The organism is Runella limosa DSM 17973 (genome assembly GCF_000482465.1).
In the GTDB taxonomy this organism is placed as follows: domain Bacteria; phylum Bacteroidota; class Bacteroidia; order Cytophagales; family Spirosomataceae; genus Runella; species Runella limosa.
This window is the reverse complement of the sequence record NZ_KI519430.1, coordinates 79,119-136,789: the sequence shown is the minus strand read 5'-3', so window position 1 is coordinate 136,789 and position 57,671 is coordinate 79,119. Positions and strand designations below refer to the sequence as shown.

The window sequence follows — 57,671 nt, the reverse complement described above, 5'->3', positions numbered from 1 at the left end:
ACCAGCCCTTTTCGCAATTGGCTTGCAAGTAGTTCATATTGATACCAAAACTGGTATGGCAAGCGGCCAAAGCACCACTCGGAAACTCCAATTGGAACGTGGCGGTTTCTTCGACTTCTTTGTAAATATCGGGGCGAGTTGTGTGGAATTGGGCCGAAACCGACGTTGGTTCTTCACCTACTGCCAAGCGTGCGCCTTGAATGGCATACACACCCATGTCACCCATTACGCCGCCACCAAGGGCTTTGTTTTGTTTCCAGTGGGTTGTACGAGCGTCAAAATACCCTGCGCCACAAGTGACCATCCGTACTTTACCAAACGTTTTTTCTTTGGCAAACTTCATGTAAGCTTGGGTGTTTGGGTCGTGCTGACAGCGGTATCCGATGACGAGTTTTACTTTGTTATCGGCGCAGGCTTTGATCATTGCTTCACAATCGGCTACGCTTGGCGCCATGGGTTTTTCACAAAATACCTGTTTTCCTGCTTTGGCAGCCCGAACGACAAATTCGCGGTGCATACTTGGAGGAAGTACGACATACACTACGTCAATATCAGGATTGTTGGCGATTTGGTCAAAGTTCTGATAATTGTAGATGTTTTTGTCCTTGAGGTTAAACTTCTTTTGCCAGGTTTCTGCTTTTGAAGGAGTTCCTGTGACAATACCCATCAGCTCACAGTTTTTGGTAAGTTGGAGGGCAGGAGCGAGCAAATCGGTGCTGTAATAACCGAGACCCACCAAGGCTATTCCTAATTTATCTTTTTTGGGACGAGTAGCCGCCAAAAGTGGGTTAATCGAAATCAAAGAAGAAGCCCCACTGATGGCAGTGCTTTTCAAAAAATCACGACGCGTGAACATGAGATGTGAAGGTTTGGGTTTTGAAGTGATACTGTTTCCTAATATATGACTTTCGGGTGACAATATACTCTAAAGTCGAAGGTAAATATAAATCATATTCGTCCAAACCTTCATTTTATTGGAAGATTACTGCTTGGCAACCAAAACAATTTGTGCTTTATCAAATTTGGCAATTTTTCTCCTAAACTCTACCCACGCCGAGTATTCGCTGGGCGGGAATCTTTGTTTAGAAGCACTCATTTTGCGGAGGTAAACGATTTGATTTCCCGTTGCTTTGAACGTAGCTGTATAATTCCCGAATTTTGACGACACTTGTGCTTCCGTGGGTAAAAATTCGATGTTGTAATTTGACGGAATTTCAATCACAATGCTGTCGCTATCAGCGTAGTTCATGGCTGTTTCAAAGTCATAAATTCGCTCGGAAGCGGCAATGAAGGTATTACTACTTTTATTGAGTAAGTTGGGTGTTACAAACATTCTGCTGCCACTTTTTGTACAAAGATTTCGGACAAGAAGTGTCACTTTTTCTTCCACCTTGGGAACGGCAGCCTTCTGTTCCTTAAATTCAAAATGGCTGATTTCTGCACTTGGAAAGGACAAATTCTTTTGCAACCACCTTTTTTGGTCATCAGCTGTTAGCGAATGAACCACATACTGAGGGTATTCTTGCTGCAATCCAGTATAAGTAGTCGTGATATGTACTTCCCCTTCTGCGGTATCTTTCAGCTTGACAAAAGCGTGGCGAATAAGCTGATTTTGCTGTTGGGAGTAAGTCGGAGTTTTAATGAGCACCCCTCCCGATTCCGTGACCAAAAGGGCGTGGCGTGCTTCGGTAAAGCTTCCCAAATACCCAAAAGGGTTTGTTTGACTCGTACATTCAAGCCAAAGGGTGTCTTTTTGGTTGGGAACACACAGAAAAACGTGATTAAATTGGAAGGAGGGAAATTGAGTAAGAATGTCGGCCTCGTCGTCACCTGCTTTTACTAAAACAGGGTATGAAGTCACGCCCACTTCTTTGAGCATGGCTTTCATATAGGTGGTAAGGGCTTTGCAATCCCCGAAACCTCTGGTGGCAACATCGGCTGCTTTCATCGATTGCCAACCTCCAATCCCCAAACTAATGTTCATGTAACGGGTGTGTGATTGAAGGTATTCGTAAACAGCCTGCACTTTTTGGGAGGTGTTAGTTATACCCTTTGCCTTTTCTTTGACAGCCTGTATCGCTTGAGGTGTGAGCTGATAACGGTCTTTATTGAGCTCGGCATAAAATTTCCCAAGGTCGGACCAAGAAGTTAATTGGCCTTGGTAATTTTCCACTTCGAAGGCGTTTGGAGCGGTATATACCATGGGTAAATAATTGTCCAAATCAGGCGCAAAAGGCTCTTTTTCGACGGCAGGCAGGTTAGAGACAGCCCACGTATAAATATCCTTATCATCCAAATGGGAGATTGCTACTTTGGTAGGCATGTTTTTCTCCAAATACCGAAACGAGAACCCCTTGGGCGTAGTGATGATAAACTCACTTTTTTCGACGGAAGTTCGTTCTAAGTTATTCAGTATGGCAGCCCAAGTGGGGTAAAACATCATGTTTTTATTCGTATATTCATACGAAAAGGCCACCGTGTAAGGGTAGGAGGTGTGTTTTAGAAGGGCTACTTTGGCATAACTGTCATCAACGGAATTGTCGCCCGTGTTGGTACTGTAATTTTCAATTTCGCTGCGTTTGAGACGTTTTACTTTTTCACCTTTTGAATCATATAATTGGGCCTCAATGTCGTTGACCTTGGTAAACTTGTTGAAGGGAACAACAATGGAAGCCTGTAAAGCTCCCTTGTCGTTGAGAACCGTGATAGCACCGCTGACTTTGGTGGTGGCGAAGCCAATGTCTTTGATAATAAACTCCGTTCGATGGAATCGGACAACCGCGTCTGCTTTGTTTTTGAGGGACTCTGATACACCTGCAACGGCATACTCTTGCCCCCGTAAACTAACCGCAAAGAGAATAATTATTATCGCTAATAGAGAGGAAGTGCGTGTTAGAAACATACGTTAAATAGGGTGAAAATTTCACTGCTGTTAATGAATTGATATTACGATTAATTGCCTTTTTTCAAGACGATTTGCTCGTTGTGTTTGGCAATAAGTTGGTCGAAAAATGCTTTTAAAGTCCCATATTCCAATGACATAAAGCTTTTTTTGCGAATGTTCAAACGGCTGATAATCGTAATTTTATTACCCGATTGTGAAACCGTATATACAAAACGCCCTCCGCCCTCGGGCAAGGCAACCGCCGCAGGTTTGGGAAGCTCGACGGCCTGAAAACCAGCGGGCAGGGTATAATTGGCCAAAAAAGTTTCTTCGATAGGAGCCTCAAAATCAACAGGGTAAATTCGCTCACTTTCTTTGAAGGGGTTTTGGGTGTGGCCTTCAGAAAGCATTGGTTTTAAATAAATCATTGGCCCTGCAACATTGGCAAACTCTGTCATACTTAGTTCATAATTAGCCTCCATGACCTGTTCAATGGCTTCTGTATTTTTAAACTCAGCTTTTGTGATTGTCCAGGCAGGTTTGCCTTTTTTTATTTCTTCCAAAAATTTGTCCTTCCCAATCTCTTTGAACGCATTTTTAGCACTTGCGCCACTGTATCCACCGTAGGATTTTGAAAATGTCCCATTTAGCTCTCCTTCTTCACTAATTGTCAAATCGGCTTTCTCAAATTCTCGATCAGTATCATTGGGTACAATCGAGATAAAACGAGCTTGAGTAGGATGTACAAGCCAGCCGTCATCGGTCAGGCAAGAAACAGGAAGAATGTGAGGAGGCAGGTATTCATCTGTGGCATCAAGCAATACATCTTTGCCATTGTGTGACAGGTGAACCACAACATAATTGAATTTTTTCAATAGAGCATACGTAGGGTTGATACGACCATGAGCCCTTGTACTTAGGATTAGTGGATGCGCGTCGTAACCCAACTCTCTGAGGATACATAAATACAAAAAGTTGATTTCAGAGGAGCTTCCCTCTTTCTTTTCCAGTACCTTTTTGAGATTAGAGGCATATATTCCGTTCTCCTCATTCCATTTAATGTTTTTGACTAAATAATTTTTAGCCGCCTTCCATTGCTCTAAAGTATCCTTATTTTCGGCCTGTATTTGTTTGGCAATGTCTTTGACAATAGAGGTTTTTTTATAGATTTCTCCAAAATTTTCATCGCTCAAAAGGGTTTGTGTTAAGTTGTTGTAGTCTAACGAAAAGTTCTTGGTAATGACTTCTGGCCAGTTAATACTTGCGAGCTCGAAATCAATTTTTGATAAATAATCTGATGGGGTTGTGATATGCGATTCATTTCTAAAAGCAGGGGCATTTTTTACGACAAATTGGTATGAAATGGCGTTCATGCTTGAGCCCGCAAACATGGTATTGGTATTTTTAAAATCATTGATGTCGAGAGACAAGTACCCCGACATTATCATTCGATAAAATAAAACGTTGGGAATGGTAATGCGGTATTCGCTCCATTTCACGGGGAGGCTACTTTGAAATGTCCAAGTTTTAGGACTTGTATTAATTGTCATTGGCGTGGAGATTTCATAACTGTATTCGATAACAGAGCCCTCTTTAACTTTAGGTAGGCTGAACTTAAGCTGGTGGTATTCATCGGATAATTTCTCATTAAAAATCATCTCTTTAGCCAATTTTTCTTTCACTATTTTGCCATCTTCCAGGTTGTGGGTAAAGCCTTTGACTTGGGTGATGTATTCTTCTTGGGCGCCTTTACTTCCCTTGTAAAAAGGGATACTGATTGTGGCACGGTCAAGCGCAGATTTTTTCAAAATCTTGATTCTCTCGTGATATTTTAGGGTAATGTAGAACTTTTGATTTCGATAGTCAAACGACGTTTCGCCAAAATCATACAAAACAACTGCCTCCGCTGTTGAATCATTGGGATAAATTTTGGACGATATATCTTCAATGGGAACTTCACCAAAAGTGATTTTAGTGTTTTGTGCTACTAAACACAATGAAATGAATAATAACAATGCAGTGGCAAGCAACTTGTTCATAAGTGGAAATGAAGAAATGGTAAAATTGTAAGCTAGTATAGTAAAAACATAGTATAAACGAAAATGCACATTAAAAATTTCGTTTAGAAATTTATTTAATGGTTAACGAGCTAGCTATAAATTTGTGAAGGGAGTTTGCTAATTAAAAATCAACGTCCAAACCAAGTAGGCGCTGGAGATCGAGAAGAGAAGGGTTTTTCTCGGCTAAGGTATTGAATTTTTCGAGCGGGGTGTAGGGGTTACGCTTTACTTCGTTGGGCGCAATGCGGTAAGAAATTTGAATTTGCCGATTTTTAAGATGGCGACGCAAATACCCCAGCAATTCGGGTTTCACATCGTTGAGCAGAACCTCTTGGTGAAGGTTGTCTAAAATTAACTCAATCGTATTTCCTTCCATTTTGAATTCACGATTGAGCATAATTTGCTCGCTGACGGCACCCCCATTTTGCTCCCGAAAACGAGAAAAGGCATCCCACGTTTGTTGAAGTTCTTCGGTTGTAAAAGGCTGGTCTTTCCAATTGGTTGGCAAATCTGCCGTAATCGTGGCGTCTTCTGGGGTTTTTGCTACTGGTTTTGTCTCCTCTACTGGCTGGGGTTGCGCAGAAATATTGACTGTCGAACGGAGCTTCCCCAAAGCGCCTGGCAAGCCGTTTTGAGGGTAGGGAGGAGGCGTTTCTGCCGCAACAATAGGATTGGGAAGGGAGGCAATGGGTTTAGGAATAGCAGTCGTTTGAACTACTACTTGGCTATTTTCGGTCAGACTAGACTTTTTTTTTTCGTCGCCCGTTAGCGTGTTCAAATCCAGAACTTCAGGAATTTTTGCCAGTTTCATTAGGCATATTTCCACGTGCAGTCGCTGCTGTTTGGCCGACTTATAGTTTATATCACAGTGGCTTCCAACGCTCAATGCGGAAAGTAAGAATGAGACAGAAGCCCGCGCCGATTGGTCTAGGTATTTGTTTTTGGCCGTTTCGGATACTTCGAGCAACTGAACTGTTGCAGGGTCTTTGGCTACCAACAAATTACGGAAATGCTCCAGCATCCCTACTACAAACAAATGCCCGTCGAAGCCTTTTTTGATGATTTCATTAAAAATCAACAAAGTTTGCGAGACTTCACTTGCAAGTAACGCGTCTGTCAGCCTAAAATAATAGTCGTAGTCGAGAATGTGCAGGTTTTCGAGAACGTCTTTGTACCGAACAGTATCATCTGTCGAAAAAGTGACATTTAAGTCAAACATCGAAAGGGCATCTCTAAGCCCGCCATCCGCTTTTTGGGCAATGAGTTCGAGCGCTTCTCGTTCGGTCGAAATACCTTCTTTTTGGGCGATGTGCTCAAGATGGTCGGCAATGTCGCGTGGTTGGATGCGGTTAAAATCAAAGATTTGACAACGCGACAAAATCGTTGGAAGGATTTTATGCTTTTCGGTTGTTGCCAAAATAAAAATGGCATAGCTCGGCGGTTCTTCCAACGTTTTTAGAAAAGCATTAAAAGCCGACGACGAAAGCATGTGTACCTCGTCAATGATGTATATTTTGTACTTACCCGTTTGGGGCGGGTAGCGTACTTGGTCAATCAAGTTACGAATATCATCCACGGAGTTATTGGAGGCAGCATCCAATTCGTGAACGTTAAAAGAAGCATTGTTTTGAAAAGCCACACAACTTTCGCACGCTCCGCAAGGCTCAATCTCGTCAGTAAGGCTCTGACAGTTAATGGTTTTGGCCAAAATACGGGCGTTGGTTGTTTTACCTACCCCACGTGGCCCACAAAACAAGAAAGCTTGGGCGAGGTGGTTGGTACGAATGGCGTTTTTGAGGGTAGTCGTAATGTGTGACTGCCCAACAACTGAGTCAAAAGTAATGGGGCGATATTTCCGCGCCGAAACTACAAAATTGTCTGCCATGGCCGCAAGTTAGCAAGAGCGACGGTCAAATCAAACAGAAAAATGCCCGCTAATTTCTAAAATAGGGTAAATCAGGAAGTTAACAAACCCACAAAAAACATTGAAATACCATTAAAACCGAGACCGATTGATTTGTCGGTTTGGCCTTCATGCGGCAAATGCGTAATTTTGCAGCTTTTTCGCAGTAACCTATTCATTATCGAATGCCAAAGCCCTACTTTAACGGAGTGTTTGGAAGTTTGAGGTGCCATTATGTAAGGTTGGTCGTTTTTATTTTAACCGCCCTACCCGCATTTTCTCAAGTAACCGTTAGTTTTCCAACATCTCGCATTGTTTTTCAACGCTCACAAGCCAATAAGGCCTCATTTGTCGTCACAGGGACGTATAAACAGTCCATTCCTGAAAGAGTTGAAGCTGCTTTGACCCCTCTCAATGCGGGGCAGGGTACTGCTACTGGTTGGCAGGTGCTTGAAAATGCACCAGTAGGTGGTATTTTTTCAGGAGAAATATCAGCAGAAGGTGGGTGGTATAAACTAGAAGTGAGATTGGTTAGAAACGGGCAAGTAGCCGAAACCGCTGAAGTCGATCGCGTAGGAATAGGGGAGGTGTTTGTGGTAGCAGGTCAGTCTAATGCGCGTGGGATTCAGGACTTTGGTGCCCCTGCTGCCTTAGACGATCGAGTGAGTTGTTTCAATTATTTAAATGGCAGTTATGAACCGAATGAGCTTCCCCAACCAACTTTCTCGCACTTAAATGCCGATAGTTACATTGCTCCTTATGGACATTCTGCTTGGTCATGGGGCACTCTAGGAGATATGTTGGTAAAACGATTCAATGTGCCTATCCTTTTTTATAATGCCGCGCTCGAAGGAACAACGAGTCGAGCATGGCGCGAAAGTTTGTACGGAAATGCCAATAATCCTTATGTAGAAGGGTTTTATCCTAACCAATTACCCTATTCACAGCTTCGGGTTTCGTTAAGGGAGTTTGCCTCAATTACGGGAATTCGAGCCATTCTTTGGCATCAGGGAGAAGCTGATAATGAGTTTAGGGTGCCTGAAGATGAAATTGTTTCAAATCTTCAACAACTTATTGGACAGAGCCGTAACGATTTTGGACATAATTTGAGTTGGGTGGTTTCAAGAGTATCATTTATCAAAGAGACTACAAATAATTCAGTGATAAATGCTCAAAATCGGGTAATTAGCTCCGTTTACAATGTATTCGCTGGGCCTCAAACCGATAATATTCAAGTTCCCCGTCCCGACCGAGTACATATGCAAGGAACAGGATTGACGCAGTTAGCTGAGGCTTGGAATAGTGCGCTAACTGATTCGTTTTTCCAAAGTTCACAGCCTCGGAATCCTTTTCCAATACCTACTTTTAAAGTAAGCTGTGCAGGAGAAAATCGGATAAAGTTGTCCATTCAAGCCAATAATTATCCTGAAGTAAATTGGAACCAAGTGGGAGGAGGTTCGCGAGAAATTACGGTTGAGAATGGGACGTATCGGGTAAAGGTGAGAGATTTTAATGGAAATTTTGTGTATTCTCCTACTGTCGAAATTAATCAACAGACGTTTGAGGCCCTACCAAAACCAGCCATTCCCATCATTTCGGCGAGTGGGGGTACTTCTTTTTGTGAAGGAGATCAAATTACGCTCTCAGTACCCGAAGCCTCAGCTTATCAGTGGAGCAACGGTGCCAACGGCCGAACCATCGACGTATCGGAGACAAATCAATATACCGTACGAATAAAAGATGCAAACGAGTGTTGGTCGGGGTATTCAGCAGCTACTTCCACGGTGAAAAACTCTCGACCATCTGTTCCAACCATTACTGCCAAAGGGCCTTTGGAATTTTGTAATGATAAAAATGTCGTGTTAGAGATTGAAAATGGAACCACTCTTTCAACGACCAATAGCTTTTTGTGGAATTCTGGACAAAATGCTACCTCCATTACCGTTCGTGAATCAGGACGTTTTTCTGCAAGAACAGTCAATCAATACAATTGTTTCTCTCAGTTTTCTGTCCCAGTAACCGTAACGGTGTATCCAACGCCCGAAACCCCCGTCATTTCGCCCAGTGGTTTGGTTCGTTTCTGCGAGCGTGAAGCGGTGACTTTGTATTCTAATGCGTCATCATCAGTCCTTTGGAATAATGGTGCAACCTCATCTAACTTACTGGTTCGGCAATCTGGCAAATACAGTGTTATTGCGACTAATGAGCAAGGGTGCGTTTCTGCTCCATCGAAAGAGGTAGAAGTAGAAGTAAGCCCCATTCCTACGCAGCCAAGCATTGAAAAAACGGGTAATTATATTCTAAACGTGAAAGGAGATTATTTGTCAGACATTCAGTTTAGGTGGAATTATGGGGCAGAAGAAACCATCACTGTAGAAAAATACCTCAAAGCTCAAAAATCAGGCCCATATACCGTAACCGCTTTTTATTTTTTAGAACCAGGTAGGGCTTGTTCATCCCTGACCTCCGAGCCTTTTGATTATGTTTTGGATGTGTCGGGCAACGGGGTAAATGTGTATCCTAACCCAAGTTTGGATGGGGTTTTTCTTTTGGAGAGTTTTGAAGATTTGACCAATGTAAGAATGCAAGTAATGGATTTGAATGGGAAACTGATGCTGGAACAAGAAACCCCCTTGTTGTCAAACTCGCAACCCCTTCGGCTAACGCCGCTGCCCTCGGGCACGTACTTGCTGAAAGTCCGTAGTTTTGGGAAGCCAATCTTTACCAAAAAACTGCTCGTAATACGCTAAAAACAAGAAAACCTTGGCACGAAAATTGACAAAGAATGAATCAATGTTGGAATGTACCAGTAAATGATGTTATTTTGCGGGTCAATTTTTGGAAACCCTTTCTTTTCCTTAGAACATTTAATTAAACAATTAACTTTAAACTTAATAACGCGCAAGCAACTATGGCGTTAATCAACAAAATCAGGGAGCGATCAGGTATTGCGGTAGTGGTTATTGCCGCCAGTTTGATTCTATTTATTGTCGGAGGTGACATTTTAGGTTCGCAGGCATTGTTTGGAAACAATCAGAACGTCGGCGAAATCGCAGGTGAAACCATTAGTTACAAGGATTTCCAACTCAAATTAGACCAAGCCCGTCAGGCGTTTGAAGCTCAAAGTGGTCGTGCCGCTTCTGAACCAGAACAACAAAGCCTTCGTGAGCAGGTTTGGAATCAGTACATCATCGACTATGCTTACAAAAAAGAATACGATGCGTTGGGACTAAAAGTAAGCAGCGACGAGCTAGTTGACATGGTACAAGGGAACAACGTGAGCCCAGCCGTTCAACAGTCATTTACGAACCCTCAAACGGGTGTTTTTGACAAGACTCAAGTGATAAGCTACCTCAAAAACCTCAAAAACTTGCCAGTAGAGCAACAACAAGCTTGGGAAAATTTTGAGAAGAGTTTAGCGCAAGATCGTCTTCGTCAGAAATACGAAAACTTACTCCGCGCTGGTAGCTACGTAACACGCGCTGAAGCAGAGAAAGAATACCAAGCGCAAACGGCTAAAGCGTCACTTCGCTATTTGTATGTACCTTACTACTCAGTGGTTGACACAACGATTAAGGTGACTGATTCGCAATTGCAAGATTATTTGGCCAAGCACAAAGATGAATACAAAGGCTTTGACTCTCGCACTATTCAATATGTAACTTTCCCAATTATTGCTACCAAAGAAGATAGCGTGGAAATGTACAATAAAATTAAAGAATTGGCGCGTGGATTGGCAACAGCAACCAGCGACTCTACTTATGCTCGTGTGAATTCGGACGTACCTACAAAACTTTACTGGTCGTATTCAGACATGACAGATCAGTTGAAGTCGGCGGTGAAGTCATTCATTCCAGGTAGCGTAAATGGCCCTTACCGCGAAGGAAATACGTATTTTATCTATAAGTATGGCGGTACCAAAATTGACACAGCTTATACAGCACGTGCCAGTCACATCTTGATTCGTACGCAAGGAACAAGCGATTCAGCCAAAGCAGAAGCGCGTACCAAAGCCGCTGATTTGTTGAAGCAATTGCAAGGCGGTGCTAATTTTGAACAATTAGCCACGGCAAACAGCGCTGATCCAGGTTCGGCACAGCGTGGTGGTGACTTAGGCTTCTTCAGTGAAGGTGCCATGGTGAAGCCATTTAACGACGCTGTATTTGCTATGAGTGGTACAGGTTTGATTGGCCGTTTGATTGAATCAGATTTCGGTTTCCACATTATTAAAGTAACAGAGCCTAAAACGAACGTTCTTTATAAAATTGCGGCAATTGGCAAGACAATGACGCCAAGCCAAGCAACGCGTGATGCGATTTATGCGAAAGCAGACCAATTCTCGATTGAGTCTAAATCAAAGTCAGCATTTGATGAGAACGTGAAAAAAGATAAAGGTTTGCTTGTGCAAACGGCCAACCGTATCCCAGAATCGGCAACCAACGTGAACACGATTCAAAACGCGCGTGAAATTGTCCGTTGGGCATTTAACGATGATACCAAGACTGACCAAGTTTCGCCAGTGTTTGAAACAGACGAGCAATATGTGGTGGCTATTTTGACGGGTAAGTCATCAAAAGACAGCCCTTCAATCAATGACTTCCGTGACGAGCTTACTTTGAAAGTGCGTAACGAAGTTAAAGCAGAGCAAATCACAAAGAAATTGAGCGGTATCCAAGGTGGAACGCTTGAGGCGATTGCCCAAAAATATGGTGCAGGTGCATTGGTAGAAGCCGCAAATGAAATCTCATTGGCGACAGGTTTCTTGACAAGCGCAGGACTTGATCCAATCGCGCTTGGAAAAGGCTTTGGTTTGAAAGCTGGCAAGAAATCAAAAGTATTTACGGGAGAGAACGGTGTGTTTATCATGGAGAAAGTTTCTGATACACCAGCACCAGCCATTGCCGATTACTCGATGTACAAAGCCAATTTGCAATCAAAGAATCTTCAAGCAAGCTACTTGTTGAATGAAGCCATCCGCGAAAATGCGAAAGTAGTAGATAACCGCGCGAAATTCTTCTAAGAAAGAATCAGCCTAAATCATAAAAAATCCTCGCTTGAGAAAGCGAGGATTTTTTTATTTGTCTTTGTTAATCAAAAAGTTTCAGAAGAATCCAAATAGCCTCGGTAGAGGCGCAACATTTGTATTTTAAACAAAAGTTTTAGAAGAATCCAAAGAGCCTCGGCAGAGGCGCAACATTTGTATTTTAATCAAAAGTTTTAGAAGCCTCCAAAGTAGCCTCGGTAGAGGCGCAACATTTGTAGTTTAAACAAAAGTTTCAGAAGAATCCAAATAGCCTCGGTAGAGGCGCAACATTTGTAGTTTAAACAAAAGTTTCAGAAGAATCCAAAGAGCCTCGGTAGAGGCGCAACATTTGTAGTTTAATCAAAAGTTTTAGAAGAATCCAAAGAGCCTCGGTAGAGGCGCAACATTTGTAGTTTAATCAAAAGTTTTAGAAGAATCCAAAGAGCCTCGGTAGAGGCGCAACATTTGTAGAAAAAAAGAAGGCAGACCCGCGAAGGTCTGCCTTACAAGTATTTGTTCTATTGCTAGAACTAAGCCATTTCTAGCTCTTTAGAGTTACGTTTACGCTCGTTTTCGTCGAGATATACTTTACGAATACGAAGTGTTTGTGGCGTTACTTCTAGGTATTCATCTTTTTGGATGTATTCCATTGATTCTTCCAAAGAGAAGTTGATTTTAGGAGCAATACGCACGTTATCGTCCGAACCAGAGGCACGCATGTTGGTCAATTTCTTCGTTTCTTGAAGGTTTACAACGATGTCGCCAGGACGGCTATGCTCACCCACAACCATACCCATATAAAGGTCTTCGCTTGGGTCAACAAAAAACTTCCCGCGCTCTTGAAGACGGTCAAGGGCATAAGGAGTAGCTGGGCCTGTTCCTTTTGAAATGATAGAACCGTTGATACGTCCTGCGATAGGGCCTTTGTGAGGCTCATACGACTTGAAACGGTGAGAGATAACGGCTTCCCCTTGAGTAGCTGTCAATACATTAGAACGAAGTCCAATCAAGCCACGAGAAGGAATGTCAAACTCCAAGTGTTGCAAATCGCCGCGTGGTTCCATCACGAGCAAATCACCTTTACGCTGCGTTACTAGCTCAATCACTTTACCCGCAGTTTCTTCAGGAACGTCAACAACCAACATTTCGATTGGTTCGAGACGTTGTCCGTTGTCGTCTTGTTTGAAAATTACTTGTGGCTGGCCTACTTGCAATTCGTAGCCTTCACGACGCATCGTTTCAATCAATACTGACAAGTGGAGGATACCACGACCAAACACCAAGAATTTATCTTCGCTGTCGAATGGCTCTACGCGCAAGGCAAGGTTTTTCTCCATTTCCTTGAACAAACGGTCGCGTAAGTGGCGTGATGTTACAAATTTACCTTCTTTGCCAAAGAACGGAGAGTTGTTGATTGTAAACAACATGTTCATCGTTGGCTCATCAACGGCAATACGTGTAATTGGCTCTGGGTTTTCGTAAAGAGTGATAGTATCACCAATTTCAAAATCTTCCAAACCTGTTACTGCACAAATATCTCCCGAAGAAACTTCCGTCACTTTCTGACGACCAAGTCCTTCAAACACTTGAAGTTCTTTGATACGGTTACGTTTCACACTACCGTCGGCTTTACAAAGACCTACTTGCGCACCTTCTTTAAGCGTTCCACGGTGTACACGCCCGATGGCGATACGACCAACGAATGAGTTATAATCGAGGGAAGTAATTTGCATTTGAGGGTCACCGTCGTTAGAAGGCGCCGCTGGGATGTTTTCTACGATGACATCCAACAAGTGAGAAATGTCTTCAGTAGGTTTTTGCCAATCGGGACCCATCCAGCCTTGTTTCGACGAACCGAAAACCGTTGGGAAGTCAAGTTGAGTTTCGTTGGCTTCCAAGTTAAACATCAAATCAAATACCGCTTCGTGAACTTCTTCAGGGCGACAGTTTGGTTTGTCAACTTTATTAATCACCAACACAACTTTTAATCCAAGTTGAAGCGCTTTGCTCAATACGAAACGAGTTTGAGGCATAGGGCCTTCAAAAGCATCCACCAAAAGCACTACACCGTCAGCCATTTTAAGTACGCGTTCTACTTCTCCTCCGAAGTCGGCGTGGCCTGGGGTATCTATGATATTAATTTTAACGTCTTTGTAGCGTACTGATACGTTCTTAGAAACAATCGTGATGCCTCGTTCACGTTCGAGGTCATTGTTGTCCAAAATGAGGTCGTCAAACTGCTGGTTCTCACGAAACAGCTTCGAATAGTGGATGAATTTGTCCACCAAAGTGGTTTTACCGTGGTCAACGTGCGCAATGATGGCGATGTTGCGGATGGATTGCATTTGTATTTTTGTTAGTTGTTTTGCCTTAACAATTAATCGAAAGAAAGTCAGTGATTAACAATTAATTATGGCTTTGAAAAAAGACTCGCAAAGGTAAGTTATTTTATTGACAAACTCAGTTTATTACAATGTTATCTCTCGAAAGAACTGGAATTTGCTAGTTTTTTATTGAAATAATACAAAATACGGCAATGCTAATAATACAATGTAGGTATTTCAATAGCGTAGGGCTTTTTGTTTGCCAGCGTTTTGTTCTATTTTTGCTCAAAACCAATTAGTTCCATGAAACTTTCCTTTCTTGCCCTGGCAGGGCTTTTGAGTGTGGCCGTACAAGCCCAAAACTTTGTGAAAGACAATTACACAAAACTTGACAAACAGATTACGATGCGGGATGGCGTAAAGCTTTATACCGTCATTTATGTACCCAAAGACAGCAGCCAAAAATACCCGATTATTATGGAGCGAACGCCCTACTCAGCGGGGCCTTATGGTGAAACCAATTACCCAGGAAATGGGCCTGGTCCAAGTAAATTGTTGTCAGAAGAAAAATACATCTTTGTGACTCAGGACGTACGGGGGCGCTACATGAGCGAGGGTGATTTTGAAGAAATGACACCCCATAAGTTTGACAAAAAAAGTGCAAAAGACACCGATGAAAGCACTGATACCTACGATACGGTTGAGTGGCTAATTAAAAATATCCCTCGAAACAATGGTCGGGTCGGTATTACAGGGATTTCCTACCCTGGTTTCTATGCCTCGGCCTCGTTGCCTGATGCGCACCCAGCTATTAAGGCCGTTTCGCCTCAAGCGCCTGTTACTGACGAATTTGTGGGAGACGATGCCCGCCACAATGGTGCTTTTTTCTTGCTGGATAACTTCAATTTTTTGAGCTATTTTGATGCTCCTCGTACCAAGCCAAGCACCTCATATACAGGATTATTTGCGAATCGAACAAAAGATGCCTATGACTTTTTCTTGAAGCTAGGGCCTATTAAAAACGCCAATGGGGCAGCTTATTTTAATAATCGGGGTAAAATTTGGAATGAATACCTTCAGCACGAAACGTATGATGATTATTGGAAAGCCAGAAATATTCGTCCTGCCTTGAAAAATGTGAAACCTGCTACTTTGGTTGTGGGAGGATGGTTTGACGCCGAAGATTTGTTTGGGGCCTTGCGTACCTACGAAGCCATTGAAAAACAAAGCCCTACGTCTAAAAACCAACTTGTGATGGGGCCATGGACGCACGGTGCTTGGTCGCGGGCTGATTGGTCGGAGTTTGGGCCGTTGCAGTTTGGTGGTAATACCGCTAAGTATTTTCAGGAAGAGCTTGAAACGAAGTTTTTTAATTACTACCTGAAAGACAAAGGGGAATGGAAAGCGGCAGAGGCGACCATGTTTAATACGGGAACCAACGAATGGAAAACTTTTGAGACGTGGCCACCCAAAGAAAAAACAGCAAAAGAGCTTCATTTTCAAGCGAATGGTAAGTTGTCTTGGGAAGAAACAAAAGAAAAAGAGGGCTTTGATGAGTACGTAAGCGACCCTGCCAAACCTGTTCCTTATACGGATGGTGTTTTTGCGCGCCGTAATAATCAGTATATGATTGAAGATCAGCGTTTTGCGGCACGTCGTCCTGATGTTCTTACGTATGAAACCGAAGCTTTGACCGAAGATGTAACATTTTCGGGGTCGATGACAGCACATTTTTTTGCTTCTACGACGGGTTCGGACGCTGATTTTATTGTGAAACTAATCGATGTCTTGCCCGAAGATGCTGCGAATCCAACGCCTAATCCCAAAAATTTAACGATGGCAGGGTATCAGCGGTTGGTTCGAGCGGAGGTGTTGCGCGGGAAGTTTCGGAATAGCTTTGAAAAACCAGAAGCTTTTGTGCCAAACCAAGTGACGGATGTAAAAGTACGGATGCCTGATGTGCTTCATACGTTCAAGAAAGGCCACAAAATTATGGTGCAAATCCAAAGCTCGTGGTTTCCGCTTGTGGATCGTAACCCCCAAAAATTTATGAATATAAGCGAAGCCGAGGAAAAAGATTTTCAAAAAGCGACGATTCGGATTTATCACAGCGAAAAGCACGATTCGCATTTGCACGTCAGTACGATTAAGTAAGCGATGTTTGATGATGCGTAAAGTTCCTGCCAAGCTTATTCGGGAAGATAAGACCATTAGTGTTAGACCTGAGAAGTGTCAAAAACTTGTCAGGTCTATTATACACCTATTCTTTTGGCGTAGTGACAAAACCAATATTGCGTTTCAAGCCTTCCAATTTTGTCCGTTTGACGGGCGAACGGCGAAATATTTCTTGAAATACTTCCTGGGTAATTTCTTCCCAATCGTTTCGAGTGAACTGCGCCAAATCGGGATGAAGATTAAATTCTGGCGTTTGATGCGGACGTGAAAACCGATTCCACGGACAAACATCTTGACAAATATCACAGCCAAAAATCCAGTTCTCAAACTTTCCTTTTACCTCGGCTGGAATAGCCTCTTTGAGTTCAATCGTAAAATAACTGATACACTTACTACCATCGACCACGTAAGGCTCTGTGATGGCATCCGTGGGGCAAGCGTCCACACAGCGCGTGCAGGTTCCGCAATAATCCTTGATGGGAGCATCGGACCAAAGTTCGAGGTCAGAAATAATTTCTCCAATAAAGAAAAAGCTTCCCATCTGGCGGTTGATGAGATTGGTATGTTTTCCAACCCAGCCGAGTCCGCTTTTTGCCGCCCATACTTTGTCCATCACGGGGGCTGAGTCCACAAAAATTCGCCCATTTACTTCGCCCACTTCGCTTTGAATTTCTTCGACAAGGGCTTTGAGTTTGTCTTTCAACACAAAATGGTAATCGGTACCGTAGGCGTATTTCGAGAGTTTGAGGGTGTTTTCGCCCTCGTCTAGCTGTTGTTCGGGGTAATAATTTAACAAGACGGAAATCACTGATTTGGCCCCCTCGACGAGTTTGCGAGGATCGAGGCGTTTGTCGAAATGATTTCCCATGTAGTGCATTTGACCATGATGGTTTCTCAACAGCCATTGTTCGAGACGAGGGGCTTCTTCTTCCAAAAAAGTGGCCGTTGATATACCACAAAAATCAAAGCCAAGCTCCTGTGCCTTGGCCTTAATAAATCGGCTTCGTTCTTGCTGAACGAAATCGTTTGACGTCATTTATTTTCGTTTATTTGTAGCGTACTCAATTTTCAAAAACCGTAACATCAATGAAATCGTATTATTTCTTAGTCGTTTGTTTTTTATTTATCCTTCCTGTAGTCGGTATGGCCCAAGATGAAACCGAAAAACACCCCATTGACATCGCGTTGGACAAATGTATGGATAAAAATCCTTCCACTCAGGGAATGGTTGGGTGTTTGGATGAAGCCTATAAAAAATGGGATGCCGAATTGAACAAAAATTACAAATCCCTCAACTTGAAACTTAACGCCAAACAAAAGGCGGCTTTGCTTACCTCGCAGCGAAAATGGATAGAATACCGCGATTTGGAGTTTAAATTTCAGTCAGAATTATACGCAACCATGGAAGGTACCATGTATCAGCCAATGGCGGTGGATAGTCGCCTCGAAATTGTAAAAAAACGAGCGCTGGATTTGAAAAGCTACTTAAACCTTTTTGAGTAAGAACGGAATTGTGGTTGCTAATTAGAGAAACTGGCTAGTGCTTGGTTGGTAAGTTTCTTGTCAAAAATTGCCGCGACAGGAAGCGTAAAGTTTTTGATTGCCGTCGAAGTAATAGAGCCATTCTTGCCTTTAAAAATAAGTTCGTACCTTTTGCTGTGAAGTACGTACTGTTCAATCACTTGGGCACTAGGGTCAACTATCCAATATTCCTTTATTTCGTGGGCTTGATAGTCCTCGAATTTGGTCGTACGGTCGGTATGGGCAGTGGATTTATACAAAACCTCAACCACCAAATCTGGCGCAGGGAATTGCATTTGGTCGTCAGTGAAGTGTTTGGCTTTGTCTTTTTTCCAAAAACAAACGTCGGGTTCGTAATCATTGCGGGAGAGAGAAATAAGCACTTTTTCAATTCCGACCCAGCCTAAGTTGTGTTCAACGACAAAAAAATCCATCATTTTATAAATGTTCCCTGTGGCATCATTATGACGGCGTTTGACGGGAGATTGAAAAATGATTTCACCGTTGATAAACTCCATTTTTTTATTTTCTTCAATAACTTCGTAAAAATGCTGGCGTAATTCTTTCTCTTTTTCCAATGCTTCTTGGGCTTTTTGAATAATCAAAAAAGCATGAGGCATGGCTAAAAGGTGCTTTTGTATTTCGTTGACGCTCATTTTAGAATTTAAAGCTATTTTTACAAAAATACGGAAGTCTTTAAACAATTCAAATCAACAAACTCCTACATGAAACACCTTATTATTACCGCTGTGGCTTTGCTATTTGTGCAATTGAATGGTGCGGCGCAAAACAATTCAGACGAAGCCCTTCGCAAAAAAGCCGACGAACTTGCCCACAAATACATTCTCACTGACGGTCACGTGGACTTGCCGTATCGTCTCAAAATCAAGAACTTCCGATTGGAGCGTGAATATTTGGGAATTCCTTTGAAAACTACCGAAGGTGATTTTGATTACGAACGAGCTAAGAAAGGCGGTTTGTCGGCTCCGTTTATGTCGATTTATATTCCGTCGTCGTACCAACAAACGGGTGGGGCAAAAGAGCTGGCCGATTCGCTGATTAACATGGTTCGCGGGATAGCGACAGCGCACCCCGACAAATTTGGTATTGTCACAACGCCCAAAGAAGCGGATGCCAATTTCAAAAAAGGTGTGATTTCATTTCCGATGGGGATGGAAAACGGTGCACCGTTGCAAACCATTTCGGATGTGGCTTATTTTCGCAAAAAAGGCATCAGCTACGTAACCTTGACCCACGGGAAAGACAACCTCATTTGTGATTCGTCGTACGACACGACGCACACGCACAAGGGTTTGAGCGCTTATGGGAGAGAAGTAGTCAAAGAAATGAATCGCGTAGGTATTATGGTGGATATTTCGCACGTTTCGGACGATGCTTTTTACCAAGCCATTGAGCTTTCATCGGTGCCTGTGATTGCGTCGCACTCTTCATGTCGGTATTTTACGCCTACTTTCAAGCGGAATATGTCGGACGATATGATTAAGCTTTTGGCAAAAAAAGGAGGTGTGATTCAAATCAATTTTGGCTCCAGCTTTTTGGACGAAAAATACCGTCAACAAATTGAGGCATTGCAAGATAAGTTTGGAAAAGCCTTGAAAGAAAAAGGGCTCAAGATGGGTACGCCCGAAGCTGACGAGTTTCAGAAACAATTCCAAAAAGCAAACCCTGTACTTTTTGCGGATGTAGAAACGGTTGCCGACCACATCGACCACGTTGTGAAATTGACAGGAAGTACCAAGCACGTAGGCATTGGGTCGGATTTTGATGGGGTAGGAGATAGTTTACCCACGGGTTTGAAGGACGTATCGCAGTACCCTAACTTGATTTATGTGTTGCTTAAAAGAGGTTATACCGAAAGTGATATTGCCAACCTCATGTATAAAAACGTGTGGCGGGTGTGGCAAAAAACGGTGGATAATGCCACGGTCAGACGGTAGTCAGACCGCATTTATTTAAGGTGAGACTAAGACACACGGTCTGACTGTCGTCTGACCGTGTGTTAGTAAAAAATGAGCAGCGAAAGCAACGTGAGCCCGCTGAGGAGAAAAAGTAAACCTGCTATTTGTTTTTTGATGGAAGTTGTCATGGCTGTTTTTTTTGTAAAGGTACAGACACCCAATCGCTGCTTTCAACCCAAATGTGGTGAAGTGAGAAAAATCAACGATAAAGGGGGATTTTTTTATTTTGAAGCGTTTTGAATTCTATTGCTAATTTTGCCCCATGCGAATTTCAAACGATACTGCCGACCGAATCAAACAAACCGCTGACATTGTAGAGGTCATCGGAGATTTTGTGTCACTCAAAAAACGTGGGTCCAATTATATCGCTTGTTGTCCGTTTCACAATGAAAAATCACCTTCGTTCAACGTTAACCCTGTCCGCCAAATCTACAAGTGTTTTGGCTGCGGTGCTGCGGGCGACTCGGTGAAGTTTGTGATGGATATTGAGGGCGTAAGCTACGGCGAAGCCCTCCGACATTTGGCACAGAAATACCACATTGAAGTAGAAGAAGAGCAACAAACGCCCGAGGAGGTATTGCGCCAAAATGAGCGTGATAGCTTGTACATTGTCTTAAATTTTGCCCAAAAACATTACCAAAAACTGTTAATCGAGCACGAAGAAGGGCAAGCCATTGGCTTGAGCTACTTCCGAAACCGTGGCTTTAATGACCCTACTATCAAATCGTTTGGGTTGGGGTATAGTCTAAACGAATGGGATAATTTGACCAAAGAGGCGGCCAAACGTGGTTATAATCCTGAATTGCTGCAAAAAGCGGGTTTGGCATTGCACAAAGAAGGCAACAACGATCGCTACTACGACCGTTTTAGAGGGCGCGTAATCTTTCCGATTCATAATGTTTCGGGGAAAGTGATTGCATTTGGTGCGCGGATTTTGACCAACGACAAAAACCAGCCTAAGTACATTAACTCTCCCGAAACGGATGTTTACCATAAAAGCAAAGTCCTTTACGGGATTCATCAGGCCAAGAATGCCATTCGGCAGGAAGATGTGTGCTATTTGGTAGAGGGCTATACCGACGTCATTTCGCTCCACCAAGCTGGGATTCAGAACGTGGTGGCTTCGTCGGGTACGTCGTTGACCGAAGACCAGATTAAGCTGATTGCCCGCTTTACCCAAAACATCACCATTTTGTACGACGGCGATGCCGCAGGTATTAAAGCGGCTTTGCGGGGACTAGACATGGTCTTGGAAGAGGGGCTTAACGTAAGTTTGGTCACGCTTCCCGACGGCGAAGATCCCGATAGTTATGTTTATAGTGTTGGTGCTGAGGGTTTTAAAGCCCACGTCAAAAAGGCTACCAAAGACTTTATTACTTTCAAAACCGAAATGCTTCTTCGCGATGCGGGCGACAATCCGTTTAAACGTGCCGAAGCAATCAACGAAATTGTAGCGAGTATTACCAAAATTCCTGACCCGATCAAACGGCAGATTTTCTTCCGACGTACGGCCGATTTGATGAAGATGGATGAACAAACGCTGATTTCGGAAGGAAATAAGTATTTGCGAAAACAGCAGGAGGCCAAAGCAAAAACCGCTGAACCACGGCAAGTTCCCAAAAAGCAGCCCCAAAGTCCAGCGTCCCCGAAGCCCAACCAAGCTCCGTCGCAAGAGCCCGATTTGTCGTTTTTTTCGGAAACGTTTATTGAGGAAGAATTTGGGATTTTGGTGGAAGACAACTTTCGGGAACTGCCGCCGCCACTCCCCCAAGAATCGCCTAAGCCTGTTACTGAATTACCCAATGATTTATTCAAAACACGGCTGTATTTGCAAGAGCAAGCTTTTGTACGGTTGTTGATTTTGTACGGTCAGGTTGAATTGGAAGCGGGGATTTCCCTTTGTCGGTATTTGTTGCACGAAATTGGAGAAATAACTTTTGAAACTCCGTTGTTTAACCTCATTTTAGAGATTTTTAGACAGCGATTTAACTTCGGAGAAGTACCTTCAACTGACTATTTTTTAGGACATCTTGACCCCGATGTGCAGCGATTGACGATTGATTTGTGTACAAATAGCCACCATTTGAGCGAAAATTGGCAAAAGTATGAGATTGTTGTTCCTACCGACGAAGACTTGCTCCATGAAATTGCCTTTAAGAAAATTCTTCGCTTGAAAATGGCGTATTCGGCCGATAAAATGAAGGATTTGATGAACCAATTGGGCAGCCTATCGGGGGTTACCGACGAAGAGTTTGCCCAAATTATGGACATTCAAAAGCAATATAGGTTTTTCAAAAATATCAATGATTCGGCAGCAAAAGAACTCGGAACGGTGGTGCCTGGGTACTGAGGAGAAAAGTTTTACCCGCAGATTGGCACTGATTTAAAGACACAAATGAACGCAGAGGTACCTGTGCGTGGTTTCTATTCTTTATCTATTTCCCAAACACGCCCAAAAACTTGGCGGGTATTTTACTTTCGTAGCGCAGGTATTGGTTGGTAACAGGGTGAGCAAATCCTAAAACCCAAGCGTGCAGCCCAAGTCGATGAAGTGGATTTTGGGAAGAACCGTATTTTTTATCCCCCACTACCGAATGCCCAAGGTCTTGCATGTGGACCCGAATTTGATTTTTGCGACCTGTCTCCAATTCCACCTTTAAAAGCGAAAAATGAGTATTGGATTGCAGCGTTTCGTAGTGGGTAATCGCTAGTTGACCTCGATCTGGGTTTTTTGAAGAATAAACAATCGTGGCTTTGCTTTCCTGCAAATACGAACGAATCGTGCCCTGAGGCGGGTTGGGCTTGCCTTCCACCAAAGCAATGTACGTTCGTTCTTTGGTATCTGGCCCCCACGTTGATTGAAGTTTATTTTTTATGTCTTCACTTTTGGCAAAAACCATTACCCCCGATGTATCACGGTCGAGGCGATGAACGATGAAGATTTTATGCTTAGGGTCTTGGGTTTTTACGTGCTCGCTCAACATTCGGTAGGCCGTAGGCTCGTCGCCTTTGTCGGTGGCAATGGAGAGCAAACCAGCCTCTTTTTCAACAATCATCAAATACGCATCTTCAAATAAAATCCGAATGCCCTTCGTGGAGCGTTGGGCAGGTTTTGTTGACTTTTTAGGACTTATCTCAATCGTTTGGCCTACTGCTAAACGATGATTAAACTGCGTAACGCTTCGACCGTCCACGTGGATTTGACCATCACGAAGCAAACTTTTGATGTTGGTACGGCTGTGATGGGTTAATTTTGACAGTAAAAATACCATCAGTTCGGTCACTTCGGTCACTTGTAGCTTCATCGTAGCGTTGGAATAATTGAATGATTTGCCCCAAAGGTACGCAAATAGCTAGAATCAGCGCGTTGATTAATACTGCTCACCCGCGCCGCCGCCGCCAAAATCTCCCCCACCCATTTTTACTTCTTGCGATGCTGCTGATTGGGTTGTTTTGGTTAAATGCGAAAGAACGACCGTTTGGAGAAGGTTGTTTTTGCTATTCTCAGGGGTGACACTAAAACCCAATTTGGGGATTTTTAAGTAACGTAAAAGAGCATAAGCGAGGCTTGCCAGAATCAGTCCGCCGAGTAAAAGACCCCATTCGAGCGGAAGCAAAGAATGATAGTGACGGTACGTGATGATGGAATAAAGGGCAGAAATAAGGGCTACGACGATGATAGAACGGTCGCGCAGACGAATCCCAAGCCCCAGTTGCAGGAGCGGAACGAGAAAGGTAAGTGTCCAAAAAAGCCACGCAAATTGGATTTCGGGAGCAGGCATTGGTAAGTCGTTTAAGGAAGCGTTGGCGTAGCGGACAACCATATAATTAACGCTTAAATAGGCACAAAGCAAAGTCGCAGGGAGAGCCCATTCGAGGGCGGTTTGCCAGTAAAAAGCGATTCGACGTTTTGAGAAGCGGTGCATTAAAAAAAACAATGCAACCGAAACTCCCGAAAGTATAAATGGTAAAAATGCTTTCCCGAGTGGGTGTTTGACCAACAACGACGCGAAGATAAATAAGAAGTCGAAAAATAAACCTAACGCCACCAACGGTTCGCCAAAACTATAGACAGCCATGAGCAAAAAGGGTAAATAAAGCAAACCAAACTGCCAAGGTTCTTTAAAATTGCTGATTTCGGAAACCTTCATAAAAACAGGCCCTAATGACCCCAAAATGCAGTATAAAAGTGCATTGTCGATGCCTGAGAAGTAAAGTTTGCGCTGACGAATGATGTGAATTAATCCAAAAAGTGTTCCGCCGCCGTACAACAAAGCCCCGATGGGTAATCCCCAATTGGCGTCTCCTATGAGGAGAAGGGTAAAAAACGAACCCCCAAAACCGAACCCAATAAAGCCAAAAATAAACAAAAGCGCTTTGATAAAAACATTGGGAGAATAGGGTAGGTCAGCGTGAAGTTTTTGAGCCGCTTCTGCCTGTGCTGTGGTCAAAGTTCCTTCTTTTTGGAGTTTTTTTGCCAAACCCAAGGCGTAGCGGTTTAGTAGCCAAGATTCCTGATATACCTTCATTGTGTCAGTTGGTTAACCATTTTTTGTAGTTCAAAATAAACATCACTACGCCGCCTGCGCTGGCAAGGAAATAAAAACCGCCAAAGACCATCCAAAAACCAGCGTCGTCGATTTTGCTGAAGAGCAAATAGGTAAAAGCGATGTAACCATACAAAATGGCCATTAATAAAAAGATGAAAGATTGCTTTTGCCGAGCGTACCACACAAAAAAGGTACAACAGCCCGATATTAATAAGGCATACAAAAACCAATAGTCGGAGGTGAAAAGTCCTGCCAAAGCACCAATGAAAAATAAATTGCCTGTGAGGATTAAATAGGTGTTGGTAAAATGTGTTTTGATGCCACGGTGCGCAAGGCCAAAACTGACGCCACCCACTACGAGTCCAAACCCAACGGCGGTATTGATGATTTGGGTACTTCCAAAGTCATTTCCCGTCAATACTTCCAAGGGAGCGATGCTCAACCCTGCCCAAGATGCCAGAGCAGTGAGTCCCATCGATAATACCCCACGGTGGTCGAAACGGTAAGCACAGAAAAGAAAAACAGCCGCTGGCAGAAAAGCCGCCAATCCATAACGCGTGCCAAAAAGGGAATAACGCCATTGGGCGTAGCCTTCAAGCGAAAGAAATAATAGCGCGCCGAGTAACAACACAAAATCAACAAATTTGCCTTCGGAGTTTACTTCTGAAATTGAAAATGGGGGACTGTGTCGATAGGTATAGAAAAAACATCCCAATGTTAGCAATGCCAATACCACAATGAGTGCATCGTGCCCAATGGTGTCGATGTGCAAATATATGAGCATTCCTGCGCCCGAAGTAAACAACACAAGGCCAATGTAAAGCAGGTTTCGGAGGAGAGTATATAACGAAACTGGGCGCGCGTTCTCTGATTGCTTGATGGTTTCAGCACTGGCAGGAGAAACAATTTCGTGGGTTTGCCACTGAGTTAAAATTTCAGATAAAGGGTTCATATCCCAAAGATGAGCGTAATTTTTGGAATTATGAAATCGACTTATTTTTCGTAGATTTTAAATTTATATGCGTTGAAAAAAAACAAAATCACGATTTAATCGATTGATTATTAATGATATAAAAACAATAAACCCCAAGCTGTAAACTATAAACAGAAACCCGAAAAGATATTTTTTTACTTTTTAATGTCCGACTAAACGATTCATGTCCTAATTTTGCACAATTTTTGAGCTGGCGGTACAGCCGAATAACCCCACAAAACAAAAAAATGCCTAAAAATCCCAACATCAACTCAGTCCTCATCATTGGTTCAGGCCCCATTATCATTGGTCAAGCTTGCGAATTTGACTATTCTGGTTCACAAGCGGCGCGTTCTCTTCGTGAAGAAGGAATTGAGGTCATTCTGATTAACTCGAATCCAGCGACAATCATGACAGACCCCATCAACGCGGATCACGTTTATCTGAAGCCACTAGAGAAAAAGTACATTGTTGAAATTTTAGAGAAACATAAAATCGACGCCGTTTTGCCAACTATGGGTGGTCAGACGGCGTTAAATTTAGCCATTGATTGCGACAAAGCGGGTATCTGGAAAAAGTACGGTGTACAAATCATCGGGGTGGACATCAAGGCCATCGAGACGACCGAAGACCGTGAAAAATTCCGCCTCAAAATGATTGAACTTGGCGCTGGCGTTTGTAAAGGTCGCACGGCGAAGTCGTTTTTGGAAGGAAAAGAAATCGCCCAAGAAATTGGCTTCCCACTCGTAATTCGCCCCTCATTTACCCTTGGTGGAACGGGTGGTGGTTTTGTAAACGAGGCCAAAGACTTTGACAAAGCACTTCAACACGGTTTGTTGGCGTCGCCAGTACACGAAGTGTTGATTGAGCAAAGCGTAATGGGCTGGAAAGAGTACGAATTGGAGCTTTTGCGCGACGGTCTCGGAAACCTTATCATCGTTTGTTCGATTGAGAACTTCGACCCGATGGGTATTCACACGGGAGATAGCGTAACGGTTGCCCCTGCCATGACGCTACCTGACACCCTCTACCAACGGATGCGTGACTTGGCGATTTTGACCATGAACGGTATCGGTAAGTTTGCAGGAGGCTGTAACATCCAGTTCTCGGTAAACCCAGAAACGGACGAAATCATTGTAATCGAAATCAACCCACGGGTTTCGCGTTCGTCGGCTCTGGCATCGAAAGCTACGGGCTATCCAATTGCGAAAATTTCGGCAAAAATGTCGATTGGTTACAACCTCGACGAGCTTATCAACCCAATCACAGGAAGCACATCGGCATTCTTTGAGCCTACGATTGACTACGTTATCGTAAAAGTACCACGTTGGAACTTCGACAAATTCCCAGGGGCTGATCGCTCATTGGGCTTGCAAATGAAGTCGGTGGGAGAAGCGATGGGTATCGGACGTAACTTCCAAGAAGCCCTTCAAAAAGCGTGTCAGTCGCTCGAAATTCGCCGTAACGGTTTAGGTGCCGACGGGAAAGAAGTGACTGATGTAGAGGTAATTAAAGATAGCCTTGCGCACCCAAGCTGGAACCGTTTGTTCCACATTTATGACGCCTTCAAATTGGGGCTTTCGTTCAAAACTATCCAAAATTTGACAAAAATCGACCCTTGGTTTTTGCATCAAATTGAAGAACTTGTTGAGTTAGAAAAAGAAATTCAGAAATACGACCTCGAAGATATTCCAGCGAGCTTGGTGTTGACGGCCAAACAAAAAGGCTACGCCGATCGCCAAATTGCGCATTTGTTAGGAGTAAAAGAAAGTCGCATTTATAAATTCCGCCAAGAACACAACATCAAGCGCGTGTTCAAGTGCGTTGATACGTGTGCCGCCGAGTTTGAAGCCCAAACGCCCTATTACTACTCGACTTTCAGCGTGTCGCAAGATGAGCCAGAAAACGAATCGGTGGTGTCAAATCGCAAGAAAGTGGTGGTACTAGGTTCAGGCCCTAACCGCATTGGACAAGGTATTGAGTTTGACTATTCTTGTGTTCACGGGGTATTGGCCGCAAAAGAGGCTGGTTACGAAACAGTGATGATTAACTGTAACCCTGAGACGGTTTCTACCGACCCTGATATTGCGGATAAACTCTACTTTGAGCCTGTTTTCTGGGAGCACGTTCACGCCATTATCCAACACGAAAAGCCAGAAGGCGTTATCGTGCAGTTGGGTGGACAAACGGCCTTGAAAATTGCTGAAAAATTGGAGCAATACGGCATCAAAATCATCGGAAGTAGCTTCGATACCCTCGACTTAGCCGAAGACCGTGGCCGTTTCTCGTCGTTGTTACGTGATTTGGGCATTCCATATCCTAAGTTTGATACGGTACGTACTTCAGATGCCGCCGTTGAAATTGGTAAAAACCTCGGCTTCCCATTGTTGGTTCGTCCAAGCTACGTTTTGGGTGGACAAAGCATGAAGATTGTCTTGAACGAACAAGAATTGGAACAACACGTTGTTAAAATCTTGAATGACATTCCTGACAACAATATCTTGCTCGATCACTACCTTGAAAACGCTATCGAAGCCGAATCAGATGCCATCTGCGACGGTGAAGATGCGTACATTATCGGGGTGATGGAGCACATCGAACCCGCAGGTATTCACTCAGGTGACTCGCACGCTACCTTGCCTCCGTTCCATTTGACAGAAGACGAAATTCGTCAGATTGAGGAGATTACGTTGAAAGTGGCCAAAGCCATGAAGGTAAAAGGCTTGATTAACATGCAGTTTGCCGTAAAAAATGGCGTGGTGTATGTGATTGAGGCCAACCCACGTGCTTCGCGTACGGTACCGTTTATTTGCAAAGCATACCAAGAGCCTTACGTAAACTACGCAACGAAGTTTATGTTGGGTGACAAAAAAGTGTCTGATATTCAGTTCAACCCTGTGAAAAAGGGATGGGCGATTAAGATTCCTGTGTTCTCGTTCAACAAATTCCCGAACGTAAACAAAGAGCTCGGACCAGAAATGAAATCAACGGGAGAGGGCATTTACTTCATTGATAGCCTTGAAGATGATTTCTTCCAAAAAGTATATGGCGAACGTAACCTTTACTTGAGCCGCTAGTTTTAAGTTGATACAATACCTAAAAAGCCTCTGCGAAAGTAGGGGCTTTTTTTAAGCTAAAAGACGAATACCTTGGCTGTATGAACACGAAAAAAGTCCCTATTCTAAAAGTTGTTACCTCGACTTCAAAATCAGAAGCAGTCAATGACCTAGTGGTTGTTGAAGAACCGCTTGAAATTCGGATTGAATATTGGGATGTGGTTCATGGCTGGGTCGAAAAACCTATCTCGATAACGATGCGCACGCCTGGAGAAGACGAGGCACTTGCGGGAGGTTTCCTGTTTACGGAGGGGCTTTTGAAAAACGATGACATTGATTCGGTGACGGCGCATTTGGACAACACCGTAACGGTCAAATTAAAGCCACACATTCGCCCTGATTTACAGAAACTTCAGCGTAATTTTTATGCGACTTCAAGCTGCGGTGTTTGTGGCAAATCTTCTTTGGATGCGTTGGGTTATTCGTATGAAAGTACTGCCTTTGGTAACGTGAAAATGAAAGCGAGTGTCGTAGTATCGTTGCCTGAAAAACTCAGTACTTTTCAACGGATTTTTGACCAAACAGGCGGGATTCATGCGGCAGGCGTGTTTGACGAATTTGGGAATATGCAACTGTACGCCGAGGATGTAGGTCGCCACAACGCAGTGGATAAAATCGCAGGTAAGGCGCGACTTACGAACACACAAACGTTTCAGAATCACGCTCTTGTACTAAGCGGACGGGCTTGTTTTGAATTGCTACACAAAGCGCTGGCGTTGTCCATACCCATCATTGTGGCGGTAGGGGCTCCTTCTAGCCTTGCCATAGAAACCGCCGAACGGTACGGACAAACACTCATTGGCTTTACCCGCGACGGACGTTTTAATGTGTATTCGGGAGCGAGTCGGATTTTGGTTAGTGAGTAGTTTTTATAGTTCAGCGAGTTCTGTGGGTAAAGGTTTTAAAACAATGCCATCCCTATTTTTTAGCGGTATCCCCAAAAGCCAAAATCACCGAAATCAAACTAGCTACGACCGCTCCAATCGCCAATGGTAAAACGCCGTTGGTCAACTGGCTACTAATGACTGCCCCAATTCCTGAACCAATAAAAAAGAAGATAGTGCCGTCAACTGCAGCTGCCAAACCTGCATTTTCGCCCATAAACTCCAGTGCCAACGCCCCACTATTGGGATCGCCAGCGGTAGTAAATGCCATCAACAATGCTATCATCACAAAGAAATAGACCATCGGCGGAGGATTGCCCAAAAACAGCACGCCCCCGAGTAATACCGATGCTGCCGCTAAATAAAGCACAAGAATGATCCTAAGCGTCTTTTTTGCTCCATACCTTTTGGTAAAATAGGAGTTAGTCAACGACAAAATGGCCATTAACAAACCAATAGCACCAAAAATAACTGGAAACAAATCGGGACGCTGGTAAATATCCCCAATGATTCTTTCAGAGCTAGAGACATAACTACTTAACACAGAGAAAATTAATGTGGCGATGGTTACGTACCGTAAAAAATGTGCATCGGTAGCAATTGATTTGAGTTTAGGTATAAGCTCAACTATTTTCATGTCATTCCGAGCTTCAACGGGCAACGATTCGTCCATCCGAAATGACCAAATGAATACCAAAACCGCAAAAATTGGCGGAACAAGAAACACCCATTGCCACGAATAATAATTCAAAACCACGGCTCCGAGTGACGGTGCAATGACGGGAGTAAACAAAAATAAGGTTAGGACTAGCGACATAACTCTGGCCATTTCATCACCTGCATATCGGTCGCGGACTGAGGCAATAGAGGTCATAAAAACGGCTGCCGCTCCCATACCTGAAATGAACCGAAAGAAAAACATCCACGGCAAACTGGGGGAAAATACTGTTGCGAAACCGCTCAAGGTGTATAGTAGTATGCCAAACCTCAGGATGGGTAATCGTCCTATTTTATCAGTCAAGTACCCAAAAACAATTTGCATAATTTGCCCCATAAAGAAAAAAGTAACCAACTTGTCGGTTTGGGCAACGTCGTTTCCCACGGCAAAATGGTGACGAACTTCCGCAAAGGCTGGTAGCATAATATCAATACCCAAGGCCGTCAATACCATTGAGCAAGAAGTAAAAACAATGATTTCTTTCGAAACCTTTTTAGGGTTCTTCATCCTTCATTTTAAATTTTGGCAAAAGTAAGCTAAGAGTTACACTTTCACAGGGGGGAACTGCGACATTTTAGGGATGTTTTTAGGCACCGTCGCATTTTATCCTATGTTATGGTTTACTTCCATCATTTCTTACCATTTGGTAATTGCGGTGATTTTGGGTATCCCTACTTTTGCCTAAAACAAAAGCAATTGCCATGAAAAAAGTATTGGTCACAGGAATAACAGGTTTTTTAGGGTCGCATACGGCTATTCAACTACTCGAAAAAGGCTACGAAGTTGTAGGAACGCTCCGTAGCCTGCAACGTGCTGATGCCATCAAAGCCATCATTGCTCAACACACTGCCAACACACATTTACTGAGTTTTGCGGAAGCCGATTTGAGCAATGAAAAAGTGTGGATGCTACTTACCAAAGGAATGGATTACGTACAACACATTGCATCACCGTTTCCAAGAGAGTTACCCAGAAACGATGAGGAACTAATAGAACCTGCTAAAAACGGGGTTCTCAATATTCTGAAAGCTGCCTCAAAAAACGGTGTTAAACGAGTTGTGTTAACGTCCTCTTCTTCAGCTATTTTGTATGGAAGAGCAAAAAATGACAAAAACGTTGTCCTTGACGAAAATACATGGACAGACGTCACCAATTTGGCAGATACAACTCCTTATTTTCGAAGTAAAACCATTGCAGAAAAAGCCGCGTGGGAGTATATAAAAACCGACAGGTCGGGCTTAGAACTTACGACTGTTCTTCCTGGGGCAATTTTAGGGCCAGTGTTAGAAGAAGATTTTGGAACTTCTGCAAACATTGTCATCAAAGCATTGGATGGAACTATGCCCGCTTTACCCGCCATTGGTTTCGACATGGTGGACGTGCGTTCGGTCGCTGAGTTACTGATTTTAGCTATGGAAAAACCCCAAGCTGCTCATCAACGTTACGCTGGTTCGGCAGGGTTTATTTCTTTCAAAGAAGTGGCTCAACTTTTAAAAACCGCCTATCCTAGTCGCAGGATTCCTTCGTTTCTATTGCCCAATTTTGCAGTTCAACTTTTTTCTCTATTTGATAAAACACTCCAACCCGTTTTATTAGATTTAGGCGTCGAACGAAAAATCAATAACTCAAAGGCAATCAAAGAACTTGGCTGGCGCCCCCGCACCAACCGAGAAGCCGTTCTTTCTTGTGCCGAAAGTGTTTTAAAACTTGGGATAGTCCCGTGATATGAACAAACTCAAATCAACCCTTCAATTTGGTGGCATTCTGAGCGACGATAGCGTCCAGCAAGTGCTAAACCATGCCTATGAAAAAAATCTAAAAGCAGGAGAACACTTTTTGGAGTTTGGGGCTATTGCTCATGAAATCATGTTTGTGGACGAAGGCTTTCTGCGTAGCTATGACATTGGAAACCAGGGCGAAGAAATTACCAAGTATTTTGTTCGCCCTAACCAATTTTACGCCGATTTGGAAAGTTATTACAACTTAACCCCCTGCGAAAATGCCATTCAAGCAATGACTGCGGCAAAGATTTTGGTGATAAAACGTAATAACTGGGAAAAACTCAACGAAACCATTCCCAATTTTTACATCTACACCAAAACCATTATCGAGGCCGCATTACTCAACAAAATCAAAGACAACGATTTTTTGAACTACGGTACGGCTATGGACAAATACCTTGAGTTACAAAAACGCTATCCAGCTATTTTGCTGCACGTTCCTCAGCAATACATTGCCTCTTATTTGAAAATAACCCCACAGTCACTGAGCCGAATCCGAAAGGAATTAGCTAAGAAAGAACATTCTTGATTTGCTGCCTAGCTTTCGCTTCGAGGCTCAATTGACTTTCCCATTTTACAAAAAAAGGCTGTTCCAATTGGGTTTCGCGATAATTGTCAGGAATCATGATGGGGACTCCGTGGATGATGGGATACAGACGATTACAAGTTGGGCAAGTCAGTAATCCTTCGTGAATAAGGTCTGGTTCTTTTTCGGTGAAAACTTGCAGATGAAGGTCGCTTTTGTCAAAAGGACAACACAACTTAGAGAGAAAATGCTTTGTCATGGGTGGGTTGATTTAAAAATGAATGGTAACTCAAAACAGCCTCGTTAGGATTAGACGCGCCCATAATGGCCGAAACCAAGGCGATTCCGTCGAAAGGCAACGAATGCAAACGTGGTAAGGTCAACTCATTGATTCCCCCCGCCAAAAATACCTTTCCTTGGTAAAATTGACGGGTATTTTGGATGGTTTCGGAGGTGACTAACTCGCAACTCGTGCTTGTTTTGGACGGAAAAACGGAGCAATAAGAAATATAATCAAGCGAATGCCGTTCGGCCCATTGTAATTCTTCGACGTGGTTGGAACAGGTCATTCCCCACAACAAATCGGGGCGTTGTTTTTTTAAGGCGGGAAGCATTTCATTGGGTTTGTCGAGGTGAATTCCGTCAAAACAAGTCCATTTTAGAAACTCTAATCCTTCATTCAAAAACAAAGGTACATGAGCCGCTCGGGTCAATTCATGCACTTGCTTAATCACCGTAAGCGGGTCTAAAATGCCCCGCCAATGGTCCCAAAGTTGAACCGCGAACAGGCCGCCCCGCAGCGCTTGCTCAATTTTCTGGAGCAAAAGCGATGTTTCGAGGCTTGGGTCGGCAATTAGATAGATGCTTTTTTTCATTTCCAGCCTTTGTTATATGCCCCAAAAAATGCTGCCCAATACGGGTCTGTTTCAAAATAAGGCAAGGATTTTCTTTGTTCGTGTTCGATAATGGTATGCCCTTCAGAAGGAGCGACAAACTTACCAATCACGGTTGCTGGCAGTCCCTGCTCGATTAACGCATGAATCACCACCGTTTCGTGGGCTGGGTTTACGGATAGAATCATCGAGCCTGCCCCAATACAATAGCGGGAATCAAGCCCAAACATGTTGCAAACTGCCGTTTCCACATCAGTACGCGGGATTTTTTCATCGTTTACTTCTACTCCAAGCCTACTCGCTACCGACATTTCAAACACCGCTCCTAGCACACCACCTTCGGTGACGTCGTGCATAGCGTTGACAACCCGTTGTTTTTCATTGAGTTTCCGAACAACTTCAGCTTCTTTCAAAACTGAGGTTTGGTAAAACAAATCGCTGGCTTTCTGGGCTATTTCTGTTCCCAGTTGCTGTTTGACCGTTTCGGGAAAAGACAAGGCCAAAATCGCCACCGACGACATGGCGCATTGTTTGGTCATCACAATCAAATCTCCCGCTTGTGCGTTGTTGGAGGTCAGAAGTTGCGATTTTGGCGCAATCGTTATCATCGTTCCACCGCCCGCAATGGTCGAATTTTGTCCTTCAATGCTGCCCGTATGCCCTCCCGTGATGGCCACACCGATTTGTTGGCAAAAGTGGTCGATGTGCTGCCAATATTCCCGAAACTGAGCGTCAGTAATGCTTGTCGGGAGATTCAAAACGGTTTGTAGGTACATGGGCGAAAAACTCGTCGTGGCGATGTCATTGGCCATCAAATGCACCGACAGCCAAGCCGATTCTTGCAGTCCCAAGGTCGGGATAAGACTGAGCGGGTCGCTGGTAAGCACCATTGCCCTTTCGTCCAGCAAATCAATTAATGCCACGTCCACTCCAAAATTCGGCCCGACGAGCACTTCTTTTTTCCGAAAACCACTGTTGGGTAAAATGACTTGTTTGAAGTATTCTTCGTTGATTTTGCCCGCGTTTTCCATCATTGCACATCGTTGAATTTGACAAACAAACCGAAAAAATCGCCGTACGGAACGTGCCATTCTTGCACAGGAAACCACTCAGGAAGCCCCGTCGCTTGCCATTCGATGCTGTAGCTTCTTCCCTCAAGCGCCTCGTGGATTTTTTGGGTAAGCAGGGTAGGGGTGTAAAACGTCGCCGTAACGTAAAAAGGATTTTTGCCAAAGGCTTCTTGCACTCGTCGGCGGACGACTTTGGGAGAGTTGCGGTTCATCATGCCAAACGCAATCCCGTATTTGGCCACGCGCGCCGCTTCACGGATTACCTGCACGGGGTCGCGGTAGTATTCAAACGTCGTGATAAAAGCGAGGCAATCGAAGGTGTGATTTTTGAAGGGCATAAAATGGGAGTCGGCCCACACCAAATTTCCCCCAAAAAGATGAACGGCTTGCCCGAGCATAAAGGGGGAAATGTCGCCCCCAGCGGCTTCGATACCGATTTCTTTCCACCAACGGGTGAAGCGCCCCGTGCCGCAGCCAAATTCGAGCAAGGTTTTGATGCGAGGGTCGGAGGTGACAAACCGCCCCATGATTTTCTTTTGCCAAACTTCAGCACGTTTGTAGCGGCCTTCGTACCAAAGTTCGTAAGTGTCGGTGTGTTCGCGGTTAAAAAACCATTCTTTGCGGCCTTGCCAGTTGCGTAGCGGAGGATTGACAAGGCTTTTTTCGCTCAATTGAAGTTCTTCATTCATACGAGTTGGATTAAAAAAATAAAACCTCATTTCTGCACCGAGTGCTCGAAATGAGGTTTCAAAACCAGTATGAATATACCCCTCTTGCGATGGGGCTAGTTCTCCTACGTCTTTTGTCTCCTGCATTCCTCCGCTGGTACTAACCAGTTCAGGTTCTCGGGTATCATCTCAGCTTTTTACAGCACCCCGTGCATGAAATATGAACACAAAAGTAGGGAGGAATTTGAAAGATTCAACAGTTCATCAAAAATAGTTGAACTACGCGCCCATCTCGTCGGCACTTGGGCCATAGACGCCTGGAATCGGAATATCAAGCAAACGAAGATATACGCCTAATTGCGCACGGTGGTGAATCATTTGGCCAATTGAGTGACGGATAGTGTCGTATTTAGAAAGTTGCATAAAAATTACGTCGCCGTTGCGCATCGTCCATGTACCGTCCAATGCGTCGTCTTTGGTTTGTAACAATTGGGCTTTTGATTTGGCAACATTTTCGTCAAAAAAAGTAAGCAACTCTCCGTTCGTTTCAAAGCTGCGTGGTTCGTAAGGCATGGCGGCAAAGTCTATTCCTTCCGTTGTCAAAACTGACTCTATCCAACCCGCCGTCTCCGCTACGTGCGTAGCCAAGTGCTTCATTGCCATGTTTTTAGCGTGAGGTTTCCAGTCGCCTTTTTCGACAGGCACCAACGCCAGCATCTTACGTGTTCCGATGCTTTCGTTTTCCAATTCTGAGGCAAGTACTTCAATAAATGTTTTCATGGTTGTTGTGTTTTTTGGTAAAATTTCTTTTTGCTTTTTGAACAACACAAAGGTCGGGACAGCGTATGACAACCCTATGTCAGTAGCTTTTTTTAGGGGAACAGTTTAAACTTTCACTCTGTCTCCGCATCTAACCCGCAACACCTTCACCATTAAACAGTCTTTCAACTTCCATGAAAACTTTATCTATCATTTTGGGGATTTTCCTCGTTTTTGCCCTTAGTTGCCAGCCCACACAGCCCGCTGAACCTACACTTCGTCGCACCGAAGGGACATTGACCGTAGATGGCCGAAACCGCTTTTATTTAATCAACCTTCCTCCCAATTACGACCAATCCAACGACGTCCCGTTGGTCATTGCCCTACACGGTGGAGGCGGGAAAGGATCACAAATGGAAAGTGATTATTTATTGACGGAAAAGGCCAACGCCGCTCAATTTGCCATTGTATATCCCGACGGCGTACAGAGCGACGGGATTTTGGGCGCTCGCACGTGGAATGCAGGCACGTGCTGCGATTACGCAGTAGAGAAAAACATTGACGATGTAAAATTCATCCGCGTTTTGATTGATGAATTGATAAAAAAATATCCCAACATCAACCCCAAAAAAGTCTATGCGACGGGTATGTCAAACGGCGCCATGATGTGTTACCGACTTGCGTGTGAGCTTTCCAACAAAATTGCCGCCATTGCTCCCGTTGCAGGAACATTGGCTACCACTACTACCTGCCAGCCAACGCGTCCCGTTCCGATTTTGCACATTCATTCCAAGCTAGACGCCAAAGTTCCCTACGAAGGTGGCACGGGAATTTTTGGGTATTACTTCCCGCCCGTCGCCGATGGCCTTTCGACTTGGGTAAAAAATGACGGTTGCGCTTCAACGAGCAAAACGGTCAGTACTTTCCCCAATTACATCCTTACCAAATGGAGCAATTGCACCAACAGCGCCATCGAATTTTACTTTACCAACGACGGAGGGCATTCCTGGCCTGGGGGTGTCAAAAGTCGCGTCGCCGCCGATGACCCGTCCACCGCCATCAATGCCAACGATGTCATTTGGGAATTTTTCAAACGCTATCAATTGCCGTAGCACTCAAATATATCTTAACCAAGTTTTGTGGGTATTTGCCTTTTTGTATCTTCCAAACCATCGACACAGCGGATACAGCGCTCCGACAACTCCTATCCATACCAAATATACGCCCCAAAGTGGTAAGCCATTGGCTGCTTTGGGGCGGCCAAAACTGAACCCAAATTCAAAATCTTTGACCCCAAATCCTTGCGCAAAAAGAATGGCAAACATGGTTAAATGGACGATGTACCAATGCAATAAATAATAAAACATGGGGACTTTGCCGTAGGTAGTAAAAAAACGACTGAGGGCGTTTTCTGCATTTTCAAAGCAGTATAAAAGCAAAAACATTGTCCCTAACGTCATCAAATCGTACAACAACGAAGGTGGGTATTTGGTCACATTAATAAAAGACAAAAACGTCAATAAGCTATCTTTTTGAACCGACCAAGGCTGCGGATCGAGTAAAATATTGGTAAAACGAAGCACCACAAAAGCGGCTAAAGCCACCCCGCCCAGTTTTAAAAAAATTAGTTTTCGTTCTTGGGCAGGCTTTTTAAAATAACTTCCAGCGCCGTATCCCGCCATCATAATGCCCAGCCAAGGAATGAGAGGATACCCCATAATTAGCGTTTTAGAAGAAGGCAATGGCAAGGCCGTTACCGAAAAAATGGGGGTCAATACCGTCCGCAAGACTGAGCCTTCAGCAAACAGAATCAACGCAAATGCACCGTGAAATACCATAATAGCCACACCTACCACGCCTAACACCGAAGCAGAAACCCGATGAAACAGCCCTAAAAGCACGAAACTAAGTCCGATGGCTGCAATGACCTGAAACAGAAATACATTGAAATGAATATCCCACCAAATGCCAAAGGTAATAACGGTAAATTCTAGCAATACGAGCCACAACCCACGCTTGATTAAAAACAAGTGATTACCTTCTTTTTGGGAAGATAAATAAGCCGACATTCCCGCCAAAAATACAAATATCGGCGCGCAAAAATGCGTAACCCATCGGGTCATAAAAATGGATGCGGTGGTGGTCGTTAAGTTGGTAGGATCAAGCGTCTGGGAGGGAATGTGAATCAAATCTCGAATATGGTCGAGGGCCATAATGACCATGACAATTCCTCTCACGGTGTCGATAGACGGGATACGTTTCATAAATAGGCCGATAGGGTTGTGAAAAAGAGCTAACTATCAGCCACTAAAAGTCCAAAAGGTATAAAAACTAATGGGCAGACAAAAATGCTACTCGACGTGCCCGAGGTTTCCTGTGTGTCCGAGGTTTCTTGCGTGCCCGAGGTTTCTCAAAACCTCGGCAGTCGGTTAATCATAACCGACTGCCGAGGTGATTAATTAAGTAGTTGAGTGAAAGTTCTAGAGTAATTCAAAGTAGCCTCGGTAGAGGCGCAACATTTGTAGTAGCAGAAGGATATTTTTTTAATTTTTGCTTCGGGCGGCCCTGTCCGAAGCAAAATAAACTACTAATACACTAAAATTTATACGCAATTAATTAACTGACTGCATACTAAACCGTTTCTAATGCAAACGCTTCCTTTAAGAACGGCGATAGCGTAGTTGTTTTGCGACCCAAAATATTTTCAAGCACGGGTGAAGGCTGGTCAAAATCGCCGTTTTTCACCGCTGCTGCAAACAACACCGACATCAAAACAATAACGTCGGGCAAGCCAAATTGCTTCAATGCTCCCTCAAAAGCCGCTGGTTCAGGATTAATGTACGGTACATTTTTACCTGATAACGTAGAAAGCTCCGCCGCGATTTCGGCAAATGAATAGGCTTCCGAACCCGTCAATGGATACGTTTTGTTTTCGTGGCCTTCGGTCGTTAAAATAGTAGCCGTAATTTCCCCTAACTCTTGACGTGACGCAAACGCCACTTTACCTTCCCCAGCTGGAAAGAAAACGCCCGTTTCCAAGACACTTGCCCCCACAAATTGTGGAATTACCTCAAAATAAAGGCTGTTTTGGAGGAATGTGTAGGTCAACCCGCTCGCTTTGATGTAATCTTCTGTCTCAAAATGATCGCCAAATAACGGTTTCAATGGTGAGGTGTTGATGTCTTTCAAAGCGATCCCCGTATATAAAATATGCTTTACACCCGCATTTTTGGCGGCATCCACTACGTTTTTGTGTTGCCCCAATCGGTCATTAAAATCGTTGGAAGAAACCAAAAGCACCTTGTCGATGCCCTGCAAAGCCGATGCCAACGATGCTTTATCAAAATAGCTTCCTACACGTACGTCCACCCCTTGGGCAGCGAGGTGTTCGGCTTTTGCTGCATCTCGTACCAATACCGCTACTTCGCTGGCGGGTACTTTTTTAAGTAAATTCTCAACTACGCTTCCTCCGAGTTGTCCTGTGGCGCCTGTTACTAAAATCATTTTTATAAAAGTTTATGTGAAAATTGTTTTTGATGGTCACAAAAGTAGTTTAACTTTGCTATGGAAAGTATAGCGATATACAAAAGTATATCAGTATCAAAAAGTATAGCAATCTGATTAACAAGATGATACAAGAGTTAAAATCCATTGAAAACGTAAAAAAATGTCCTGTATCGTACGTTTTAGCCGTACAAGACACTTTAAATGCCTTTCACGGAAAGTGGAAGATGCCTATCATTGGGACGTTGTTGTTTGGCAAAAAACGCTTTAAAGAAATTGAGCGAGAAATCCCAAAAATTACCCCTCGGATGCTTTCGCAAGAGTTGAAAGATTTGGAGGTCAATGGTATCATCAGTCGGAAGGTTTATAATACCATTCCAGTAACAGTAGAGTACGAACTTACCGAATCGGGAGAGCAATTGCACAGGGTAATTGACACGATGATTGAGTGGGGGTTGCAACACCGCCAAACCAATATTATGGACAATTTACCTGCGTTTAGTGGCGTGCGTAATGCAGGATAAACTGCTGGGAAGGACTTTTGTATGTCTTTTTGCAACTAATTTTTCTACTTTTGCGGCCTAATCAAAATAAAACCTTCCTATGTCAGAATTTCCTCCTTGCCCCAAATGCGGTAGCGAATACGCTTATCCAAGCGATGGTTTGTTGGTGTGCCCCGAATGTTTTCACGAATGGAACCCCGAAGATGCGGAGGTAGAAGTGGTAGAGGGTGAATTAAAAGTAATTGATGCCAACGGAAACGTCCTTCAAAACGGAGATTCGGTAGTGGTTATCAAGGATTTACCCGTGAAAGGTGCCCCCAAACCCATCAAAGCGGGCACGAAAGTGAAAAACATCCGCCTCACCGAGGGCGACCATAACATCGACTGCAAAATCGACGGCTTTGGTTCGATGGGACTCAAATCGGAGTTTGTACGCAAAGCGTAAGCTAGGTAATTTGAAAATGTGCTAATGAGTTAATTTGAAATTTCAACTTGATGATTAGCCATTTGCTCATTTTCAAATCTTCAAATTAGAGAATTAGCTCCTTCTACTCGACATTCTGCACTCTGCCCTCGACATTCAAAAAATAGTTATCTTTGGCTATTCACTTATTCTTTAACCTTTCATGAAAGTATTACACCTTACCAAAGTCATTTGTTTTGCGTTTTTGTGCGCATTTTTTTGGAGAACTCCCGTCCAAGCTCAATCTTCGAGCGACTACACCCTCGTGGTGGAAGGCTACGATTGGGGCCCTGCGGTCAGCAAAGTGATTGTTGCGCTGGGTGCACCCTCAAACAACGTCGATTTTAAAGATTTTACCGTTGCCGTAACGCGGAGTTCGGACTGCGCTACCATTCCCGATGCCCTCAAAAGCGGCAACCGAACGGTGGTCTTTGCCTATATTTCCGATGCTCAAGGTAACCGAATCAAAGAAGGTTTGCACGCTACGCTCGTTCTGGCCGTAGCACCCAACATGCCTCTCTCTTCGCCTTTTCAGTACTCTCAGAGTGGCCAATGTAGAGGAAATTCGTGGGTCAACTACCAAGTAAACGTTACCAACCCTAAAACCAATCAAGTGTGGAACAAAGAAAAAGCGAGGCTTCGCCTAGGCATCGACGAGTTTGACTTGACAGGAAAATATGAATACGAAGCGGGCAAAACCATGTCGTACGCGGCTTTTACGCCCAAAAATAAGTCAGCTAAAAACCCCTTGATTATTTGGTTACACGGCGGTGGTGAAGGCGGCACCGACCCCACAATTCCGCTGATTGGCAACAAAGCTTTTAATTATGCCTCCGCCGATATTCAAAAGTATTTTGGCGCCGCCTACGTGTTGGTGCCTCAATGCCCTGGCGCATGGATGCACAACAAGGAGGGCGTGATGCAGCCTGGCTCGGGCGAGGATGTATATAACGTAGGGTTGATGGCGCTCATCAAAGTGTACGTAGCCCAGCACCCCGACATTGACCCCAAGCGTATTTACGTGGGTGGCTGCTCAAACGGCGGCTACATGGCGCTCAAGTTAATTTTAAAAGAACCTGCCTATTTTGCGGCGGGCTATATCAGTGCCTTGGCTTACCAATCGCAGTACATTACCGACGCCCAAATTAGCAGCATCAAAAATGTGCCGATGTGGTTTATCCACTGCAAAGAAGACGCCACGACTAAACCTGATTTGACGGTAGTGCCCGTGTACGAGCGTTTGAAAAAGGCAGGAGCTAAAAACGTGTATTTCAGCTATTATGACCACGTAACCGACCTTTCGGGCTTTTTTGGCGGCGACAACTATTACTACAACGGACATTGGTCGTGGATTTATTCGCACGTAAACCACGCCCAACTCGACTACGACGGCTCGCTCGTTCGTCTCAACGGCCGCCCTACTACCATCATGGAATGGATGGCTGCACAGCGGAAAAAGTAGCGTGATTCTGGGTGTACCTGCATTTATTCGTACACCCAGAATCAGTATATCGAAGCTGAACAAATTTTAACGTATTTTCAGTCTAAAAATCAACTACCAAACCCACTTTAAATATGGAAAATCCGCTTGGCACAAAAGATTATGGGCAATTAACGCTAGAAGAGTTAAGGGCAGAAGAGAAAAAGCTAAAGTCGCAACGCATACCTACAGCGGTTTTTGTTGGCTTTTTGGTTGGTATTGCCATTTACTCCGCTACCCACAAAGGCACATTTCTTCCCGTCATATTGATGGTTGCGGCTTTTATTATTGGTCGCAATGCCACTAATAAACTCAAAAACCTCCAAGCTGAAATTCAACGTAGAAATAGCACATCTTAACGTGCCCTTATTCGTTCAATCGGGCCTCTTCCAGGTCTAATTCGTGCTCTTTTCGGCGAAGTAATTCATCCGAATAGCTTTTCTCATTTCGTAGTTTATAAAGCTCACGGCGGCGTACATTGACCAACTCCAGCAACATACGGCGGTATTTGGGCAAAAAGTGCGGCACCGCCTTTTCGGTATCTTCCTTTAATAATTTCTGATTGGCAATTTCGGACATTCGTTGATACCGATCTTTGATACGGATATAGGCATCTATGGTTTCGAGTTCTGCAACGTAGTTGGTTTGCAAATGATTGAGCGCCGCATCTGCCAAACGAAGCCGAATCTCCACCTCTTGCTCTTTATCTTCGTTCTCTTCCTCACTGATTTTCAACCAACGAATAATGGGTGATAAACTGAGTCCTTGAAATACCAACGTAAATAAAATCACAACAAAGGTGACAAAAAGCAGTAAATCGCGGTGGGGAAAGTGCGCGCCTCCCTCCAAGGTCAAAGGAATGGCCAAAGCAGATGCCAACGAAACTACGCCCCGCATTCCGCTCCAAGCAATCAAAAACTCATTTCTCCAACTCAATTTGCGCTCCCGTTTGTTGAAAAAACACGACAAATACATGCCAGAAAATACCCATGCAATCCGAATAAGCACCACTAAAACGCTGATTACCAAACCATAAAAAATAAGTTCGGCCAAGGTGTACAACTGAAGCGCCGTAAAAATAGCGGGGAGCTGGAGGCCAATCAGAATAAAGACAAATCCATTGAGGATAAAAATAAAAACATCCCAGACCGAATAGGCTTGAATGCGGGTATTGTAGGAAAACATTTCGTGCGAACGATAGCTCAAAAACAACCCGCCACTTACCACCGCCATCACCCCCGAAGTGTGAAAATACTCAGCAACGATGTACATCAAATACGGAGAAATAACGGTCAAAGAAGTATCAATACTGGCCGTGGTGGGTAGGTATTTGTGGATATAAAAAAGCGCAAAACCAAACAAAAGCCCAATAAACACGCCTACACCTGCCACCACAAAGAAATTAGTAGCTGCGTTGGAAAACGTAAACTCTCCCGTCAAAGCAGCTGCTAACGCAAATCGAAAAACGATCAATGACGACGCATCGTTGATGAGGCTTTCGCCCTCCAAAATGGTGACGACACGCTTGGGTACTTTCACGGTTTGTAGCACCGACGTCGCCGCCACTGCATCGGGTGGTGAAATGATGCCCCCCAACAGAAAACCGAGTGCCAACGGAAAACCAGGAATGAGCAACTGCATCACGAGTGCAACCGCCGTGGACGTAAAAAATACCAGCCCAAAGGCCATCATGCTAATCGTTCGTCGTGCCGCCCAAAACTCTCGCCATGAAGTATTCCAAGCCGCCGCGTAGAGAATAGGAGGTAAAAATATGAGAAAAACGATGTCGGGATTCAAAGTCACAACTGGAATGCCAGGAATAAAACTAATCACCAAGCCTGCAAGTACCAAAAAAATGGGATACGGAACCTTTAGCTTTTCACTGAGCATCGACAGCATTGAGACGGCCATCAAAAGGGCAACAATAAGTAGTAAATTTTCGTGAATCATGGGAGAATGTACAGGTGGATTTGGTAAAGTTAGCAAAATCAATCAAATTTAATTTTGACTAACGTTTCCAAAAATATATGAAAATCTTAAATTTTGGTTCTATCAACATCGACTATGTGTATGGAGTTCCCCATTTTGTAAAACCCGCCGAAACAATTGCCAGTACGTCGTACCAAGTTTTTATGGGTGGAAAAGGCTGTAATCAAAGTGTCGCATTGGCCAAAGCAGGCGTGCAAGTCTATCACGCAGGGGCTATTGGAGAAGATGGGTTATGGATAAAAAATCAGTTGAACGATTGGGGTGTAAACGTTGATTTCTTAACGGTTTCCGACGGCCCAACGGGCCATGCCATTATTCAGGTGGAGCCCAGCGGCCAAAATGCCATTATCATTCACGGTGGGGCTAATCAGACCATCCATTCTTCCCAAATCCATGATGTGCTTCAGCATTTTGAAAAAGGGGATATTTTATTGGTACAAAATGAAATCAATGCTTTGCCCGAATTGCTCCTTGCAGCTTCCAAACGCGGCCTGAAAATTTTCTTTAATCCCGCCCCCATGACATCCAGTGTTTTTGAGTTGCCTTTGGAAACCATTGACGTTTTTATCATCAATGAAGTGGAAGGTGAAGAACTAACCAGCCGAAATACGGCAGAAAGTATTTTGGAAAAAATGGCTGAACAATTTCCCAACGCAGCTACCCTTCTGACGTTGGGCGAAAAAGGTGCATGCTACCAACGTGCGTCCAAAATTAGATCCATTAATGCTAAAAAAGTAAAAGCCATAGATACGACCGCCGCAGGCGACACCTTTATTGGTTATTTTTTGGCCAACTGGTCATCGGGTGAAACCCTGGATACTTGCCTGCAAAAAGCCACCCAAGCATCCGCTATTTGCGTTACCCGTGCGGGTGGCGCGGTGTCAATCCCATCCAAAGAAGAAGTAATGTAAGTCGTGGAGTCAGATTTTTAAAGTGGAGCCAGATTCTCAAATCAAAAGTGGAGTCAGATTCTCAAATCTGACTAGGAGGTTTCTCAAAACCTCGATTATTTCAGTTTTGAGAAACCTCACGCGTTGGTGATAAGTAACCAACGGCACTAGAATCGTTGAGTATAGGAAATTAATTTTTCTTTCCAACAAAAGAGATAGCGCCTAAATCTGCATCAACCGCCGAAATAGTGAGCAATCCACCAGTATAAGTAGCTACTTTTATCGTACCGCTGTAGGCTTCAATTTCGCCCGTAGCTGCTTTTTTGAGGGTTACTTCACCCAAATTAGATACATCGTCAGTCACTTTACCCGCCTTATCTTTATCGGTAAGGGTAAGTATAGCCGTTGCTTTGTCGTCAGCTACTTTTGTTGCCACAATTTTTCCCGAAAGTGTCACTCCCGTGGTAAGATTGGTAAACGGCATATCGGCAGTAAACCCACTAACCGTAACTTTGGTGAGGGTATATGTGCCAGCGACTTGGTCGCCCATCGAAGGTTCTGGTTCGTCTTTTTTGCTACATGAGGTAATGACAAAAGCCATTAAAAGTACCAAAAGTGCAGATGTTAAACGAAGCTGTTTCATAAATGAGTAGAGATGTTAGATGATTAGTAATGGTTAAACGGACATAAGACTGGATACAAAGATAGAAAATCATATACCGTTAATAGCACATTTTGCCAAAGCATTTATTTAACGGACATTTTATCAAAGTATTTTGTATTGTTTTTAACCCGATTTCAGTAGCCTTTTTAAGTAGTTTTTTGTAGTATTGTAAGCCGCATTACATTTCAAAAACTCACAATCGAATGTTTAACCGTCGTCAATTTTTGGGCTCGCTTGGTGCTACCGCAGGTGCGCTCAGTCTTCCTCCTTTTCTTACATCTGCCGAAGCGAACAATTTTGAGACCCTCAATCGCCAAATCGGGCATTTGTCGCCCGTAGAAGCCGCTCAGAATGAAGACTTTTGGGCTTGGGTCAAAACAGAATATACCGTTTCGCCTAATTTGCTTAACCTCAACAACGGCGGCGTTTGTCCGCAGCCGCGTTCGGTTCAGGATGCCCACATTCGGTTTTACCAATACTGCAACGAAGCCCCGAGCTACTACATGTGGCGGATTTTGGACCAAGGCCGTGAAGCGCTCCGCAGCAAACTTGCCGATTTGGCGGGTTGCGATGCCGAAGAAATTGCCATCAACCGTAATGCCACCGAAGGCTTAAACACGGTTATTTTTGGGCTTGATCTAAAACCTGGCGACGAAGTTGTGTTAACCAAACAAGACTATCCCAATATGATTAATGCTTGGAAACAGCGCGAAAAGCGAGACGGCATTAAGTTGGTATGGATTAACCTTGATTTGCCCCAAGAAAACGACGCCTATTTTGTCGATAAATTTGTGAGTGCGTTTACGCCCAAAACCAAGGTGGTACACATTACGCACATGATTAACTGGGTGGGTCAAATTCAACCCGTTCGTAAAATTGCCGACGAAGCCCACAAACGTGGCATCGAGGTCATTGCCGATGGGGCGCATACGTTTGCTTTGTTAGATTTTAAAATCCCTGATTTGGGCTGCGATTATTACGCAACCAGCCTTCACAAATGGCTATGTGCACCTTTTGGTAGCGGAATGATGTACGTTAAAAAAGATAAAATTTCTAAGGTGTGGGCTTTGCTTTCCAACAACGAGCCCGACGGCCCCGATATTCGTAAATTTGAAAGTTTAGGTACGCGCTCATTTGCCTCCGAAATGGCGATTGGTTCGGCCGCTGACTTCCAACTTTCAATCGGTACGGCTCGCAAACAAGCTCGCGCGCATTATTTACAGCGGTATTGGACGGATAAAGCGCGTCAAATCCCTGGCGTAAAGATACATACTTCCCCTAATCCAAAATATGCCTGTGCGATTGCCTTGGTGTCAGTTGATGGGCTTAAAACGTCGGAATTGGACGGGCAACTTTATAACAAATTCAAGATTCATACTACGGGTATTGAGTGGGAAAACATCAAAGGGGTTCGGGTAACACCGCACGTGTATCACACCCCCAAAGACCTCGACCGACTTGTTCATGCCCTTGACGATATAGCGACAACGGCTCGGAAAAAAACGGGATAGAAAATTTTGTTATTAGGCGCTAGACCTTCCAAGTTTCCAAAACTTGGAAGGTCTTTTTTATTATGTGACAAATGTCCCTGACAGGCTTCTTTTTTACTTACACCTTTGTGCCAGATTCAAGATTAACAACAACAAAATTATCTTCAATGAAAAAATACACACTCATTCTCGCAATTTTCCTAACCCTCAGCGCTTGTGGAACACAATCGAACGAGCAAACGCCAACCAATACGACGTCAACAGCCAACGAAAATGGGGCAATTTCTGCCGCAGAAGCCCAAAAAAGAATCAAAGACAACCCTAAATTGACGATAGTGGACGTCTCCAAGCCTGCGGGCATGAACCGCGACCAATTTGATGCGGCACTTAATTCACCTAAGCTAGTTTTGATTGATTTTTATGCCGATTGGTGTGCGCCTTGCAAAAAAATGGCGCCTTATTTAGAAGAAATTAAGACCGAAATGGGAGATAAAGTCGAAGTAGTGCGCATCAATGCCGACGACAGCGCCGAGTTAGCCTCTCAGCTTAGTATCGAAGGGCTTCCTACGGTACTGGTTTTTAAAAATAAAACCATGGTTTGGAAAAATGTGGGTTACATCGGAAAAGAAGAGTTGGTGAAACAACTTCAATAGCGACGCTATTTCTTTTCTTGTCGCCGTGCCTTGGTCTTATCTGCAATCCATTGAAAAACAGTAGCAAAGCTCGCGATGGCAGTTGGCTTTATGAGGGCATTAGGCCAGTCTGTGGTATTGACAATGTTTTCAAAAAGTGGTAGAGAAGGTATTTGGGAATCAAAAAAGCTTTCAAAAACGGGGTAAAACTCTCCAAAAAGGGTGCTGTATATAAAAACCCCTATTCCAAAACCGAAAAAAATGGATAAATAAAAACGAGTTGGTTTCATAGTGGCTGCATTTTCTTTTGTTTCTGGCTCAAAACTAGCTTCATGTCTTTTTGAAAGAAAATCAAAGTGATAAAACTACACATTGTCGGGATGAAAATGCAAGGATTTCAAAACAAACTACTACCAAATGTCTTAAAAACCCCCTAACTTTCCAGCTTCAATCAATCCTGCCTCCCATTTTGTGTGGAGAAGCTTTAGCTTAAAGACGAATGAGTCCATCTTTTTCTCCCCTCCGAACTGTCAACGTAACGCGGTATGTTACGCCCTTGCGTGAAGGCGGTTCGCTCCCTGCCCTTGTCGAAGCCGATGACGGTTTTTTGTACGTTATGAAATTTCGTGGAGCTGGGCAAGGGCCTAAAGCACTCATCGCGGAGCTTATCGCGGGCGAACTTGCGCGTACGTTGGGGTTTAAGATTCCAGAACTTGTCTTTACCGAACTCGACATCGCCTTCAGCCGAGCCGAGCCCGACGAAGAAATTCAGGACTTATTAAAAGCCAGTGTGGGGCTAAATTTGGCCTTGCATTTTTTGTCGGCGGCCATTACGTACGATGCTTTGGTAACCACCATTGAGCCAAAATTAGCCTCGCAAGTGGTGTGGTTCGATTGCCTTATCACCAACGTTGACCGTACTTCGCGAAACACCAATATGTTGATGTGGCACAAAGAACTTTGGCTCATCGACCACGGTGCAGCTTTGTATTTTCATCATTCATGGGACAATTGGGAACAACAGGCAAAGCGGCCTTTTGCCCCTATCAAAGACCATGTTTTGCTGCCGCAAGCGTCTGAATTAAAGGCTGTTGATGAAGAGTTTAAGGCTAAAATTACCCCTGAGCGTATTCGGGAGATTGTTAGCTTTGTTCCTGATGAATGGCTTGTGGATGCCTCCAATTCGATGACTGCTGAAGAGCGTCGTCAAGTATATATTCAATTTTTAGAAACGCGCCTAGCTGCGTCAGAAATTTTTGTCAACGAAGCCCAAAATGCCAGAAAATTACTTGTTTGAGTATGCCGTCATCCGCTTTGTTCCGCGGGTAGAGCGTGAGGAATTTCTCAACGTTGGGGTTATCTTATATTGCCCTTCACAAGGGTTTTTACAAACCAAATTTCTCCTCAACGAAGACCGACTCAAGGTTTTTGGGTCAACCGTTTGTTGCAATGAATTAACAGAGCGGCTACGTACTTTCGAGCGTATTTGTGCAGGTCGAAAAGAAGGTGGACGTATTGGGCAACTTTCTATTGCAGAACGGTTTCGGTGGCTTACTTCAACCCGAAGCACCATTATTCAGTCTTCTCCCGTGCATCCTGGCTTGTGCCAAAATCCAGATGATACGCTTCAACAACTGTTTGTCCAGCTTGTTGAATAGGTTTTTCTCACAGAAAGACACAGATTAAACAACTCACAGATGATGATCTTTCTGCGTTATTCAGCGCCTTTAAATCTGGGAAAATCTGCGAGCAAAAAATGAATGCGTTAAAAGATCACTTTTCCAGCATTCCCCGCTAGCCAGGTATTCCGCACGCCGCAGGGGCCGTTGAAACGGTATTGGACGCCGACGATGTCGGTAGGGGCGTTCGTGATTTTGGCAATATAAGCCACTTTATTGTTGACAAAAATTTTCATTTCACCCCGTTTACATTCTATTTTGAGCTTGGTCCATTCGCTGGGCGTGCAACCAAAACCGCTCAAATCGGCTTTATTACTTGCTACATAATACCCAAAAGCCGCCAATGAAATATCGCCGACACAACCAACGCTCGTGAGTGGCACCATCATAATGTCGTTTCTGGCTTGTAACATCACCGTCACTTTCTGGCAAGCATTGCTACCTTCGGGTAGGCCACTTTTTACCTCAGTTTCAAAGGTGAAATTATCCGTCATTATACCCTTGAGGTCTTTCTGGTTGAACAACCGAATTTTTGGTGGGGTTGGGTTTAGCGGAACGTTATACTTGTCGAACACGGGTTTATCTATCTCAACGACGGAAGTTTTTACGATGTCAGTTTGTTTAAAATACAGAGGTTCTATCCCCCAATCGGCTTCAACGACGCCAAGCCAGCCGTCGGTTTTGATTTGAATATCGTGCTCTTTGATTATTTCTTTCCCAATCATCAATTTTGCTTGAAAATACCCAGGATAATAATAAATGGACGAATGATGTTTGTTGTTTTTATTGACCAACACCTTGCGCCGCACGTCCCACGATTGCGAAATAAAGACCGAATCTTGGGGGTTGGCATTGGACGCGTCAAAGTCAAATACCACTGAGTTGGGCAGTCCTTCGGTGAGCATTGTTTTCGACGAAAAGCTAAAATCGTTGGGATTGTATTTGGGTTTGCTCGAAAGAAAATAAAAACTAAAAATGCTTAACGAAACAACGACCAGTGCCACCAAAGTCCAGCGTTGACGATTCCATAAAGTCGTTTTGGGGGTAGGTAAAGGTGGAAGTGAAACAGTCGGTGTTGTTATAGGTGTTGGGGGAAGAGTTTCGATATTTTCTGGATTTTTGACCAAAAAATCACGCCAATCTTCGTAGTTCAAAAACTGCGCAAGTGCGTTGAGGGTGGTCATGGAAGGCTCGCTTTTGTAGCTGACTTTCCCAAATATCCGCTTCAAAGTTGATACGCTCAACGACACACTTGTTTTTTCAACAATTTGTTCGCTGAGTTTTTCAAAATCGTAATTATTCCAAACGCTGCTTTCGCCCCATTGCAGGTGCGCTTCCATCTGGGATTTGAGCTTGGAAATCGGTTGATGAATGGCTGTTGTGTTCATATGGGGCAAAAATAAGGCAAAACGGCAATGAAATGAACTTGAACCTAACTTGACACAAGTTTGAACCTGCTAGAACGGACGGAATCGCTGATTTTTGGTGAAATTTCAAAAACTATACAGCTATTTGTCCATGAAAAAATTGCTTTCGCTTATGTTGATGGTTGTGTCTCTCCAAGGGGTTGCACAAAAAAACAAGACCGTTTCTTCTCCAAAATTAACAGATAATTCAAATCTACTGTCACCTGAGCGCTGGGATTTTCAGGAAGGTAAAGTAACATTTACGGATTATAAGGGCAAAAAAGTCATGAAAATTGGCTCATTGTCGGGGCAGGTGGTGCTGAAAGATGTCGTATTCAAAGACGGAACGATTGAGTTTGACGTAGATCCGCACCCTACGGAGTTTGCGTCTTCGGTCTATTTTCATCGTAAAGATGCCAAAGAACAAGAAATTGTCTATTTGCGTGTACCCCGAATTGGGATTAAACTGGCCAATCAAGGCATCCAATACACGCCTTATTTTGACGGGGTCAATATGTGGGACATTTATCCGCAATACCAAGCGCCAGCGATGGCCAAAACGGGGGAGTGGAATCACATGAAATTGGTGATTTCGGGTAAACAAATGAAGGTGTATGTGAACGACATGACCAATGCCGCGCTTGAAATCCCCAAACTAGAGGGAACCATGACTGAAGGCAGCATTGCATTTGAAGGAGAAGGGTATATCACAAATTTACAAATCAAACCCAACGAAACCGAAGGATTGGCCAGTTATGAAGGAACCGATATGACCAAACACGACGGGCAGTATCTCCGTAAATGGGCGATTTCAACGCCTGTTTTGTTTCCCAAAGGCAATGAAACGTTTGCCGAAAATTTACCAGATGCGGAAGCGTTTTCGGAAAGTATCGAGGCTGAAACCGCAGGCTTACTTAACCTAACCCGACGCTTTGGTGCTACGCCACAGCGTAAACTCGTTTGGCTTAAAACGACAATAACGGCTTCAGAACCTACCTTTACTAATTTGCAGATAGGCTTCAACGACGAAATCTGGGTCTATCTCAACAATGAAATGGTGTTGGTTGACAAAAATCTGTTTCAACAAGTTGGAATGCGAAAAAATCCTGGGGGACGACTTTCGATTAACAATACCATTGCAAAGCTAAACCTGAAAAAGGGTGAAAATGAGCTGCTTATTGCAGTAGCTAACGATTTTTATGGCTGGGGACTCATGGCAAGACTCGAAAATGCTGAAAAAATTGAACAAACGGACGAGGTGTCAAAAATCCTTAATTTGGCTGAAGAAATTAAAAAAACGCCCCTTGAACCCTATGTAGGCGTGTACACCCAACCTGGAAGTGATTACAAACTGACATTCTTTCAAAAAGATAAAAAGCTGGTAGCAAAGGTGATTAATTCAGAGACAGAGTTTAAGATGAAACACATTGGAAATCATACTTTTGTCATTCCTCAAGCTTTTGCAACTGTGCAGTTTAAACTGGCAGAAAATAAACTTAATTTTAAACAGGGCGTGGACGTGAGGGAGTTTGTGAAACAGTAAAAAACAAACTTTAGCAGTCTTGAAACCACCATTCTAAACAATAAAAATAATGACACAAACTAAGCTTTTTCTCGTTTTAACCTTATACTTTTTTTGCACCATTACTTTCGCTCAAAAAATCAGCCTCAAAAAAGCAGATGGAATAATTCCAATAAATACTGAAACGACAGAGCAAAAACATAAAGGCAAAGAGGCATTAAAAGTAAAAGCCATTAAAAATAATAAATCGGCGATGGTTTTGCTACCTATTGTAGATTTTTCAGAAGGTACCATTGAATTTGAAATGGCGGCTGATCGGGCAGCAGATTCACATCCCGAAAGTAGAGGTTTTGCTGGTTTGGCATTTCATATTTCAAAAGATACCACAGCCTTTGATGTTATCTATTTGAGAGCTACCAATGGGCGAGCCGAAGACCAAGTGAGGCGTAACCACACCGTGCAGTACATGGCTCAACCTGGTTTTGATTTCCAAGTTTTGAGAGAAAAATTTCCTGAAAAGTATGAAACGTATGTGGACATAGTGCCTAATGAATGGATTAAACTCAAAATTGTGGTTAATGGCAGAATGACAAAGTTGTATGTACACGAGCAAGAACAGCCTACGCTAATTGTAAAGGATATGTTGAATAAAACCACTATCGGTGGCATTGCCCTTTGGGTGGGTGGTGGTACGGAAGCGTATTATCGGAATGTGAGAATAAGTAAATAACTTGTAAATGAATGGGGCTAAAAAACTTTCCAAGTTTCAGATTCTTGTAAGGATTAAACTTGGAAAGGTTATTTGTTTAGTGATAAGCCTTTCCAAGTTTCAGGTTCTTGCGTGGATAAACTTGGAAAGGTTGTTTGTGTGGTGATAAGACTTTCCAAGTTTCAGGTTCGTGTGAGGATTAAACTTGGAAAGTCTCTTAGCCTGGAAATGCAAACTCTTGATCGGCCAAATCAAGGTTGGTTTCTACTTGGGTGACAGTGATGGAAAGGGTGGTTTTACTATTGATTTTTTGAGTAATTTCAAACGGGAAAACCATGTCGTTAACTGTCTGAAATTTACTTAAATATGTATCCATATACCCGCCTTTTCCTGCTCCTTTTTTTATCGCATTTCGTACTAAAACAGGTAAATAGGTTTTGGTATCAAAAAAGTAAAAGCTCGACAATTCTGCTACGGTAGCGTTGGTCATTGGCGGTGGTTTTTTGAGCAAGCGCACACGATAACAATCTTTGCCCTCAACAAGCATTTTTCCTTCCAAAGTTACGCTATATCCGCGTTCGGCATAATTTACAAACGGGTCAAGCATTTGAATGTCAGCCTTTAAGGCGTCACTTTCTTCGGTCGATAACTTTTCTAATTGTAACGTTTTCGGATTGGTATGCCAGCCCGTTGTTCCATCAAAGCAGTTTTGATAGATACTTTTTTCTTGAAACAACGCGACCGAGCGCTGTAAATTGGGCGCTTTTTGTTGCTGAATATAGGGGATTTCCATTCCTTGCATTTTGAGAAAACCCGTTGTTCGTAGTGTTTTTAAGGAAAGTAACTTCTCTTTACCCCCAATGGCTTTTAGGTAATTTTCAACCACTTCATCGACGGTTTGGGCGCGGGAAATGATTGAGAACGAAAGGGTAAGTAAGAGAAAAAATGCGTTTTTTTTCATTTTATAAAATAGGTTTTATCGAATATCCTTTCTTTTTAAGTAAGCTCAAAACGCCTTTTTCGCCACCAAGGTGTCCTGCACCTACGGCAAAAAACGACGATTTTGACTGCATGGCTTTTTCCATAATTGGAATCCAATTGGCATTCCGATTGGCGAGTAAAATGTCCTCGTATCCGTTGAAATCCCAGTCGCTATCGTCCATCAGCTTGACGAGTGCTTCTAGGTCTTGAGCTTTGTACAATGCCACCATTTTTTCAAATTCTTTGGAAGACTCTTCTTTTTTACGAACCATATCCACGAGCAAGGCCGCTTGTTTTTCGTACGGAATTTGGTCAAAAATGCCCATCTGAAATTCAACAGTTTCTAAGCCTAACAGCTCTTTTTTGGCGTTTGTGGCCATTTGGGTAAACGTCAATTCGTAGGATTGAGGCTGACAGTCGAGGAAAGTCATGTAAATCATGGACATAACCGTAAAAGGCTTCAGGCCGTTGTACATGGCAAGACTCATTTTGAGACGTTCTTTAAAATAATTGTCCAAAACAGCATAGTCGTCTTCCGACAAATAGTCTTTCAATTTTTTACCGTTGGTCAGCATAGAAGTTTGCATCATCTTGGTCATTAATGTTGGGTCGTCCATGTCCAATTCAAGATAAACTTGCTCGGCCCGCCCAAAGGTCGATTTGGTTGAGTCGGTCATTAAGTAATCTTTGGGGCAAATCATGTGGATGGTTCCATATACATAAGATGGTTTGGCGAGCCCATTTCCTGACACTTCCCAGAGCAACGATTTTTCTTGAGAGAAGGCCGAAAAGCTACTAAGGACAAGTAAAAAACCAAAGAAACGGTTTAAACTGAGCAGTGTTACTCGGAGAGTAGCGGTTTTTGTCATGGCGTTTTGTCTAATTGAGGGAGGTTTAATTCCAATGTTTAACGTAAAAATAGGGCAACAAGGTACTAAAAAGCCAAAATAAAAAAAGCCATGCCTTAATCAAAGCATGGCTTTCCGACGTTTTCTTAACCTAAACTAAAATATTGTTGAAAGGGTGGGGTCGTTTCCCGACCCTTGTTTTTGCTAGTTCTGACCTGAGTTGGCGCGGTTGCGGAGGTCGTCGGTACTTGTGCTACGTTGGCGAGCTGCTTTCACGTTTTGATTTCCGAAACGATAGGTAAATGATACCCGTACTTGGCGGCTTTCCCAGCGAGAATATACTTTGAAATTCAAATCTTGGTATTTCACCGTGCCTGCAAAGCGGTTCAAGAAGAATATATCGTTCACGTTTACGCGCAGAGAGGCTTTGCGGTTCCATAATGACTTGGCAAAACCAGCACTGATTTGTCCTTGTGCCTTGGCGTACAAGAGGTTATATTGGGTTGGAGAGTTCCAAAAGCCGCTCAATTCGGCTGTGTATCCTTTGGGTAAAGTGAAGTTGTTGGTCATAAATACCGTTGCTCCAAATTGCCCCAAGTCGAGGTCGGCTCCGTAGTAGAACGAGCGGTAGCGGTTATAAAACGCGCTGATGTTGTTTTGCATCGTCCACCATTTTTTAACCGTCACTGGAATACTAAAGGTCAGGTTATAACTGTCTTGGTGGTCTAAGTTTTCGGTGGTTACGTAGGTCTTGTTTTCAGACGCAATTTGTTTTGGGATTTGGTCAGCAATCACGTCATTGATGCGGCTGTAGCCCAAGGAAGTTGAAAATGCGCCTTTGAAGACGTGGGTAATTTGAAACGAATTAGTAAACTGTGGACGCAAGTTTGGATTTCCTTGTTGGAACGTATAAGGGTCAAGGAAAAACTGGAACGGGTTCAAATTGCGGTAATTGGGACGGTCGATACGGCGACTGTACGAGACATTCAGGACGTTGTTGGTATCGAGCGAACGAGACACAAACACGCTTGGGAACAGGTTGACGTAGTTACGATCCACGACGTTGTTGAGCGTCACTGAGTTACCCTGCGAATGGGTATGTTCGGCGCGGAAGCCCAACTGTACCTGCGTTTTTTTGTTCAATGACGTGCTATAATTAAGGTAGGCGGCATTGATGTTTTCTTTGTAAATAAACTGGTTAGAGCGAGTTGGATCAAGCGTCCAAACGTTATCTACTTGGGTTTCAAAACGCATGTCATTGTCGGTATTCACAAAGCTACTTTTGGCACCTGTTTCTATTTTTCCTTTTTTAAGAGGGTGGATATAGTCAATTTTTGCACCCGCGATTTGAATGTTTGAAGGCATGATGTTTCTGAATACATCCTTGCTGGTGATTTCATCGCTAGGGGAGAAATAGGTAGTACGTAAATCATTTCCAGAGTTGCCATTAAAAATCGAATAATCAGCATCGGCAGTCAGCTCACGTCCTTTTCCTAAATCGTGTTTAAGGTTGACGTTGGCCGTATAATTATCCAAACGGTTGTGGTTGTAAGTATCTGTTTCAAAACGGCTTGTTAGCGTTTGGTTTTTATCGCGAAAATCCGTTTTTGAAACACCATTCATTTTAAACTGGTTGAGAAAGCCAGTTGCTAACACACCGATGGTCGTTTTTTTGGTGACAAAAAAGTCAACCCCGCCCCGAAAACTCACGTTTTGAGGATTTCCTACGCGTGGACTGTTTTGGTCCATGTACGTAACTTGGTCTTGAAACGCAATCGTGCGGTCGATGTCTTGGGTATTTTGGAAGCGCCCGTGAAAGACACTCACATTACCAAACGCATTGTATTTGGCATTGCGGTAGTTGAGCCCCAGCGATCCGTTTAGTTTCTCATAGCGGCCATAGCCAGCACCTAGGGTGTAGTTTCCGTTAGTGCCAAAATTTTTGTTTTTCTTCAACACAATGTTGATGAGGCCTGTATTTCCAGCGGCATCGTATTTGGCAGGAGGGTTGGAGATAAGTTCAATTTTCTCAACGTTATCGCTTGGCATCGACTGCAACATGTTCATCAAATCTTGCATCGAAATTTGTTGTAACTTCCCATCAATCATCACCATCACCCCTTGGCGACCTTTAAACTGGAGGCGGTCATTTTGGCGGTCGATGGTCACACCTGGTGCTTTCTCAAGCACTTCGAGAGCAGTTCCACCCGCCGAACCAATGTTATTTTCAACGTTGACAACCATGCGATCGACTTGTTGTTCTACAAATGGTTTTTTGGAAACGACCTTCACCTCTTGAAGGGTTTGGGTGTTTTCAGCAACGATAAGCGATGGTACTTTCAGGCTAAGTTGACCTTCTTTTAGTTCAAAAGGAGCAGAGAATGATTTCTGAAAACCTACCATTGTGGCCGAAATCAAATACCGACCAAGCGAAATGTTTTCAAATTCGTAAGTACCAGATTCGCTCGAAATAGCCCCTTTGGCGAGGGTAGAGTCCTTGGCGTTAAGCAACAAAACCGTGGCAAAAGGAAGTGGTTTTGTTGCTGATTCTTTTACATCCCCCGTGATTTTTCCCTTTGAAGGAGATTGTGCAATCACACTGGAACAAAGCAAAACGAATGCTGCGATGAAGCTGCTAGAAGTTTTCATGGCTACTGTTTAAAATGGCTGTTATTAATTACCGCTTCAAAGGTATAGTACTGTGCATTGCAAGCTACCTTTTTTTACATAAGCGGTAGATTTTTTTAGATAAGCGGTTTTGGCTGTAAAAAACCGCTTTTTGCTTCAAAAGGCAGCAGTTAGGCAAAATCAATGCTCCTAACTACTGCCTTTTGTTTTACTTATTTCATGAATTGTTTTGCTTTCAACTTGCTGTTATATCTATAAGATGCAATCTCAAGCAAGAAGGTTGCATCAACAGCAAAAAATATTTGTTTGCTTGCCCCAAACTATGATTTGGGGCAAAAATGGAATTGCGTCTCCGACGCCCATTTTAGAAATTTGCTTGCCTCAAACTATCATTTGGGGCAAAAATGGAATTGCGTCTCTGACGCCCATTTTAGAAGTTGCTTGCCCCAAACTATCATTTGGGGCAAAAATGGAAT

46 protein-coding genes, 1 pseudogene and 1 riboswitch (1 of these 48 only partly in view) are annotated in these 57,671 nt (G+C 43.6%); of the genes and pseudogenes, 22 read left to right on the top strand and 25 right to left on the bottom strand.

Annotated features, from left to right (window positions below):
* The 4 genes from K339_RS0130305 to K339_RS0130290 all read right to left on the bottom strand — a co-directional run.
* A protein-coding gene (locus tag K339_RS0130305; RefSeq protein WP_028526946.1) for a Gfo/Idh/MocA family protein crosses the window boundary here: on the bottom strand, positions 1–856 show its 5' portion. It extends 230 nt beyond the left edge of the window; 856 of the gene's 1,086 nt are visible here — the first part of the coding sequence; the start codon lies at positions 854–856; the stop codon falls past the left edge of the window.
* A gap of 126 nt (positions 857–982) precedes the next feature.
* Complete coding sequence (locus K339_RS0130300; protein ID WP_028526945.1) at positions 983–2,902, bottom strand: DUF3858 domain-containing protein; 1,920 nt, start codon at positions 2,900–2,902, stop codon at positions 983–985.
* A 50-nt stretch (positions 2,903–2,952) separates the two neighbouring features.
* On the bottom strand, positions 2,953–4,923 hold the full coding sequence (locus tag K339_RS35360; RefSeq protein WP_051398368.1) for a DUF3857 domain-containing protein: 1,971 nt from the start codon (positions 4,921–4,923) through the stop codon (positions 2,953–2,955).
* A gap of 142 nt (positions 4,924–5,065) precedes the next feature.
* Positions 5,066–6,829 carry a DNA polymerase III subunit gamma/tau gene (locus tag K339_RS0130290; protein WP_028526944.1) on the bottom strand — a complete coding sequence of 588 codons (1,764 nt, stop codon included), beginning with the start codon at positions 6,827–6,829 and terminating at the stop codon, positions 5,066–5,068.
* A gap of 203 nt (positions 6,830–7,032) precedes the next feature.
* On the opposite strand from K339_RS0130290, the gene K339_RS0130285 reads away from it, so the two are divergent.
* Together K339_RS0130285 and K339_RS0130280 are read left to right on the top strand one after the other, a co-directional pair.
* Entirely contained in the window at positions 7,033–9,597 is a 2,565-nt protein-coding gene (locus K339_RS0130285; protein ID WP_028526943.1) for a T9SS type A sorting domain-containing protein, read from the top strand.
* Positions 9,598–9,758: 161 nt separating this feature from the next.
* Entirely contained in the window at positions 9,759–11,867 is a 2,109-nt protein-coding gene (locus K339_RS0130280) for a peptidylprolyl isomerase (protein WP_028526942.1), read from the top strand.
* 533 nt (positions 11,868–12,400) lie between these two features.
* Here K339_RS0130280 and typA read toward each other — a convergent pair.
* Positions 12,401–14,215: a translational GTPase TypA gene (gene typA, locus K339_RS0130275; protein WP_028526941.1), complete on the bottom strand. Its 1,815-nt coding sequence runs from the start codon at positions 14,213–14,215 to the stop codon at positions 12,401–12,403.
* Positions 14,216–14,497: 282 nt separating this feature from the next.
* On the opposite strand from typA, the gene K339_RS0130270 reads away from it, so the two are divergent.
* Positions 14,498–16,348 (top strand): CocE/NonD family hydrolase, encoded by a 1,851-nt coding sequence (locus K339_RS0130270; RefSeq protein WP_037302296.1) that lies wholly within the window; start codon positions 14,498–14,500, stop codon positions 16,346–16,348.
* Positions 16,349–16,454: 106 nt separating this feature from the next.
* On the opposite strand, the gene queG is transcribed toward K339_RS0130270, so the two are convergent.
* Entirely contained in the window at positions 16,455–17,405 is a 951-nt protein-coding gene (queG, locus tag K339_RS0130265) for a tRNA epoxyqueuosine(34) reductase QueG (RefSeq protein ID WP_028526939.1), read from the bottom strand.
* A gap of 50 nt (positions 17,406–17,455) precedes the next feature.
* Between queG and K339_RS35355 the strand changes: the two genes are divergently transcribed.
* On the top strand, positions 17,456–17,872 hold the full coding sequence (locus K339_RS35355) for a lysozyme inhibitor LprI family protein (protein ID WP_084332365.1): 417 nt from the start codon (positions 17,456–17,458) through the stop codon (positions 17,870–17,872).
* A gap of 17 nt (positions 17,873–17,889) precedes the next feature.
* Here the strand turns inward: K339_RS35355 and K339_RS0130255 are convergent, their stop codons facing one another.
* A complete protein-coding gene (locus K339_RS0130255; RefSeq protein ID WP_037302295.1) occupies positions 17,890–18,546 on the bottom strand; it encodes a Uma2 family endonuclease in 657 nt (218 codons plus the stop codon).
* Positions 18,547–18,615: 69 nt separating this feature from the next.
* Between K339_RS0130255 and K339_RS0130250 the strand changes: the two genes are divergently transcribed.
* Entirely contained in the window at positions 18,616–19,848 is a 1,233-nt protein-coding gene (locus K339_RS0130250) for a dipeptidase (protein WP_028526937.1), read from the top strand.
* A 283-nt stretch (positions 19,849–20,131) separates the two neighbouring features.
* Positions 20,132–22,219: a DNA primase gene (gene dnaG, locus K339_RS0130235; protein ID WP_028526936.1), complete on the top strand. Its 2,088-nt coding sequence runs from the start codon at positions 20,132–20,134 to the stop codon at positions 22,217–22,219.
* Between the two features lie 85 nt (positions 22,220–22,304).
* On the opposite strand, the gene K339_RS35350 is transcribed toward dnaG, so the two are convergent.
* The 3 genes from K339_RS35350 to K339_RS0130220 all read right to left on the bottom strand — a co-directional run bounded on the left by K339_RS35350 (position 22,305) and on the right by K339_RS0130220 (position 25,371).
* Positions 22,305–23,174: an RluA family pseudouridine synthase gene (locus tag K339_RS35350; protein ID WP_037302294.1), complete on the bottom strand. Its 870-nt coding sequence runs from the start codon at positions 23,172–23,174 to the stop codon at positions 22,305–22,307.
* A 66-nt stretch (positions 23,175–23,240) separates the two neighbouring features.
* The gene (locus K339_RS0130225) at positions 23,241–24,398 is read right to left on the bottom strand and encodes a hypothetical protein (protein WP_028526935.1); all 1,158 of its coding nucleotides are present in this window, start codon (positions 24,396–24,398) and stop codon (positions 23,241–23,243) included.
* Between the two features lie 4 nt (positions 24,399–24,402).
* Positions 24,403–25,371, bottom strand: coding sequence for a DUF2157 domain-containing protein (locus K339_RS0130220; protein WP_028526934.1), 969 nt, complete (start codon positions 25,369–25,371; stop codon positions 24,403–24,405).
* Positions 25,372–25,640: 269 nt separating this feature from the next.
* On the opposite strand from K339_RS0130220, the gene carB reads away from it, so the two are divergent.
* Positions 25,641–28,469, top strand: a complete 2,829-nt coding sequence (carB, locus tag K339_RS0130215; RefSeq protein WP_028526933.1) for a carbamoyl-phosphate synthase large subunit — start codon at positions 25,641–25,643, stop codon at positions 28,467–28,469.
* A gap of 80 nt (positions 28,470–28,549) precedes the next feature.
* Positions 28,550–29,374 (top strand): formate dehydrogenase accessory sulfurtransferase FdhD, encoded by an 825-nt coding sequence (fdhD, locus tag K339_RS0130210; RefSeq protein WP_028526932.1) that lies wholly within the window; start codon positions 28,550–28,552, stop codon positions 29,372–29,374.
* Between the two features lie 52 nt (positions 29,375–29,426).
* On the opposite strand, the gene K339_RS0130205 is transcribed toward fdhD, so the two are convergent.
* A complete protein-coding gene (locus tag K339_RS0130205; RefSeq protein WP_028526931.1) occupies positions 29,427–30,617 on the bottom strand; it encodes an MFS transporter in 1,191 nt (396 codons plus the stop codon).
* Positions 30,618–30,811: 194 nt separating this feature from the next.
* On the opposite strand from K339_RS0130205, the gene K339_RS0130195 reads away from it, so the two are divergent.
* Both K339_RS0130195 and K339_RS0130190 read left to right on the top strand, forming a co-directional pair.
* Positions 30,812–31,834, top strand: coding sequence for an SDR family oxidoreductase (locus K339_RS0130195; RefSeq protein WP_028526930.1), 1,023 nt, complete (start codon positions 30,812–30,814; stop codon positions 31,832–31,834).
* Position 31,835: 1 nt separating this feature from the next.
* The gene (locus K339_RS0130190; protein WP_028526929.1) at positions 31,836–32,420 is read left to right on the top strand and encodes a Crp/Fnr family transcriptional regulator; all 585 of its coding nucleotides are present in this window, start codon (positions 31,836–31,838) and stop codon (positions 32,418–32,420) included.
* Here the strand turns inward: K339_RS0130190 and K339_RS0130185 are convergent.
* The 5 genes from K339_RS0130185 to K339_RS0130165 all read right to left on the bottom strand — a co-directional run bounded on the left by K339_RS0130185 (position 32,401) and on the right by K339_RS0130165 (position 35,828).
* Positions 32,401–32,676, bottom strand: a complete 276-nt coding sequence (locus tag K339_RS0130185) for a Trm112 family protein (protein WP_028526928.1) — start codon at positions 32,674–32,676, stop codon at positions 32,401–32,403. The two genes, K339_RS0130190 and K339_RS0130185, sit on opposite strands and share 20 nt — an antisense overlap.
* On the bottom strand, positions 32,654–33,292 hold the full coding sequence (locus tag K339_RS0130180; protein WP_037302293.1) for a thiamine phosphate synthase: 639 nt from the start codon (positions 33,290–33,292) through the stop codon (positions 32,654–32,656). Before K339_RS0130180 ends, K339_RS0130185 begins: the two co-directional genes overlap by 23 nt.
* Positions 33,289–34,344, bottom strand: a complete 1,056-nt coding sequence (locus K339_RS0130175; RefSeq protein ID WP_028526926.1) for an AIR synthase family protein — start codon at positions 34,342–34,344, stop codon at positions 33,289–33,291. Before K339_RS0130175 ends, K339_RS0130180 begins: the two co-directional genes overlap by 4 nt.
* A complete protein-coding gene (locus K339_RS0130170; protein WP_028526925.1) occupies positions 34,341–35,069 on the bottom strand; it encodes a class I SAM-dependent methyltransferase in 729 nt (242 codons plus the stop codon). The genes K339_RS0130175 and K339_RS0130170 overlap by 4 nt, the downstream gene beginning before the upstream one ends.
* 108 nt (positions 35,070–35,177) lie before the next feature.
* A riboswitch (TPP riboswitch) is annotated at positions 35,178–35,268 on the bottom strand.
* Between the two features lie 59 nt (positions 35,269–35,327).
* Positions 35,328–35,828 carry a DinB family protein gene (locus tag K339_RS0130165; protein ID WP_028526924.1) on the bottom strand — a complete coding sequence of 167 codons (501 nt, stop codon included), beginning with the start codon at positions 35,826–35,828 and terminating at the stop codon, positions 35,328–35,330.
* Positions 35,829–36,001: 173 nt separating this feature from the next.
* Between K339_RS0130165 and K339_RS35345 the strand changes: the two genes are divergently transcribed.
* Complete coding sequence (locus K339_RS35345) at positions 36,002–36,919, top strand: CE1 family esterase (RefSeq protein WP_051398366.1); 918 nt, start codon at positions 36,002–36,004, stop codon at positions 36,917–36,919.
* Positions 36,920–36,922: 3 nt separating this feature from the next.
* Here K339_RS35345 and K339_RS0130155 read toward each other — a convergent pair whose 3' ends face one another.
* Positions 36,923–38,071 carry an acetyltransferase domain-containing protein gene (locus K339_RS0130155; RefSeq protein ID WP_028526923.1) on the bottom strand — a complete coding sequence of 383 codons (1,149 nt, stop codon included), beginning with the start codon at positions 38,069–38,071 and terminating at the stop codon, positions 36,923–36,925.
* 367 nt (positions 38,072–38,438) lie between these two features.
* Positions 38,439–39,311 (bottom strand): SDR family oxidoreductase, encoded by an 873-nt coding sequence (locus K339_RS0130150; RefSeq protein WP_028526922.1) that lies wholly within the window; start codon positions 39,309–39,311, stop codon positions 38,439–38,441.
* A gap of 125 nt (positions 39,312–39,436) precedes the next feature.
* Between K339_RS0130150 and K339_RS0130145 the strand changes: the two genes are divergently transcribed.
* The 4 genes from K339_RS0130145 (at position 39,437) to K339_RS0130130 (ending at position 42,116) form a co-directional block, all read left to right on the top strand.
* Positions 39,437–39,835, top strand: a complete 399-nt coding sequence (locus tag K339_RS0130145; protein ID WP_037302292.1) for a winged helix-turn-helix transcriptional regulator — start codon at positions 39,437–39,439, stop codon at positions 39,833–39,835.
* Positions 39,836–39,914: 79 nt separating this feature from the next.
* Positions 39,915–40,259, top strand: a complete 345-nt coding sequence (locus tag K339_RS0130140; RefSeq protein WP_028526920.1) for a zinc ribbon domain-containing protein YjdM — start codon at positions 39,915–39,917, stop codon at positions 40,257–40,259.
* 181 nt (positions 40,260–40,440) lie between these two features.
* Complete coding sequence (locus K339_RS0130135; protein WP_028526919.1) at positions 40,441–41,739, top strand: prolyl oligopeptidase family serine peptidase; 1,299 nt, start codon at positions 40,441–40,443, stop codon at positions 41,737–41,739.
* Between the two features lie 113 nt (positions 41,740–41,852).
* Entirely contained in the window at positions 41,853–42,116 is a 264-nt protein-coding gene (locus K339_RS0130130) for a hypothetical protein (RefSeq protein WP_028526918.1), read from the top strand.
* 7 nt (positions 42,117–42,123) lie between these two features.
* On the opposite strand, the gene K339_RS0130125 is transcribed toward K339_RS0130130, so the two are convergent.
* A complete protein-coding gene (locus K339_RS0130125; protein ID WP_028526917.1) occupies positions 42,124–43,707 on the bottom strand; it encodes a Na+/H+ antiporter in 1,584 nt (527 codons plus the stop codon).
* A 77-nt stretch (positions 43,708–43,784) separates the two neighbouring features.
* Between K339_RS0130125 and K339_RS0130120 the strand changes: the two are divergent.
* Positions 43,785–44,579 (top strand): annotated as a pseudogene (locus K339_RS0130120) (ribokinase); the annotation flags it as partial.
* 247 nt (positions 44,580–44,826) lie between these two features.
* On the opposite strand, the gene K339_RS0130115 reads toward K339_RS0130120, so the two are convergent.
* Positions 44,827–45,279, bottom strand: a complete 453-nt coding sequence (locus K339_RS0130115) for a hypothetical protein (RefSeq protein ID WP_028526915.1) — start codon at positions 45,277–45,279, stop codon at positions 44,827–44,829.
* A gap of 224 nt (positions 45,280–45,503) precedes the next feature.
* On the opposite strand from K339_RS0130115, the gene K339_RS0130110 reads away from it, so the two are divergent.
* On the top strand, positions 45,504–46,811 hold the full coding sequence (locus tag K339_RS0130110) for an aminotransferase class V-fold PLP-dependent enzyme (protein ID WP_028526914.1): 1,308 nt from the start codon (positions 45,504–45,506) through the stop codon (positions 46,809–46,811).
* A gap of 146 nt (positions 46,812–46,957) precedes the next feature.
* Entirely contained in the window at positions 46,958–47,443 is a 486-nt protein-coding gene (trxA, locus tag K339_RS36825; protein ID WP_051398365.1) for a thioredoxin, read from the top strand.
* Between the two features lie 5 nt (positions 47,444–47,448).
* Here trxA and K339_RS0130100 read toward each other — a convergent pair whose 3' ends face one another.
* The gene (locus tag K339_RS0130100) at positions 47,449–47,712 is read right to left on the bottom strand and encodes a hypothetical protein (protein WP_028526913.1); all 264 of its coding nucleotides are present in this window, start codon (positions 47,710–47,712) and stop codon (positions 47,449–47,451) included.
* A gap of 209 nt (positions 47,713–47,921) precedes the next feature.
* On the opposite strand from K339_RS0130100, the gene K339_RS0130090 reads away from it, so the two are divergent.
* Both K339_RS0130090 and K339_RS0130085 read left to right on the top strand, forming a co-directional pair.
* On the top strand, positions 47,922–48,719 hold the full coding sequence (locus K339_RS0130090; protein ID WP_028526912.1) for a HipA family kinase: 798 nt from the start codon (positions 47,922–47,924) through the stop codon (positions 48,717–48,719).
* On the top strand, positions 48,697–49,080 hold the full coding sequence (locus K339_RS0130085; RefSeq protein ID WP_028526911.1) for a DUF3037 domain-containing protein: 384 nt from the start codon (positions 48,697–48,699) through the stop codon (positions 49,078–49,080). The genes K339_RS0130090 and K339_RS0130085 overlap by 23 nt, the downstream gene beginning before the upstream one ends.
* A 107-nt stretch (positions 49,081–49,187) precedes the next feature.
* On the opposite strand, the gene K339_RS0130080 is transcribed toward K339_RS0130085, so the two are convergent.
* Positions 49,188–50,489, bottom strand: coding sequence for a hypothetical protein (locus tag K339_RS0130080; protein ID WP_028526910.1), 1,302 nt, complete (start codon positions 50,487–50,489; stop codon positions 49,188–49,190).
* Positions 50,490–50,619: 130 nt separating this feature from the next.
* On the opposite strand from K339_RS0130080, the gene K339_RS0130075 reads away from it, so the two are divergent.
* Both K339_RS0130075 and K339_RS0130070 read left to right on the top strand, forming a co-directional pair.
* Complete coding sequence (locus K339_RS0130075) at positions 50,620–52,050, top strand: 3-keto-alpha-glucoside-1,2-lyase-like domain-containing protein (RefSeq protein WP_028526909.1); 1,431 nt, start codon at positions 50,620–50,622, stop codon at positions 52,048–52,050.
* A 49-nt stretch (positions 52,051–52,099) separates the two neighbouring features.
* Positions 52,100–52,759, top strand: a complete 660-nt coding sequence (locus tag K339_RS0130070) for a LamG domain-containing protein (RefSeq protein ID WP_028526908.1) — start codon at positions 52,100–52,102, stop codon at positions 52,757–52,759.
* 196 nt (positions 52,760–52,955) lie between these two features.
* Here the strand turns inward: K339_RS0130070 and K339_RS0130060 are convergent, their stop codons facing one another.
* From K339_RS0130060 to K339_RS0130045, 3 genes are all read right to left on the bottom strand, one after another.
* Positions 52,956–53,699: a hypothetical protein gene (locus tag K339_RS0130060; RefSeq protein WP_028526907.1), complete on the bottom strand. Its 744-nt coding sequence runs from the start codon at positions 53,697–53,699 to the stop codon at positions 52,956–52,958.
* A gap of 1 nt (position 53,700) precedes the next feature.
* A complete protein-coding gene (locus K339_RS0130055) occupies positions 53,701–54,588 on the bottom strand; it encodes a TraB/GumN family protein (RefSeq protein ID WP_084332363.1) in 888 nt (295 codons plus the stop codon).
* Positions 54,589–54,771: 183 nt separating this feature from the next.
* Positions 54,772–57,216, bottom strand: coding sequence for an outer membrane beta-barrel family protein (locus tag K339_RS0130045; RefSeq protein WP_028526905.1), 2,445 nt, complete (start codon positions 57,214–57,216; stop codon positions 54,772–54,774).
* Between the last annotated feature and the right edge of the window lie 455 nt (positions 57,217–57,671).

What these genes read in the sequence shown, in the direction of transcription:
- K339_RS35345 (WP_051398366.1), top strand. Translation starts at nt 36,002, where the DNA reads ATGAAAACTTTATCTATCATTTTGGGGATTTTCCTCGTTTTTGCCCTT.
- typA (WP_028526941.1), bottom strand. Translation starts at nt 14,215, where the DNA reads ATGCAATCCATCCGCAACATCGCCATCATTGCGCACGTTGACCACGGT.
- K339_RS0130225 (WP_028526935.1), bottom strand. Translation starts at nt 24,398, where the DNA reads ATGAAGGTATATCAGGAATCTTGGCTACTAAACCGCTACGCCTTGGGT.
- queG (WP_028526939.1), bottom strand. Translation starts at nt 17,405, where the DNA reads ATGACGTCAAACGATTTCGTTCAGCAAGAACGAAGCCGATTTATTAAG.
- K339_RS0130110 (WP_028526914.1), top strand. Translation starts at nt 45,504, where the DNA reads ATGTTTAACCGTCGTCAATTTTTGGGCTCGCTTGGTGCTACCGCAGGT.
- K339_RS0130220 (WP_028526934.1), bottom strand. Translation starts at nt 25,371, where the DNA reads ATGAACCCTTTATCTGAAATTTTAACTCAGTGGCAAACCCACGAAATT.
- K339_RS0130180 (WP_037302293.1), bottom strand. Translation starts at nt 33,292, where the DNA reads ATGAAAAAAAGCATCTATCTAATTGCCGACCCAAGCCTCGAAACATCG.
- trxA (WP_051398365.1), top strand. Translation starts at nt 46,958, where the DNA reads ATGAAAAAATACACACTCATTCTCGCAATTTTCCTAACCCTCAGCGCT.
- K339_RS0130085 (WP_028526911.1), top strand. Translation starts at nt 48,697, where the DNA reads ATGCCAGAAAATTACTTGTTTGAGTATGCCGTCATCCGCTTTGTTCCG.
- K339_RS0130195 (WP_028526930.1), top strand. Translation starts at nt 30,812, where the DNA reads ATGAAAAAAGTATTGGTCACAGGAATAACAGGTTTTTTAGGGTCGCAT.
- K339_RS35360 (WP_051398368.1), bottom strand. Translation starts at nt 4,923, where the DNA reads ATGAACAAGTTGCTTGCCACTGCATTGTTATTATTCATTTCATTGTGT.
- K339_RS0130205 (WP_028526931.1), bottom strand. Translation starts at nt 30,617, where the DNA reads ATGAAGAACCCTAAAAAGGTTTCGAAAGAAATCATTGTTTTTACTTCT.
- K339_RS35355 (WP_084332365.1), top strand. Translation starts at nt 17,456, where the DNA reads ATGAAATCGTATTATTTCTTAGTCGTTTGTTTTTTATTTATCCTTCCT.
- K339_RS0130280 (WP_028526942.1), top strand. Translation starts at nt 9,759, where the DNA reads ATGGCGTTAATCAACAAAATCAGGGAGCGATCAGGTATTGCGGTAGTG.
- K339_RS0130135 (WP_028526919.1), top strand. Translation starts at nt 40,441, where the DNA reads ATGAAAGTATTACACCTTACCAAAGTCATTTGTTTTGCGTTTTTGTGC.
- K339_RS0130090 (WP_028526912.1), top strand. Translation starts at nt 47,922, where the DNA reads ATGAGTCCATCTTTTTCTCCCCTCCGAACTGTCAACGTAACGCGGTAT.
- K339_RS0130125 (WP_028526917.1), bottom strand. Translation starts at nt 43,707, where the DNA reads ATGATTCACGAAAATTTACTACTTATTGTTGCCCTTTTGATGGCCGTC.
- K339_RS0130115 (WP_028526915.1), bottom strand. Translation starts at nt 45,279, where the DNA reads ATGAAACAGCTTCGTTTAACATCTGCACTTTTGGTACTTTTAATGGCT.
- K339_RS0130255 (WP_037302295.1), bottom strand. Translation starts at nt 18,546, where the DNA reads ATGAGCGTCAACGAAATACAAAAGCACCTTTTAGCCATGCCTCATGCT.
- K339_RS0130155 (WP_028526923.1), bottom strand. Translation starts at nt 38,071, where the DNA reads ATGAAACGTATCCCGTCTATCGACACCGTGAGAGGAATTGTCATGGTC.
- K339_RS0130190 (WP_028526929.1), top strand. Translation starts at nt 31,836, where the DNA reads ATGAACAAACTCAAATCAACCCTTCAATTTGGTGGCATTCTGAGCGAC.
- K339_RS0130130 (WP_028526918.1), top strand. Translation starts at nt 41,853, where the DNA reads ATGGAAAATCCGCTTGGCACAAAAGATTATGGGCAATTAACGCTAGAA.
- K339_RS0130075 (WP_028526909.1), top strand. Translation starts at nt 50,620, where the DNA reads ATGAAAAAATTGCTTTCGCTTATGTTGATGGTTGTGTCTCTCCAAGGG.
- K339_RS0130150 (WP_028526922.1), bottom strand. Translation starts at nt 39,311, where the DNA reads ATGATTTTAGTAACAGGCGCCACAGGACAACTCGGAGGAAGCGTAGTT.
- K339_RS0130285 (WP_028526943.1), top strand. Translation starts at nt 7,033, where the DNA reads ATGCCAAAGCCCTACTTTAACGGAGTGTTTGGAAGTTTGAGGTGCCAT.
- K339_RS0130175 (WP_028526926.1), bottom strand. Translation starts at nt 34,344, where the DNA reads ATGATGGAAAACGCGGGCAAAATCAACGAAGAATACTTCAAACAAGTC.
- K339_RS0130045 (WP_028526905.1), bottom strand. Translation starts at nt 57,216, where the DNA reads ATGAAAACTTCTAGCAGCTTCATCGCAGCATTCGTTTTGCTTTGTTCC.
- K339_RS0130080 (WP_028526910.1), bottom strand. Translation starts at nt 50,489, where the DNA reads ATGAACACAACAGCCATTCATCAACCGATTTCCAAGCTCAAATCCCAG.
- fdhD (WP_028526932.1), top strand. Translation starts at nt 28,550, where the DNA reads ATGAACACGAAAAAAGTCCCTATTCTAAAAGTTGTTACCTCGACTTCA.
- K339_RS0130290 (WP_028526944.1), bottom strand. Translation starts at nt 6,829, where the DNA reads ATGGCAGACAATTTTGTAGTTTCGGCGCGGAAATATCGCCCCATTACT.
- K339_RS35350 (WP_037302294.1), bottom strand. Translation starts at nt 23,174, where the DNA reads ATGAAGCTACAAGTGACCGAAGTGACCGAACTGATGGTATTTTTACTG.
- dnaG (WP_028526936.1), top strand. Translation starts at nt 20,132, where the DNA reads ATGCGAATTTCAAACGATACTGCCGACCGAATCAAACAAACCGCTGAC.
- K339_RS0130055 (WP_084332363.1), bottom strand. Translation starts at nt 54,588, where the DNA reads ATGACAAAAACCGCTACTCTCCGAGTAACACTGCTCAGTTTAAACCGT.
- K339_RS0130140 (WP_028526920.1), top strand. Translation starts at nt 39,915, where the DNA reads ATGTCAGAATTTCCTCCTTGCCCCAAATGCGGTAGCGAATACGCTTAT.
- K339_RS0130300 (WP_028526945.1), bottom strand. Translation starts at nt 2,902, where the DNA reads ATGTTTCTAACACGCACTTCCTCTCTATTAGCGATAATAATTATTCTC.
- K339_RS0130145 (WP_037302292.1), top strand. Translation starts at nt 39,437, where the DNA reads ATGATACAAGAGTTAAAATCCATTGAAAACGTAAAAAAATGTCCTGTA.
- K339_RS0130250 (WP_028526937.1), top strand. Translation starts at nt 18,616, where the DNA reads ATGAAACACCTTATTATTACCGCTGTGGCTTTGCTATTTGTGCAATTG.
- carB (WP_028526933.1), top strand. Translation starts at nt 25,641, where the DNA reads ATGCCTAAAAATCCCAACATCAACTCAGTCCTCATCATTGGTTCAGGC.
- K339_RS0130070 (WP_028526908.1), top strand. Translation starts at nt 52,100, where the DNA reads ATGACACAAACTAAGCTTTTTCTCGTTTTAACCTTATACTTTTTTTGC.
- K339_RS0130170 (WP_028526925.1), bottom strand. Translation starts at nt 35,069, where the DNA reads ATGAATGAAGAACTTCAATTGAGCGAAAAAAGCCTTGTCAATCCTCCG.
- K339_RS0130060 (WP_028526907.1), bottom strand. Translation starts at nt 53,699, where the DNA reads ATGAAAAAAAACGCATTTTTTCTCTTACTTACCCTTTCGTTCTCAATC.
- K339_RS0130165 (WP_028526924.1), bottom strand. Translation starts at nt 35,828, where the DNA reads ATGAAAACATTTATTGAAGTACTTGCCTCAGAATTGGAAAACGAAAGC.
- K339_RS0130185 (WP_028526928.1), bottom strand. Translation starts at nt 32,676, where the DNA reads ATGACAAAGCATTTTCTCTCTAAGTTGTGTTGTCCTTTTGACAAAAGC.
- K339_RS0130270 (WP_037302296.1), top strand. Translation starts at nt 14,498, where the DNA reads ATGAAACTTTCCTTTCTTGCCCTGGCAGGGCTTTTGAGTGTGGCCGTA.
- K339_RS0130100 (WP_028526913.1), bottom strand. Translation starts at nt 47,712, where the DNA reads ATGAAACCAACTCGTTTTTATTTATCCATTTTTTTCGGTTTTGGAATA.